Below are 54,694 nucleotides of genomic sequence, written 5' to 3' on the forward strand. Positions count from 1 at the left end.
AATAAGCTCCGCGCCGCCGCGGCATGCGGCGCAGTGGCACCCACGCCGCGTGGCCGAATCCGTCGCGTCGCTGCGTTGCGCGGGCAGGGTGGATGCGGGGCATCGCGCTGTCGCCGTGCTGCCGTCCGCAGACGGTGTGGCCGTGTCTACGATTGGCGAGCCTGCAGCGGCGGCCCTGGTCGCTTCCGTGTCGCGCGCGATCGCCGGCCACCCGGCGCGGCCATGACCTACGGCAGCTTGCCGGCCGTGCGCGCGCCGCGTACGGTCGCCGCATCGTCCCGCTGGAGATTCACCGATGAAGCCACTCGTCCTCGCCATCGCGCTGGCCCTGGTCGCGCCGTTGCCTGTCCTCGCGCAGGCCGCGCCCGCCGCCGCTTCGGCCGAGGCCGCCGGCCCGGCATGGGTGAAGCGCAGCAACGACTTCGCGCAGATCCTGCTGCAGGCGCAGGCGCCGTTCCAACCCGAGGAAGTGAGCTTCTTCGGCGTGCCGGGCTACGACGACAAGGTCGCCGACCTGGGGCCGGACAATGCCCGCCGCTATCGCGACGCGATCGGCAAGGCCCGGCGCGCGCTGCAGGAGAAGCTGGAGGTCGAGCGCGATCCCAACGTGCGCCAGGACCTGGCGATCATGATCCATGCCGCCGACCAGGCCGCCGAAGGCAGCGCGTTGAACGAACGCCTGCTGCTGCCGTGGCAGGATGCGCCGCAGATGGTGTTCGGCGGCCTCAACAATCTGCTGTCCGAACAGGTGCCGGCGGCGCGCCGGGCCAAGGCGCTGGACCGGCTGCAGCGCTATGTCGGCCTGGCGCCCGGCAGCACCTCCTCGCTCGTGCTGGCGCGCCAGCGCTACGAGGAAAAGCTGGCCAACGGCGCGCTGCTGCCGCCGACCCGACGCGAGGTCGAGCAGGCCTTGAGCAACGTCGACACCTACGCCAAGGGCATTCGCGAACTGTTCGCGACCTACAAGATCGACGGCGCCGAACCGGCGCTGGCGGCGATGGACAAACAGTTCAAGGACTACGCCGCTTGGACGCGCAAGGTGGTGCTGCCGAAGGCGCGCGAGGACGCGCGCCTGCCGCCGGAACTGTATGCCTTCCAGCTCAAGCAGGTCGGCATCGACATCGCGCCGCAACTGTTGATGCAGCGCGCACAACTGGAATTCATGGAGACCCGCGCGGCGATGCAGCAGCTGGCGCCGCTGGTGGCCAAGGCCAAGGGCCTGAAGGTCGACAATCCCGGCGACTACCGTGCGGTGATCCGCGCGCTCAAGCGCGACACCATCGCCAACGACCAGCTGGAAACCCATTACCGCGACGTCATCGCGCAGATCGATCCGATCATCCGCCAGCAGCGCATCGTCGATGTGCCGCAGCGGCCCATGCAGATGCGGCTGGGCTCGGCGGCCGAGAGCGCGGCGCAGCCGGCGCCGCATTTCCGTCCGGCGCCGCTGGTCGGCAACACCGGCGAGCAGGGCACCTTCGTGCTGCCGCTGGGCAATCCGGATACCGCCGGCAAGGGCGAGCACTACGACGACTTCAACTTCGGCTCGGCGGCGTGGACGCTGAGCGCGCACGAGGGCCGGCCCGGCCACGAGCTGCAGTTCACCGCGATGGTCGAGCGCGGCGTCTCGCTGGCGCGCAGCATGTTCGCGTTCAATTCGGTGAACGTCGAAGGTTGGGCGCTGTACGCCGAGGCCGAAATGGTGCCGTACGAACCGCTGGACGGGCAGCTGATCGCGCTGCAGTTCCGCCTGCTGCGCGCCGCGCGCGCCATGCTCGACCCGATGCTCAACCTGGGCCTGACCGACCGCGAACGCGCCCGCCTGGTGCTGGAGAACGACGTCGGCCTGTCGCCGGCGATGGCGCGGCAGGAACTGGACCGCTACATGATGCGCGCGCCCGGCCAGGCCGGCAGTTATTTCTACGGCTACAGCCGCATCATGGAACTGCGCATGCGCACCGAACTGGCGCTGGGCGCGAAGTTCGACCGTCTGAAGTTCAACAACTTCCTGCTGGACCAGGGCCTGCTGCCGCCGGATCAGTTGCAGGCCGCGGTGGAAACCCAGTTCATCGCCGACAGTGCCGGCAAGCCCTAAGCCCCTGATATTGGCGCTCGGAACGGCCCAGCAGCGGACGCGCGCAACGTGCCCGCTTCGCGGGCCGGAGGCGACTCAATGTTTGAAGGGAACCAACTCGGGCGGCTTGGCACCTTTCCACTGCCCTTGTTTCAACGCCCCCGGACAGATGCTCACGTATTGGGCGAGCGCTGCAATGGCTGTCGGCGTCCATCCTACGCAATGATTTGTCGTCACCGGTGTCGGATAGGGACAATACGGCGAGACTGGCTCCCATGAGCCAGAGATGGGATCCACCGGCTTCCAATTGTAGTCGGGTATGTCGCAGCCTTTCGAGCAGAACAGGAAAGGGTCGTCCATGCGGCAGACCAACTGCACGTGAGGCGTCGAGGCAGTCGCGCTGGTCTGCAGCCCAATCGCGCCGACCAATATCCATATCCAACGTTTCATAACGATTCCTTCTGTCAATGACGGTTTGTACCGTGCGCTCAGGCTAACGAGCTGCCATTACCTTTGCGGGTCCCAACCCGCAGGCCTGACAGGTCTCCGCAATGCACGCGGTCCGAAGAATACTATAATCCGGCCAATAACTTACAAGGGTTGTCGGGCGAGGGCCGCCTGTGCCTCGGCCGCTTCGCCGCCCCAGGGGAGCGGCTGAAGCCGTGCGTCGGAGCTGGGTCGACGTTGGTCGGTCTCCGACCTTTGCCGGCCGATTGTCGAGGCGAACGGCGCTCCGGAAGCAAAAGCCGCGCCTGGTTGCACTGCCACGCCATGCTCAGCGTTACTCCGGCGGCAACGGCTGCTGGGGCTGCGGCTGTGGCACCGCCGGCACCTGCGCCCCCGGCGGTACCCAGATCGCCATCCCGGCGGCGCGTTTCTGCGTGGTCGGGATGCCGATGCCCAGGCCGCCGCCGACGTGGCCGCCGTAGCTGCCGGCGCCCACCGACACGCCGCCGCCGGAGCGCTGCGAGGCCACGCCCATCAGCACCACACCGTTGGCGCCGAGCTTGGCCGCCTCGCGCTTGAGCCGGGCCATCGCCGCATCGGTCTGGCCCTGGGTGCCGAAGCCGGCCGCGCTGGACGATTCGAGCTGGGCGATGTCGACCGCGCCGAGCGGCGGGGTCGAATAGATCTGGACCAGGGCCGGGTCGATCGGCGGACGCGGCGCGCCGACCATCACCTTGGAGGAACTGGCGCAGCCGGCCAGCGCGAACAGCAGCGCCAGCGGCAACAGCGGTCGGACGTTCATGGCATCACCCCTGGGAATCGGTTCACGACGCGATGATAGGCGCGATCGGTGAACCGCGGCGCACCCGCCATCGCCGCCACCGTGGCACGCCCGCCGTGAGTCCCGTGCCAAGAGTTGGCTTGCGCCGCCAGGGCCGCGCGCTATGGTGCGCACTGGCATTCAGCGTAGGGCGACTGCATGGGCTTGATCAGTCTGTTGTGGGGCATCGTGGCGTTGCTGTGGATGATCCTGGCCTTCATCCCGCTGCTGGGCTGGGGCAACTGGTTCGTGATCCCGTTCGCCGCGCTCGGCGCGATCATCGCCGCGATCGGCCTGCTGTTCACCTCGGCCCCGAACCGCGGTCGCGCCAAGACCGGGCTGATCCTCAACGGCCTGGTGATCGTGGTCGGGGTGATCCGGCTGAGCCTGGGCGGCGGAGTGATCTAACGGCATGCCGGTGCATGCCGGGCACGGCGGCATGCTGTGTTGCAGCAGTTCCCGTCCATCTGCGGCTGGCAGGCGTAAAATTCGGCGGTGACGACCGCTGCGGTGGCCGTCACCGTTCGCGCCGGTGCGTGCGGCGCGGCTCGGCAGACCGGGCGTCGCCTCGCAGTGCCGCGTGCGCGACGTCCGACCCGTCCCTGCAGGAGCCTCACGTGGCCCATCCCCATTACCGCCCCCGGCGCATGCGCCGCGACGATTTTTCGCGCCGGCTGATGCGCGAGAACACCCTGACCGCCGACGACCTGATCTGGCCGGTGTTCGTGCATGAACTGCCCGGCCGCGCGCCGATCGCCTCGATGCCGGGCGTGGAGCGGCTGTCGATCGACGACCTGTTGCAGGAAGCCGAGACCGCGCTGGAACTGGGCATCCCGGTGATCGACCTGTTCCCGGTGATCGACCCGTCCGGCAAGAGTCTGGACGCGGCCGAGGCCTGGAACGAGGACGGCCTGGCGCAGCGCGCGGTGCGCGCGCTGAAGGCGCGTTTCCCCGAACTGGGGGTGATGACCGACGTGGCGCTGGACCCGTACACCACCCATGGCCAGGACGGCATCATCGACGCGCGCGGCTATGTGCTCAACGACATCACCGTCGAAGCGCTGGTCAAGCAGTCGCTGTCGCACGCGCAGGCCGGCGTGGACATCGTCTCGCCCTCGGACATGATGGACGGGCGCATCGGCGCGATCCGCCGCGCGCTGGATGCCGACGAGCACCTGCACGTGCGCATCATGGCCTATTCGGCCAAGTACGCCTCGGCGTTCTATGGCCCGTTCCGCGACGCGGTCGGCAGCGCCGGCAACCTCGGCAAGGCCGACAAGAGCACCTACCAGATGGACCCGGCCAACGGCGACGAGGCCATGCGCGAGATCGCGCTGGACCTGGAGGAAGGCGCCGACATGGTCATGGTCAAGCCCGGCATGCCGTATCTGGACGTGGTGCGGCGGGTGAAGGACGAGTTCCGCGTGCCGACCTTCGCCTACCAGGTCAGCGGCGAGTACGCGATGCTCAAGGCCGCCTTCGCCAACGGCTGGCTGGACGAACGCAAGTGCGTGCTGGAGTCGCTGATGGCGTTCAAGCGCGCCGGCGCCGACGGCGTGCTGACCTACTTCGCGCCGCAGGTGGCGCGCTGGCTGCGCGAGGCGCGCTGAGGCGCGATGCGACGCGGTGCGCCGCTCGCCTCGGCAGCGCGTGTCGGCACCGCCCGCGATGGCGTTCAGACCAGCGTGGGTGCGGCCATCCATGGGAACGCACGGTAGCCACGTACCTGCAGCGGCACACCGATCGTACTGAAGTCGGAGGCGAGCGTGCTGGCGCGCCTGCGGTCCAGCCGTTCGCCCAGCAGCAGCGGCAGCGCGCGGCACCGGGGCAGGGCCTGGCCCAAGGGAATCTGCAGTTGCGCGGCCACCCGGCGCGCGACGTCCTTCAGGTGCGCCGGCGGGCACGTCGTCAGGACCAGATCGAACGAGGCGAAGATGCCCGGACCCACGCCGAGCGCCAGGGCGATGTCCCGTTCGGCCTCGGGCGCTGTACCCAGGGAATCGTCGACGCCCTCCACCTGCGCAAAGGCGTCGTATTGGAGATAGTGCTCCAGCGCGCGGGCGTAGTCGTCCAGCGTGGACAGCGGCCGCTGGCGTTTCTGTACGTCGAGTACATCGGCGAACGTGGCCGCCTCGAGGAACTCGGACAGGCCGAGCGTACGCGCTGCCGCCTGCAGATCGTCCTCGTCATCGCAGCCGTCGTCGCTGGGCGCCAACCAGAACTGCGCGCCCAGCACGCTTGCGTCCGTCGCGTGAACCCAGCCGCAGCGCTCCCACACCGCGCGGTCGTCGTTGCATGCAGCGAAAGCTTCCAGCGTCTGGCGGAGGTCGAACAGTTCGATCATGGGGGAGGTGCGGGCAATGCCGGGCGGCGCAGTCTAGCGGGACCTGCCGCGAGCCCGGCGCGATACGTTACTTTCCCGGTGCCACGCGGGGTCATGACGCGCTGTGCGGAGAACCTGCCTGCGCCAAGGCCGGTCCGGTTGCCGCTGCCGGCAGGCAGCCCAACCCGAGCAGCGTCGCCTCCACCGCCTCGTCCAGCGGCGTGTGCGGCTCTTCGCCGAGCGTCTGTAGCAGGCGCGTATTGCGCATGCGCAGCGGATGGCGCCACAGCGGGCGCATCTCGCGCAGTTCGCGCGCCAGCGGCCAGAAGGGCATGGCCAGGGTCAGCAGCCACCACGGGAAGCGGCGGGTCCGTGGTGGCGCCATGCCGTGGCGGTGCAGCGCGCGTGCGATCGCCGCCGCCATTTGCGTGCCGTCGGCGTCCCAGTGTCCGTCCATGTGCAGCCGCGCGAACGCCGGCAGCGTAGCGCGCTGCTCCAGCAGGCGCAGCATGGTCCGCGCCACGTCCGGCACGTACGCCCATTGATGGCCGACGCCGGGATCGCCCGGCAGCGTCACGCTGGCGATCGGCTGCCCCGCTTTCACCAATCCCTGCGCGAACCAGCTGTTGCCCACGCGTGGGCCGAAGAAGTCGCCGGCGCGCACCACGATGACCCGCGCACCGTGCGCGGTCGAAGCCTGCAGGCGCCGCTCCAGCTCGACCCGGATCGCGCCCTTGCGCGTGGCCGGGGTCTGCGCGGCGTCTTCGTCCGGCGCCGGGTAGGCATCGAGGCCGTAGTTGTAGACCGTGCCCGGCAGCACGATGGTCGCGCCCTCGGCGCAGGCCGCGGCGATCGTGTTGTCGATCATCGGCAGCACCAGCTCGGCCCAGCGCCGGTAGCCGGGCGGATTGACCGCATGCACGATCGCCGCGCAGCCGCGCGCCGCCTGCAGCACGTCCTCGCGGCGCATCGCGTCGCCGCGCAGCCAGTGGATGCCGTCGCGGGTTTCGCTGGCGGCCGCGAGTCCGCGTTGCAGGGCGCGCACCTGCCAGCCGGCGTCGCGCAGCTGGCGCGCCAGTTCGCCGCCGATGCCGCCGCTGGCGCCCAGGACCAGGGCGGTGGATGTCGTTGTCATGCGGGGACTCCGTTGCGGGGAATGCGAGCAGTGTGATCACCGCCGCATAGCGAAGGAATTGGCGAATATCGGCCATCGGCTATACATTTATGTATGGACAACGCCATCGGTTGGGAGCTGTATCGGTCTTTCCTCGCGGTGCTGGAGGAGGGCTCGTTGTCCGCGGCGGCACGTGCGCTGGACCTGACCCAGCCCACCGTGGGCCGGCATGTGGCGGCGCTGGAGAAGGCGCTGGCGGTGCCGTTGTTCGTGCGCTCGCAGAGCGGATTGCTGCCGACCGACGCGGCCCTGGCGCTGCGCGGCCATGCGCAGGCCATGCGCAGCATCGCCGCGTCGCTGCAGCGCGCGGCCGGCCGCCACGGCGAAGCGGTGCAGGGCACGGTGCGGATCTCCGCCAGCGAGGTGATCGGCGCGGAAGTGTTGCCGCCGGTCTTGGCCGGCTTGCGCCGCGCGCATCCGCAGCTGCGGCTGGAACTGGTACTGAGCAACCGCGTGCAGGACCTGCTGCACCGCGAAGCCGATGTGGCGGTACGCATGACCCGGCCGCAACAGGATCCGCTCATCGCCCGCCGCATCGGCGAGATCGCGATCGGCCTGTACGCCGATCGCGACTACCTGGCACGGCATGGCACGCCGCAAGACCTGGACGAACTCGGGCAGCACGCACTGGTCGGCTTCGATGCGGAGACGCCGTTCCTGCGCGCCGCGCGCGCCGGGCTGCCGCAGTGGCGCCGCGAGGCGTTCGCGCTGCGTGCCGACAGCGACCTGGCGCAGCTGGCCTTGATCCGCGCCGGCTGCGGCATCGGCTTCTTCCAGGCGGCCCTGGCCCGGCGCACGCCGAGCCTGCTGCCGGTGCTGCCGCAGCAGGTGCGGCTGGGCCTGGAGACCTGGATCACCATGCACCAGGACCTGCGCGGCAGCGCGGCCTGCAGCGCCGTGTTCGCGGCGCTGGTGGAAGCGATGACCGCGCACGTGGCCTGAGCGACGCGCGCGGCGATTCGCTGGTGATTCGATGGGCGAGCCGCCTGTCTGCGGAAATGCGGTCTGCGCGTGCGAATGCATCTGCAGACCGCCTTCGCAGCGCTACATGCAACTACGGCATCGACACAGTCTCAGTAGGCCGATGCGGCTACGAATCCCGAATCCCGAATCCCCAATCCCGGCTTTCAAGGCATCGTCAACGCGATCGGCGTGGACTTCATCGCCGCGGAGATCGACGGGAACGGGTCGACGCTGGCCATGGTGATCACGTCGTCGATCGACACCACATCGCAGGTGATGCTGTCGTCGTTCACGCACAGGTACGCGGCCGCGCCCACGCCCGGCTCGTACACTGCCTTCCACACGTAGTCCGCTACTTCCACCTTGTCGGTGCCGATGGTCGTCACGTTGTCGTCGAAGGCCGGGCCGGTGACCACGTAGATCTCGCCGCGCTGCTTGGCCAGCTGCCGCACCTGCTCTTCGATCCGCGCCCATTCGCCGGTGTTGAGTTTGTGGTCCTGCGGGACCACGTTGGCCATCGAGAAGGTCTCCTTCTCCGAGCTCTCGGTCGAGGCGTCGCCGGCCGGAGTCATGTGGCCGCGGTCGAACCCGGTATTGGTGTAGTCCGAGCTCTTGGAGCGGTCGGCGGCGGGAATGGCGGTTTCCTCGTGGAACGAGCCGACCCGGCCGATCGCCTCGGCGCCGGCGACCTGCTGGTCGGTCAGGTGCTCGGCCGAGTACAGCGGGCCCTTGGTCACGCCCGAGGCCAGGATCGCGTATTCGGTGTGGCAGACCTCGGTGGTGCGGGCGGTCAGCGAGGCATCCACGCTCGGCGGTTTGCCGCCTGCGTACAGCGTGGCGCAACTGGTGGCGGCCATCGCCGTTTGGGCCGTGAACAACGCAAGCAGAACCAGACAACCGCGCAGGGAGAAGGACATCGCGTACCTCGCTAGCCAAGGGGGAGTGAAGAAACTGGCGAGGCGCGATGTCGTTACGGTGACTGTTGGATGTGTCGCGCATGGCAAACGCGTTGCCGGTCACGTTTGCGGGTAGACGACGCGGGCCGGCTCGAGGCGGATCCGATAAGCGTTCTCATTTACAATGCGCGGCCGCCTTCCGAACGTGTCCCGCGCCTTGACCAAGAAGCTGTTGTTCCAGCTGCACTGGCTGTTCGGCATCAGCGCCGGGCTGGTGCTGTCGGTGATGGGCCTGAGCGGGGCCACGCTGGCGTTCGAGGACGAGATCGTGCGCTGGGCCAACCCGCCGCTGGCCGAGGCGGCCGCGCGCCATGCAGCCGGCGAGTCGCCGTTGCCGCTGGCCGAGCTGGCGCGGCGTCTGGACCTGGGCGGCACGCACCGCACCACGCGCATGTTGATCGACCCCACCGGCACGCGTCCGTCCAACGTGCGCCTGGCCGGCCGCGACGGCGGACGCCTGTACTTCGATCCCTATACCGGACGCACGGTGGCGGAGCCGCGGCTGACCGGCTTCTTCGCCTTCGTCGAGAACCTGCATCGGCGCCTGGCCGCCGGCGAACGCGGCAAGGCGGTCACCGGCGCCTGCGCGATCGCGCTGCTCTTCTTCTGTCTGTCCGGGCTGTACCTGCGCTGGCCGCGGCAGTGGTGGAGCTGGCGCGCGTGGTGGGTGGTGGAATGGAAGCGGCAGGGCCGCAGTTTCCTGTGGAGCCTGCATTCGGTGATCGGCACCTGGTGCCTGGCGATCTACCTGTCGATCGCACTGACCGGGCTGTACTGGTCCTACGACTGGTACCGGCAAGGGCTGGTGGCGGTGCTCGGCGGCGAACGCGCGGACAACGAGGGCGGCGGCCGCGGCGGCAAGCCGCCGGCGGTGGACTATGCGCGGCTGCAGGCCACGCTCGCGGCGCTGCCGGACGTGCGCCGCGCCTATCTGGACCTGCGCCTGCCCAGTCGTCCCGGGCAGCCGCTCATCGCACGCTACCTGGCCGCCGATCCGGTGCACAGCCGGGCCTTCGACGGCCTGGAGATCGATCCGCGCAGCGGCCGCATCCTGCGCCGCCTGGACTACCGGCAGCAGCCGCTGGGCCGGCAATTGCTGAGCAGCGTGTTCGCCCTGCACACCGGCAGCTTCTTCGGCCTGGCCGGGCGCGTGGTGGTGATGCTGGCGAGCCTGTGCATGTCCCTGTTCTTCGTCACCGGCTGGCTGTTGTACCTGGACCGGCGACGCAAGAAGCGCGCGTTGCACACGGCGCGGCGCGATCTGGCGTCGCCCGTGCAGGACGCCGCCGAGCCGTGGCTGGTGGGGTTCGCCAGCCAGAGCGGATTCGCCGAACGGCTGGCCTGGCAGGCCGCCGGCCAGCTGCAGGCGGCCGGCGTGCCGGTGCAGGTGCAGTCGCTGGCGCAGCTGGATGCGGCGCAGTTGCGCGGTGCGCGGCGCGCGCTGTTCGTGGTCAGCACCTTCGGCGACGGCGAGGCGCCGGACCCGGCGCGCGCCTTCGAGAAGAAGGTGCTGCGCCAGGCGCAGGCGCTGCCCGACCTCGGCTATGCGCTGTTGGCGCTGGGCGATCGTCAGTACGCGCGTTTCTGCGGGTTCTCGCGCCGGCTGGAGCAGTGGCTGGCCGCGCAGGGCGCGCAGGCGCTGTTCCCGGCGGTGGAGGTGGACAACGCCGATCCGCAGGCGCTGGCGCAGTGGCAGCGGCAGCTGTCCGCGGTCACCGGTGTGGCGGACGCGGCGCCGGAGTTGCAGGCGCCGCCGGCGCTGGAGTGGCGCCTGGCCGGACGCACCCTGCTCAACCCCGGCAGTGCCGGCGCGCCGGTGTGGCGCATCGATCTGGCGCTACCGGCACAGGCGCAGTGGCAGGCGGGCGACATCCTGGAAGTGCAGCCGTGTCACGCCGCGGATGCCGTGCTCGCCTGGCTGGCCGCGCATGGCCTGGCAGCGGACACGCCGCTGCGCGCCGCTGGCGTGCCGCTGCCGTTGCAGGCGGCGCTGGCCGATCGCGAACTGGCGCCGCCCGGGGACGCGCACGATCTGCAGGCCTGGCTGGATGCGCTGCCGCAGCTGCCGCTGCGCGAATACTCGATCGCCTCGGTGCCGGCCGACGGCCTGCTGCAACTGGTGGTGCGCCTGACCCGACGCGACGACGGCAGCGCCGGCCTGGGCTCGGGTTGGCTGTGCCTGCACGCGCCGCTCGGTACCGCGGTGCAGGCGCGGGTGCGCGCCAACCCCGGTTTCCGCCGACACGGCGCCGCCCCCTTGCTGCTGATCGGCAACGGCACCGGCATCGCCGGCCTGCGCAGCCTGCTGCGCGAAGCCGAGCAGGCCGGTGTGCATGGGCACTGGCTGCTGTTCGGCGAACGCAATGCCGCGCACGACGCGCTGTTCGGTGCGGAATTGCAGGCATGGCGGGACAGCGGCCACCTGCAGCGGCTGGACCTGGCGTTCTCGCGCGACCAGCCGGGCAAGCTCTACGTGCAGGATCGCCTGCGCGACGCCTCCGACGAAGTGCGCGCCTGGCTCGCGCGCGGCGCCACGCTGCACGTCTGCGGCAGCCTGGACAGCATGGCCCGCGGCGTGGACGCGGCCTTGCGCGAGATCCTGGGCGAGGATGCGCTGGATGCGCTCAGCGCGGATGGGCGGTATCGGCGCGATGTGTATTGAGGTCTGAGGCAGGTGGAGCGGTTCGGGGGAGTGCTCGGCCCCGGATCGAATTCGGTGGCGTTGTCTCCACCGCTGCGTCTGTCGCGGCTGAAGCCGCTCCTACAAAAAGCCGCGCGCCTCCGTTGCCTTTGTAGGAGCGGCTTCAGCCGCGACCAACTGCATCAGCGATCGCGTGGAAACGGAGATGCAGCAACCGGCCTGCGGCACGCGGACGTTTCGCCAGCGAAGCCGTCGCCGTCAGCGCGCACCCGCACAATCGCCGCTGCCGCTCGCGGCCGGTGCCTTCATCCGGTACACATCGAGCTTGCCGGCCTTCGGTGCGCGCGCGCTGCCGACCACCAGCAGCTCGGTCGGCTTGGAGGCATCCAGCACCGCACCGCGGGTGTCGCCATCGGCGCCGTTGAACGACAGCGCCAGTGGCTGTGCCTGCACGTAGTGCCCACCGGCGCACTGCGCGAGCAACAGCTGCGCGCCCTGCGCCTTGCGCGCCCGCGCGAACACCAGCGCGCGGCCGTCGCCCAGCCAGGCCGCGTCGGTTTCGTCGTCGGCGCTGTTGATCCCATCCAGCGCCTGCGGTTGGCCGAAGGCCTGGCCCTGCAGCCGCGCCACGAACAGGTCCATGCCGCCGGCGCCGCCGTGGCCGTCGCTGGCGAACAATAGCCGGGTGCCGTCCAGCGACAGGGTCGGCGCGCGCTCGTCGCCGCGCGAGTTCACCGCCGCGCCCAGGTTCTGCGGCGGGCCGTAGCGGCCGTCGGCCAGCACCGGCGCGCGGTACAGGTCGCTGCCGCCGTGGCCGCCGGCGCGGTCGGAGGCGAAGTACAGCCAACGCCCGTCGGCGCTGAAGAACGGGTCGCCATCGGCATCGGGCGAGTTCAGCGGCGCCGGCAACGGCTGCGGGTCGACCCAGCGTCCGTCGCGCAGCGTGGCCTGCCACAGGTCGCCGCCGCCGGGCCCGCCGGCGCGGTCGGGGCTGGCCCAGACGATGCGTCGTCCGTCGGCGGAAACGCTGGCGCGGGTCTCGTCGGCCTTGGTCGAGACCACGCCCATGCCCTCGATGCCGAACTCGGAAAGCGCGAACGCCGGCGGCGCGCAGAGTAAACTCGCGGCCAGCGCGAGCGGCAGGGCGGGGGTCCGCATGTCGGATTCCTTCGGATGTCGCGACCAGTCTAAAACAACCAACGAGCGTTCCATGCCCACATCCCGCTATGCCGTGTTCGGCCATCCCGTCACCCATTCGCTGTCGCCGCGCATCCATGCCGACTTCGCCAAGCAGACCGGCATCGCCCTGCAGTACGACGCGATCGACGCCCTGCCGGACGGCTTCGCGGCGGCGCTGGCGGCCTTTGCCGCGGAAGGCGGCGCGGGCGCCAACGTGACCCTGCCGCTGAAGGAAGCCGCATACGCGCTGAGCGTGGTCCACAGCGAGCGCGCGCAGCGCGCCGGGGCGGTCAACACGCTCAGCTTCCGCGACGGGCAGTGGCACGGCGACAACACCGACGGCGCCGGCCTGGTGCGCGACCTGACCGGGCGCAACGGCCTGGACCTGCGCGGCCGCCGCGCGCTGCTGATCGGTGCCGGCGGCGCCGCGCGCGGCGTGGCGCCGGCGCTGCTGGAGGCCGGCGTGCAGCAGTTGCTGATCGTCAACCGGTCGCCCGAGCGCGCCGATGCGCTGGTCGATGCGTTGGGCGAACCGGCGCGGGCCATTTCCCGCTACTGGGAAGACCTGCGCGAACTGGGCGACTTCGAACTGATCGTCAATGCCACCGCGGCCGGCCGCGACGACAGCGCGGGATTCTCGCTGCCGCTGTCGCTGGTCAACAGCATGACCCTGGCGGTGGACCTGAACTACGGCGAGGTCGCGATTCCGTTCCTGGCCTGGGCGCGTGCGGCGCATTGCCGCGATACCGTGGACGGGCTGGGCATGCTGGTCGAGCAGGCGGCCGAAAGCTTCGAGCGCTGGCACGGCGTGCGCCCGGACACCGACCCGGTCTACGCCGCGCTGCGTGCGCGCGACGCGGTGCTGGTCAGCGCCGACTGATCTCTGCGCCCCGGCGCTTGTTTTCGTGGCTAGACGGAGATTCCGATGGACGATGGATTCGTGATGCAGCTGTTGACCACGGTGGGCTTCCAGCTGCCGATCCTGATCGTGCTCGGCACCGGCCTGGTGCTGCTGGCCACGCGCCGCCCCGGCCGCGCCCGCACGCTGGGCCTGTGGGGCTTGAGCCTGCTGCTGCTCGGCGGGCTGTGCGGCACGGTGACCTCGCTGCTGCCGATGTGGATCGTCGCGCAGGGCGGGAACTTCTCCAGCTACGCGGTCTGGTACGGCATGCTGCAGGCGGTGTTCACCCTGCTGCATGCGGTGGCGATGCTGCTGGTGGTGCTGGCGCTGCGGTTTGCCTTGCCGCGCTAGCACGGGCCGTCCGCGTTGGTCGCAGCAGCTGTCGGTGTTGCTACCATGTGGTCACGCCTGCCGTAGCCGGAACGATCGCGATGCGCCTTAACCATTTCGTGGATTTTGCGCTGGTGGCCGGGAGTGTCGGCCTGGCCGCCAAGTTCGGCATCCTGCTGCTCGGCTTCCTGCTGCTGTTGCGCTGCGCACCCGGCCGCCCGCGCACCCTGTTGCAGTGGGGGCTGGTGGTGCTGCTGGCCAACGTGATGCTGCCGATGTTTCTGGTGGCAGTGGTGGGCGTGGTGCGGCTGATCACCGGTTTCTCCGGCGACATGTGGGCGGACACCGCGATCAAGCTGCTGCAGGATCTTCTGTTCGCCATCGGCCTGGCGCTGCTGCTGCAGGCATTGTGGCTGACCCTGCCGCGCAAGCAGAGCGCACCGGGCTGATCGGCAGGCGCATGCCCGGTCGCGGTAGTTGCGACCGGACGTGAGAAAATGCCGGCATGAACGATGACGCCACAGCGGCCGCGGCCCGCGCAGCCGACACCCCCCAGCGCCAGCTGACCGAGCCGATGAAGCTGGCGATCCGCGACGCCTACACCAAGCTGCAGGCCAACACGCCCGGCTTCATGGTGCGCCGCGCGCAGAGCCAGATGATCGGGGTGGTGTCGCGCGCGCTGGGCACCTCCGGCGGCGTCGGCGTGGCCGAGGCGCCGACCGGCGTCGGCAAGAGCCTGGGCTACCTCACCGCCGGGGTGCCGATCGCGCTGGCCAGCAAGAAGAAGCTGGTGATCAGCACCGGCACCGTGGCATTGCAGTCGCAATTGGTGGAGCGCGACATTCCCGCCTTCCTCAAGGCCACCGGCATCGAGGCGACGGTGGCGCTGGCCAAGGGCCGCACCCGCTACCTGTGCGCGCGCAACGTCGCCGAGCTGCATGGCGACGCCGCGCAGAACAGCATGTTCGAGGACGAGGCGCCGCTGTACGACCGCCCGCTGAGCCCGGCCGAGGCCGAGCAGGCGCGCGCGCTGGCCAAGGCCTACGCCGACAAGACCTGGAACGGCGACCTGGACACCGCGCCGGAACCGATCCCGGCGTCGCTGCGCGCGCGGATCACCACCAACGCCGCCGGCTGTGCCGGGCGCCGCTGCTCGTTCGCGGTGCAGTGCCCGGTGCTGAAGGCGCGCAGCGACGTGCGCGATGCGCAGATCGTGGTCACCAACCATGCGCTGCTGCTGTCGGCGCTGGCGTTGGGCGACAGCGACAACGGCCAGCCGCTGATCGCGCCGCCGGCGGACATGCTGCTGGTGCTCGACGAAGGCCACCACATCGCCGGCGTGGCCATCGACCAGGGCGCGGCCAACCTGGCGCTGGACGACATGGCGCGGCGCACCGGCCGCCTGCAGGCGCTGGTCGGCGCCGCCTATCGGCTGGCCGACAAGGACACCATCGGCAACCAGTTGCCGAACGAAGCGATCGAACTGGCGACCCAGGTCAGCAAGGGGCTGAAGAGCTTCCGCGCCGAGATCGAACGCGCCTGGGTGCCGGACCCGGGCCAGGAAGAACCGATGTGGCGCGCGCCCAACGGGCGCCTGCCCGAGGACTGGAAACCCTTCATCGATGCGCAGGCGCAGGACACCGCCGCGCTGCTCAACTGGGTGCAGGCCGCGCATCAGCTGGTGGCCAAGTCCAAGCAGGAGGACGCGGCCAAGGAGCGCCTGCAGCGCAGCCTGGGCATGGCCCTGGAGATGGTCGAGCAGCAATACGCGCTATGGCTGGGCTGGCGCCGCGAGGACCAGGACGGGCAGGCGCCGATGGCGCGCTGGATCACCCTGTCGCGCGATGCCGACCTGGTCTGCCATTGCTCGCCGGTGTCGGCCGCGCAGGTGCTGCGCGCGCTGTTGTGGAGCGAAGTGGACTCGGCGGTGCTGACCTCGGCCACGTTGACCGGCGGCGGCGATTTCCAGGCGCTGGCGATCGACAACGGCCTGCCCGCGCATGCGGAAATGGTGTCGCTGTCCTCGCCGTTCGACCTGCCCAACCAGGCCGAGCTGATCGTGCCGAAATTCCCGGTGGCGCCGGACGACCGCGAAGGCCATCCGCGCGAGGTCGCGCGCTACCTGGTCAAGGAGCTGGACTGGGGCAAGGGCTCGATCGTGCTGTTCACCTCGCGCTGGAAGATGCTCAAGGTCGCCGACCTGTTGCCGATCGCGCAGCGCAACCGCGTGCTGGTGCAGGGCGATGGCTCCAAGTCGCAGATGATCGGCGAGCACATGCGCCGCATCGGCGCCGGCGAAGGCTCGGTGCTGTTCGGCCTGAATTCCTTCGGCGAAGGCCTGGACCTGCCGGGCGAGGCCTGCACCACCGTGGTCATCACCCAGGTGCCGTTCGCGGTGCCGACCGACCCGCAGACCGCCACGCTCGGCGAATGGTTCGAAAGCCGCGGCCTCAACGCCTTCAACCTGATCGCGGTGCCGCATGCGCTGCGTACGCTGACCCAGTTCGCCGGCCGCCTGATCCGCAGTTCCAGCGACCACGGCCGGGTCATCATTCTCGATTCGCGCCTGCTGACCAAGCGCTACGGCAAGCGCATCATCGATGCGCTGCCGCCGTTCAAGCGGGTGATCGGGTAGCGATCGCGAAGGCCGGCGCTATGGCGTCTGCTGCAGGCTGTACAGCAAGGTGCCGTAGCCGAGCTGGTCGTAGCCGCCGCTGTTGGGGCCGTAGTCGCCGCCGCCGCCCTCGGCGCGGACCTTGGCGGCGAATCTGGTCAGGTACGGTGCCTTGAGGCCTTTCAGCACCACGTAGTGGTTGTACAGCAGCTCCCATTCCGGGCGCAGCGTGCCGCGCCCGTTCGGCGAGAGCGTCGTCTGCGTGACATCGCTGTTGCTGTAGGGGGTGTACGGCAGCGCCAGGGTGTCGTCGCAGCGGTCGCCATCGGTGTCGCAGACGTTGTAGGCGGCCACGTATTCGGCGCCCTTGAGCACGCGGTTGTCGTCGTAGCCGAACAGGTCATCGCCCTGGCTCCAGGCCATCTGGCACAGCGAACCGAGCAGCGCGATCACCAGCGTGGCATGGCCCTGGTCGCGTCCGCTCTCCTGCACCTGGCCCATGCCCTGCGCCGGATACAGCTTCCAGATCGCCTTGGCCAGGCTGCCATTGCCGGCGCCGTGCTTGAAGTAGTCGATCGCCTCGTCGTACAGGTCCGCGCGGTCGGTGAGCACGCCGATGGCGAGGATCGCATTGAGCTGCGCCAGATCCCAGTTCGCCCAGTAGTGGTCGATCTGCGCGTTGTTGTGGCGGACCAGGAAGTCGTGATTGATCGGATAGAACACGTCCAGCATCATCTGCTTGAAGCGATTGAAGTCATCCCCGTTCCAGCCGGTGTAGTCGCGCATCAGTTCGCCGGCATTGGCGAATTCGTAGCCGTAGATGCCGGCGGCCAGCGCCGCGTCGCTGGTGCCGCGGATCGCGGTGAGCTTGCCCGACCAGGCATTCATGATCTCTATCGCCTTGTCGGCATAGCGGCTGTCGCCGCCGAGCTTCCAGCGCAGCGCCAATGCATAGGCGGCCGCGGCATCCCGGTACAGCAGTGTGTAGTTCTCCGGATGCTGGCCGTCGTAGCCGCGGTAGACGATCTCCACAGGGCGCGGCTTCCAGTCCAGCGAGGCATGCGGGTTGGCGATCAGGCGTTCCCATCCTGCTTGCCAGGGGGCGGCGGAGAGGGTGAGTTTTTCCCGGATACGGGCCAGATCCTGTGCGCTGTGCAGCAAGCCGGGATGTGCGAAGGTCCGGGTCGCTGCATCGGCCTCGGCGACGAGGGCGGCCATGCACAGCAGCAACAGCGCGATCCAGCGCAGCGCGCCGCGCGCGCGCGAACGGCGCTCTTCTACACGCACAGTCGTGTGGTCATGCATCGGAATCTCTCCTGGGTTGGCGGCGGCGCGCAATGCGGCTGCGCTCGGCGCGCGCGGCACGGCAGGTTCGCCGGCATCGTCTACATTTTGATGTCGGTTTTCCGTTGCTGCGCTGCGCGTGCGATGTGTGTCGTCGAACTTGCAATGCATCGCCCACGCTATCGGAGACCGCAATCACATCGCCGGCGCTGTATCTGCCGCGCCTATCGCTTCCATAGCAACTAACGAATTCTCCGCGCACGACGCTACCGCCATCATTCAGCTCCCTCAACACGAGCTGACGCCATGCGCCCTGGAACACTGTTGGTGCTCGCCCTGCTGTCGCAGACCCTGATCGTCCCCGCCGGGTTCGCGCAGTCCACGCTCACGCGCGACAACGGCGCGCCGGTCGGCGACAACCAGAACTCGCAGACCGCCGGCGCCACCGGCCCGACCCTGCTGCAGGACGTGCAGCTGATCCAGAAGCTGCAGCGTTTCGACCGCGAGCGCATCCCCGAGCGCGTGGTGCATGCGCGCGGCACCGGCGTGCATGGCGAGTTCACCGCCAGCGCCGACATCTCCGACCTGACCAAGGCCAAGGTGTTCGCTGCCGGCGCGAAGACCCCGGTGTTCGTGCGCTTCTCCTCGGTGGTGCACGGCAACCACTCGCCGGAGACGCTGCGCGACCCGCACGGCTTCGCCACCAAGTTCTATACCAGCGAAGGCAACTGGGACCTGGTCGGCAACAACTTCCCGACCTTCTTCATCCGCGATGCGATCAAGTTCCCGGACATGGTGCATGCGTTCAAGCCGGATCCGCGCACGAACCTGGACGACGATTCGCGCCGCTTCGATTTCTTCTCGCACGTGCCCGAAGCCACGCGCACGCTGACCCTGCTGTACTCCAACGAAGGCACGCCGGCCGGCTACCGCTTCATGGACGGCAACGGCGTGCATGCCTATAAGCTGGTCAACGCGCAGGGCGAGGTGCACTACGTCAAGTTCCATTGGAAGTCGCTGCAGGGCCTGAAGAACCTGGATCCGAAGCAGGTGGCGCAGGTGCAGGGCAAGGACTACAGCCACCTGACCAACGACCTGGTCGGCGCGATCAAGCAGGGCGACTATCCGAAGTGGGACCTGTACATCCAGGTACTGAAGCCGGAAGACCTGGCCAAGTTCGACTTCGATCCGCTGGACGCGACCAAGATCTGGCCCGACGTCCCCGAGCGCAAGATCGGGCAGATGGTGCTGAACAGGAACGTGGACAACTTCTTCCAGGAGACCGAGCAGGTGGCGATGGCGCCGGCCAACCTGGTGCCGGGCATCGAACCGTCGGAAGACCGCCTGCTGCAGGGCCGCATCTTCTCCTATGCCGACACCCAGCTGTACCGCGTCGGCACCAACGGCCTGAGCCTGCCGGTGAACCGGCCATTGGTGGCGGTCAACAACGGCAATCAGGACGGCGCGATGAACGCCGGCGCCACCGCCAGCGGCGTCAACTACGAACCGAGCCGGCTCAGCCCGCGTCCGCAGGATCCGAACGCGCGTTACAGCCAGCTGCCGCTGTCGGGCACCACCCAGCAGGCGAAGATCGTCCGCGAGCAGAACTTCAAGCAGGCCGGCGATCTGTTCCGCAGCTACAGCAAGAAAGAGCAGCAGGACCTGATCCAGAGCTTCGGCGAATCGCTGGCCGGCACCGACGACGCCAGCAAGCACATCATGCTGTCGTTCCTGTACAAGGCCGATCCGGCCTACGGCAGCGGTGTCGCCCGCGTCGCCAAGGGCGATCTGGCGCGGGTCAAGCAGCTGGCCGCGCAGTTGCAGGATTGATCGTTCGCAGCGCAGCGCGGCGGCGCCTCCCCCAGGCCGCGCTGCGCTGCGCCCTCTTTGTCGGAGACCGAGCATGCGTCGCTTCCTTCTTCTCGTCCTGAGCCTGGTCGCCGTCTCGGCGACTGCCGCGCCCGCACCCGCCGACCCGGCCAAGGTCCAGGCGCAACTGCGCGACTACTTCTTCGATGCCGCGCGCGAAGGCCGCCAGGACATGCTGGCCGAGTTCATCCGGGCGCACTACGACCTCAACACCCGCGACGACAAGGGCTATACCGCGCTGATCCTGGCCGCCTACCACGGCCAGCAGCCGGCGGTGGAGCAATTGCTGCAGGCCGGCGCCGATCCGTGCGCGCAGGACAGGCGCGGCAACACCGCGCTGATGGGCGCGATCTTCAAGGGCGAGCTGGCGATCGCCAAGCGGCTGATGCAGGCCGATTGCGCGCCCGACCAGCGCAACAACGCCGGGCAGACCGCAGCGATGTACGCGGCCCTGTTCCAGCGCACCGAGGTGCTGAAGGACCTCGCTGCCAAGGGCGCGGATCTGCAGGCGAAGGACGCGCAGGGCAACGACGTGGCCAAGCTGCAGCGCGGCGAGTTCGCGCAGGCGCCGCTGCGCTGAACCGCATGCGGACACCAGCGGTGCGCGCGGGCATGGCCGCGCTCCGCGCGCTCAGCCGACCGTGCCGCCATGCGGCTCGTTCAATGTGGCGGCCACAGCGCAGCGAAGATGCACGCGTTCATCGCCAGGTTGAAGCTGGCATGCGCGGCCATCGCAGGGAACAACGAACCGCTGCGGTGCCGCAGCGATGCGAACAGCAGCGCCGTGCAGAACATCAGGCCGACCCACAGCGCAGCGGACAGCGGCAGCAGGCGGATACCGGCCGCGGTCGCCAGCAGTCCGTGATGGCAAAGATGCACCAGGCCGAACCACAGCGCTTCGATGCAGGTGCTCGCGCGTAGCGAAAACCGCTCTTCCAGCGCGCGTTGCAGCAGGCCGCGGAAAAAGATCTCCTCGCCGATCGGGCTGAACAGCAGCGCGGGCACGGTGGCCACCAGAAACAGCTGCAGCGTGCTGAAACCCTGGTGGGGAATCGTGTCGCGGTAATTGCGCGCGACGCTGACGAACCAGTTGTCCTCGCCGCTGCCGAAGGCGATGGCGACGAGTGCGAAGCATGCAAGGGCCGCCAGCGCCCCCAACGCGAGCGACGGCGCGAACCAGGCGAGCCGTATCGGCCGCACCAATCCGATCTGCTGGCGCCCCGGACGGGACAGCAGCAGCCACGGACTCGCTGCCATGCACACGAAGCCGAGCGGCAGCAACCAGCGCCAGTGCGCCGGCGCCAGCGTGCCTGCCGCACGCATGGCGGCGAAGACCAGCGCCAATGCCACGGCAACAGGCAACCCGCGCGCGCTGCTGAACTTCCACGACAGACGCGAGGTCAGGGACACGGGCCGATCTCGCTCGATGTGGGTGCGCTGGTGCGCGTAGGGCAGGCTGCTGTGCTGGTGCTCGGCCACGCAAGCGTGCGATCACTGGAGAGGCTGCAACAGACGCGCGGGAGCGTCAGTCGCCACGGGCGCTACCGGTGGCGCTTGTGGCAAGGAATGGCCGAGGCCATCCGGTGTCGCTCCCAAATGCCACGCCAACGGCGGTTGCGCGCGACGACGATGGCTAGCGAGCGGGTTCCGCCGGCATCCAGCGCAGCGTCGCCGCCCAGAACAGCAGCGCCGCCGCGCTGGTCGCCGCCCCCAACATGCACACGCCCGTCCATCCGGCATGCGCATAGGTGGCGGTGGCGGCGATCGCACCCAGGCCGCTGCCGAGCGCGTAGAACAGCATGTAGCCGGCCACGCGCCGGCTGTGCGCCTGCGCGTCGCCACGGAAGATCAGGCTCTGGTTGAGGACATGGATGGCCTGGCCCGCCATGTCCAGCACGACGATGCCGAGGATCAGTGCCGACAGCCAGCGCATGCCCAGCGCCAGCGGCAACCACGAGGCCAGCAGCAACGCCAGCATCAGCCCGCTGCAGCGCTGCGCCCAGCCACGGTCGGCCCAGCGCCCGGCGCGCGCTGCGGCCAGGGCGCCGATCGCCCCGACCAGGCCGAACGCGCCGATCGTGGTGTGCGAGTACGCATGCGGCTGCGCGCTCAGCGGCAGCACCAGCGCGGTCCAGAACACCGAGAAACTCGCGAACATCAGCAGCGCGATGCCGCCGCGGATCTGCAGCACGCGCTCGTGCGCCAGCATGTGCAGCATCGAGCGCAGCAGGGCGGCGTGGCCGGGCGGCCGTCGCGGCGCAGGCAGGGCGGGCAAGGCGTGCCGCAGCCACAGCAGCAACAGCAGCGTCAGCGCCGCGGATGCCGCATAGACGCCGCGCCAGCCGGCCAGGTCGGCGATGACGCCAGCCAACACGCGCGCCAGCAGCAAGCCGATCACCACGCCGGCCTGGGCCGCGCCGACCACACGGCCACGTTCGGCCGGTGCGGCGCTGGCCGCGGCGTAGGCGATCAGGCCCTGGGTCATCGCGGTGCCGAGCAAGCCCACGGCGAGCATGCCGGCCAGCAGCGCCGGCAGCGTCGGTGCCGCGGCCACCGCCAGCAGTGCGGCCAGCAACGCGCCGGCTTGCCACAGCATCAGCGGGCGCCGCGCATGGCGGTCGCCCAGCGGCACCACCAGCAGCAGCGCCAGCGCGCAGCCGGCCTGGGTCGCGGCGATCACCCCGCCGGCAGCGCCCTGACCGATGCCGAACTCCGCCGCCAACGCGTCGAGCAGCGGCTGCGCGAAATAGACGTTGGCCACACTGGCGCCGCTGGCGCAGGCGAACAGTGCCACCTGCGCGCGGCGCAGCGCGGGCGGCGCGAGCTCGGGGTTGGGTACGGTCGGCACGGGGCTGTGCATGGCTAACTGGTTGCAATAAAAAACCACTGACAGGGTGTCGATTTTGGTTTTAAAATGCAACTGGATGCCGCACTTGGCGAATGGGAGCCAGCATGGCCAGACGCAGCAAGCACCCTGCCCAACCATGCCCGGTGGCGCGTTCGGTGGAGCTGATCGGCGAGCGCTGGGCGCTGCTGATCGTGCGCGATGCCTTCGACGGAATCTGCCGGTTCGGCGATTTCCAGCGCAGCCTGGGCATGGCGCGCAACATCCTGGCCGATCGCCTGCGCCTGCTGGTCGAGGCGCAGATCCTGGCGCTGCGGCCGGCTGCCGATGGCAGCGCCTATCAGGAGTACGCGCTCACCGAAAAAGGCGAGCAGCTGTTCCCGCTGCTGCTGGCGTTGCGGCAATGGGGCGAGCGGCACCTGTTCGCGCCGGGCGAGGCGCATTCGCGCCTGCTCGATCGGCGCACCGGCAAGCCGGTGCCGGCGATGCTGCCGCGCGATGCGGCAGGCCGCGCGCTGAAGCCGCGGCAGACGCTGGTACGCAAGGTCGAGGCGCCTGCCGACGGCGCATGAGCGCGGCACCGGCGCCGTGCTGCGTGAGCGGCGGCGTGTTGGGACGCGGGCAGGATCGGGACGCAATCCGGGGCCGACATGGCGCCGACACCCCCGGATCGGCGAAAATACCGTCTGGCCGGCCTGTCCCGGCCCGTTGCAACGCTCCCTGCGCTGCCGTTGCCCGTTCGCCGCAAGCGCCGGGCGTGCTGCATCGCCGCCCTTTCGTCGGCTTGCTGCCGCGCCTTCGCCACGGCTCGCCGCCGCTCATTCCGGATCCGTCTTGAACACCACCGCCTCGCCCCCTGCCACCGACGCCCTGCCCCTGACCGAGCGCCTGCGCGTCGCCCTGGACCTGCTCGAAGCCATCGATGCCGACCGCAGCGTGCTCGACGCGCTGCCCGAGGCCGACCGCGTGCGCCTGCACCAGGTCGTCGCCAAGGTCTATCACCCCGAGCCCAAGGCGCGCCGGCAACTGCTCAAGCAGCAGGCGCGCGAACGCCACCAGGAAAAGGTGCGCAAGGCCGAAGCGCTGCTCGAGCAGACCGGCATCCGCGCGCTGCGGCGCAAGCCGGTGTTCAGCACGCCGAACTACTTCCCGCCGCATGCCGCCGGCCTGCACGACGCCAGCAATGCCGCGGCCGAGGAACCCGCGGCGGCGCAGTCGCCCGAGCTGCGCCACTGCTACGTGTGCAAGCAGAAGTTCACCCAGCTGCACCATTTCTACGACCAGATGTGTCCGGCCTGCGCCGAACTGAACTACTTCAAGCGCACCGAGACCGCGGACCTGCGCGGGCGCGTGGCGCTGCTGACCGGCGGCCGGGTCAAGATCGGCTACCAGGCCGGGCTGAAGCTGCTGCGCGCTGGCGCCGAGCTGATCGTGACCACGCGCTTCCCGCGCGATTCGGCCGCGCGCTACGCGCAGGAACCGGATTTCGCCGAATGGGGCCACCGTCTGCAGGTGTTCGGCCTGGACCTGCGCCACACGCCCAGCGTCGAAGCCTTCTGCAGCCAGCTGCTGGCCACGCGCGAGCGGCTGGACTTCATCGTCAACAACGCCTGCCAGACCGTGCGCCGGCCGCCGCAGTTCTACGCGCACATGATGGCCGGCGAGACCGCCGCGCTGCACGAACTGCCCGAGCACGTGCGCCGCCTGGTCGGTCACTACGAAGGCCTGCGCAGCCCGGAACTGCTGCCGGCGGCGTCGGCGACCACGCTGTCGGCGGGCCAGGGCCATGGCATCAGCGGCGCCGACGGGCTGACCCGTGCCGCCGAGCTGTCGCAGGTGCCGTTGCTGGCCGACGAACTGCTCGGCCAGCAGCACCTGTTTCCCGAAGGGCGCCTGGACCAGGACCTGCAGCAGGTGGACCTGCGCGGACGCAACTCGTGGCGCCTGCTGATGGCCGAAGTGCCGTCGGTGGAATTGCTGGAGACGCAGCTGGTCAACGCCATCGCCCCGTTCATCATCAATGCGCGGCTCAAGCCGCTGATGCTGCGCACGCCCGAGCGCGACAAGCACATCGTCAACGTGTCGGCGATGGAAGGGCAGTTCTACCGCAACTTCAAGACCACCCGGCATCCGCACACCAACATGGCCAAGGCCGCGTTGAACATGATGACCCGGACCTCGGCGGCCGATTACCAGAACGACGGCATCCACATGAACAGCGTGGACACCGGCTGGGTCACCGACGAGGACCCGGCCGAGATCGCCGCGCGCAAGGTGCAGGAAGAACGCTTCCACCCGCCGCTGGACATCGTCGACGGCGCCGCGCGCATCGTCGACCCGATCATCCACGGCTTCAACACCGGCGAGCACGTGTGGGGGCAGTTCCTGAAGGATTACGCGCCGACCGATTGGTGAGGGGCGGCGTGGTCCACGCCAACCGGTCTGCTTCCATGATCGTGGCGATCTGACGATCGCCGGGGCCATCCCGACGGGGCGGCGGCGTGCTTTTTTCGGAGATCAGCCGCCGGCGACCGCACGGTGCATGGTGCCACTGTAGCCCCAGGCGAATTGATACCACTGATCGTCAGGGGAAACGTCGAGATTGTTCACGGTGCGCTGCCAATAGACGATCATCTCGTCGTTGGAGGTCCGCGCAAGCGTGAATGAGGACGACTCAACCCAGACGCCATCCTCGTCCCGTCCCGAGGTGGTGCTGTAGATGAGCGCATGCGGGCCGGAATTGCGCATGCGGAACTGCCCCGGCTTCATTTCTTGCCACGATCCCTTGACCACGTTGTAGACCCGCACTTGCCAGCGGGAAATGACGAAGCGAAAGCGTCTCGGAAAGCCTGCGCTATCCACGTAGCGGGGCGCGTCGAATCCGTCGAGCACACCTTCCCACGTGCCCTGGAAATCGAATTTGGCATCGCTCGGGTGGGCGAGGACGGGGCGTGGCCGATACGTGTAGAGCGGCGCCGTCACGGTGGCGCAGGACGTCAGAAGAAACAACGCAAGCGCAACCGTCCAGCGTGTGCATGCTTTCATGGGAAGTGGCATCCGATTCGATCAACCAGCGCAGCCGATTCGATTTGGGTGGGTTACAAGAGACGCATCTGGATCAGAACGACTGGACGATGCGCTTGAGGGGCGCCATATTCGTCTCAACTGGATGGATCGGAGGCGGCCGTGGAGGCGGCCTGGCCGCTTTCGCGGCCCCAGAATTCCACCATGATGGTCATCAAGGTCCACACGAGCAGGGTGGGTTGCACCTTGTCGGGCAGCAGATCGTGCCCCTTGAGCATGATGTCGATCATCTGCGGCATCGTCAGCGCCAGCAGCAGCGTGTAGACCGCATACGCGATCCTGTGCCGGCTGTTGGAAATGAACAGGATGGAGATGACCGTGCTGGCGAGGATGGCCAGCACGACGCCGAACCGCCAGCCGTCGAGCCGTTCCGTACCGGTGAGCACCAGGCCCAGCACGGCGCCGAAGAACGTGTTGATTCCGCTTAGATTCGCCTGGTATTCGCCATTGGACATCTTGCCAAGGCCGGTCTTGCCGAAGATACCGCCGAACTTCTTCCACATGAGACATCCCCTTTGTCTGCCACGTGACGTATGTCGTCTGTTGCCGCTGCATCGAGCGTTCGACGCTGCCTGCGCCCCCGCGCGGCATCGGCCATATTCCCCGTTCCGGACCCGCCTTGCCAACCCTGCGGCCAGCGGCCAACTCTAGCGGAGATTGGAGACGCCCACAGCGCGATCGCCGCCCGCGCGGATGCGCAAGGCGCGGGAAGAGCGTTTCCATCCGCCGCTGGACATCGTCGGCGGCGTCGCGCGCATCGTCGAGGCGAACCCCCACGGCTGCAACGCCGCGAGCCCGTGTGAGGGCAGTGCCCAAGGACTGCACGCCGACGGATTGGTCGGCGCACCATCGCATATCGCGGTCATGATCGCCGCGGCGCAATGCGCCATCGCCGCCGTGGCGCTGCCGCGACGGCGCCGATGCGTGCACGACGGGAGGCACGCATCGGCGTCGGCGAGGACCTACTTGCGCACGCTCTGCGTGTGCGACTTCAGCGCGTCCTCCAGGCCTGGCACCTGCGCCGCGCCGTCCGGCACGCTGAGGCTGGAGCCGACCAGGTCCTGGCCGAACGGCTGCGTGCGTCCGCCCAGGCACTTGCCCAGGAACGCCTCGCTGACCGCGTTGAAGGCCTTGCTGTTCTCCGGCCGGGCGAAGCCGTGGCCTTCGTCGGGGAACAGCACGTAGGTCACCGGGATCTGCTTGGCCTTCAGCGCGTTGACGATCTGGTCGGCCTCGGCCTGCTTCACGCGCGGGTCGTTGGCGCCCTGGCCGATCAGCAGCGGCCTGGCGATGCGGTCGGCGCGGCTCAGCGGCGAGCGTTCGTCCAGCAGTTTCTTGCCGGCCTCGGTGCGCGGATCGCCGATGCGCCGCGCCATCTGCTCGAAGCCGGATTTCCAGTACGGCGGGATGGTGCTGAGCAAGGTGTTCAAGTTCGACGGGCCGACGATGTCCACGCCGCACTTGAAGGCGTCCGGGGTGAAGCTCAACCCGACCAGCGTGGCGTAGCCGCCGTAGCTGCCGCCCATGATCGCGACCTGGTCCTTGGTTGTGACGCCCTGCTGCACCGCCCACTGCACCGCATCGAGCAGGTCGTCGTGCATCTTGCCCGCCCATTCGCCATCGCCGGCGTTGGTGAAGCGCTTGCCGAAGCCGGTGGAGCCGCGGTAGTTGACCTGCAGCACCGCATAACCGCGGTTGGCCAGCCACTGGTTGTAGCCGCTATAGCCGTAGTCGTCGCGTGCCCACGGCCCGCCGTGCACGAACAGCACCAGCGGCACCGGCTTGTCGGCCTTGCCGTCGCCGTTGGCATCGGCCTCGCGCGGCAGGGTGAGGTAGCTGACCAGGGTCAGGCCGTCGCGCGAGCGGATCTCCTGCGGCCACTGCGGCACCAGCGGCTGCCCCTCCAGCGCCGGGCGTGCGGCGAACAGCTTGGTCAGCTTGCCGGCAGCGGACGGCACGCGGTCGTAGCGATAGAACGTGGCCGGCGCATCGGCGGCGGAATAGGCGACGATCCAGGTGCGGTCGTCCTGGGTGCGGGTCAGCACCGAGATCTCGCCCGGGCCGATCGCCTGCAGCTGCCTGATGTCCGCGGCGATGGCCGGGTCCAGCACCTTCCATTCCGGGCGCAGGTAGTTCGATTCCACCGCCTGCACCACGCCGCTGCGCGGATCGGTCAGGGTGCCGCCCACGTCCGCGCGCGCATCCTCGAACAGCAGCTTGCGCGTGCCGCTGGCCACGTCCACCGCGTACAGCGCCGAGGTGTCGCGCTGGCGCGAATCGACGAAGTACAGCGTCTTGCCGTCGGCGCTGAAGCCGGACGGCGCGGTGGTCAGCGAATCCTCGAACGGGATCTCCTCGCGCTTCTGCCAGCCGCCCTTGCCGTCGGGCTGCAACAGGTCTTCGCCGCCGTCCTCGCGCGAGCGCGTCGCCAGCCGCACCTGGTAGTCGTCGTCGGCCAGGTACTCGCCGATCTGATCGGTGTTCTTCTGCAGCAGCGTGCGCTTGCCCCCGGCCAGGTCGACCCGGTACAGATCGTGCCACTGCGCGTCGCGGTCGTTCATGCCGACCAGGATCGACTCCGGATGCGTGCGGCTGACCGCCACCACCCGCGCGCGGGTCTTGGGGAAGTCGCTGAGGTCGCGGCCGTTGCCGCCCTTGGCGACGTCGAGCGCGAACAGGTGGAAATCCTCGTCGCCGCCGCTGTCGCGCATGTACAGCAAGGTGTCGGGCAGGAACGACCAGAAATAGGAGCGGATGCCGCGGCCGCGGTCGTGGGTGACGGCGCGCGCCTTGTCGGGTGCGTCGGCTGGCGCGACCCAGACGTTGAGCACGCCGTCCACCGGCGCCAGCCAGCTCAGGGTCTTGCCGTCGGGGCTCAGCTGCACGCTGCTGCGCTCGGGGTTGCCGAACAGCACGTCGCGCGGGATCAACGGCGGTGCCGCGGCGGCCGCTGCCGGCGTCTGCGCGGCCGGCGCGTCCTTGGCGGCGGGAGCGGCGGCCTGCTGCGAGCAGGCGGAGACCGCGAGGGCGAGGCTGGAAACCAGGACGAGACGCCGCATGAGTGCTCCGGGAACGTTGTTGGCGGGGTGGAATTGTTACTCTATAACAATTAGGGATTCCAGTGCGGCAGGTGCCGATGCGGCCACGCGTGATGGATCTGCGACGCGCTCCAGTATCGGTTGCCGGCGGCCGTTGCGACTACGGGGTTCGGCGCCCGGACATGGGCGTATCGGCGTGGCGCAGGATGCTTCCGATGTGCGGCGCACCCCGGCGCCGCCGGCGCTTGCGCTTTCCCGGCCGCGATGCAGAATCCGGCATCGACCCAAGCGCAGAGCGACGACATGGCCTCCGATGCCAGCTACGTGGAATACGTCATGGAACAGGCGGCGCTCGGCGCCGCGTTGACCTGCAAGAAGATGTTCGGCGAATACGCGCTGTACCTGGACGGCAAGGTGGTGGGGTTCGTCTGCGACAACCAGGTCTTCGTCAAGCCGACCGCCGCCGGGCGCGCGCTGCTCGACGATGTGGTCGAACAGGCGCCGTATCCTGGCGGCAAGCCGCATTACCTGATCGACGAGGGGCTGGAGGACCGGAGCCTGTTGCAGCGCTTGCTGCGCGCCACGGCGCAGGCATTGCCCGCCCCCAAACCGGCCAAGGCGGCCAAGGTCGGCAAACGCGCGAGCCGGCCGCCGCCGCCGCGGTAGATCGCGCGTCGTTTCCCGGAATCGCGCAGCGCCGCTTCAGGTCAGCGCGTGCAGCTCGCCGCGGACGCCGCCTGCCTGCAGATGCAGATAGCCCACCCCGATCGGCAAGCTGAAACGGCGCGGTCCGGCACTGCCGGGATTGACGTACAGCACGCCGTCGCGGGTCTGCAGCAGCGGTTTGTGCGAATGTCCGCTGACCACCACGTCCACGGAGGCGGGATCGCGCGCCAGCGTCTTCAGATCGTGCAGTACGTGCAGGCGGATGCCCGCGATGTCGAGGTCCAGGGTGTCGGGCAGCGCCTGCGCCCACGGCGCGGTATCGATGTTGCCGCGGATCGCATGCAGCGGCGCGAGCGTGCGCAGCGCATCGAGGATTTCCGGCTTGCCGATGTCGCCGGCATGCACGATGGCGACGCAATCGCGCATCGCCGCCAGCGCCTGCGGCCGCAACAGGCCGTGGGTGTCGGAGATCAGGCCGATTCGCAGCGGCGGCACGGTAGGCATCGGCAGGGCTTGGCAACGGGACGGAGTGCTAGCCTAAACCCCACGTTCGCAAGGCCGCGTGCCGGTCCGAGCGAAAGGCTTCCTTCACCACGTCGCGAGAACCGCATGTCTGCAGCGCTTGATCGGGAACCAGCGGCCTACGTGGAACAGGCCGACGCCGCCGCGATCCGGGTCCGGGCGATGCGTAACGAACACGATGCGGCGCTACGTGCGCTCGGTTTCGCACGCACCGGCGAGGCCGGCGTCTCTGCCATGGTGGTGCGCGACGATACGGAAAAGGCCGAGGCCTTCCACGCGCTGCGCGAACTCGGCCTGGCCTTTGCCGCCGGAAGGGAGTGGTGCCCGGCAGAGGTCTTCGGCTATCTGCGCGACAAGGGATTGCTGAGCGGCCCGTTCCTGCGCATCGCCTGGACCCAGCCGGGCCGCTACCGAGTGGATGAGGCGTAATCGCGTGCCACGCGGGCCGGCTGCTCGCGACCGCGCATCCTGGCCGAGTCGCCAGGCGCATCGGCGAGTGTGGCCGCTACGTCCCTGTTCCGCCGTGATGCGGCGCGCAGCGTCGCATCGCGGCGCCCGATGGATGACCGCTTCGATGTGGCGGCCATCCGGATCCATCACGAACGCCGCGTAGCGCGTGCGGGTGGGTACCTGCGATGCCGACGTCCAGCGTGTCGGGCAGCGCCCGCCCATGACGCGGCATCGATGTCGCCGCGGATCGCTGCACCCACGCGCGCGTGGGCAGCGCATCGAGGATCACGGGGTTGCCGATGTCGCCGGCGTGCACGACGACCACGCGATCACGCATCGCCGCCAGCGCCTGCGGCCGCAGCAGGCCGTGGATGTCGGAGATCCGGCCGATTCGCAGCGGCGAGACGGGCGGCGTCGGCGGTGGCCTGATGGGAGGCCGATAGCCCGGCTGCGCAGGCGGCTACCGTTCTCCCCTGGCTCCGGCTCAGGCGAAGTGCAGGGCGGCGGTCAGGTCGCCCGGGCGCACCCCGCTGGCGGCCTGCATGGCACGCTCCCGTTCGGCCAGGCCCGGCAGCGTCTCCAGCCCGAAGCGGCGGGTGATGAAACGCAGGATCGAGCCGGTGTCGTAGACGCTGTGGTCGACATGGCCACGCCTGGCGTGCGGCGATACCACCAGCGCCGGGATGCGCGAGCCCGGCCCCCAGCGATCGGCCTTGGGCGGAGCCACGTGGTCCCACCAGCCGCCATTCTCGTCGAAGGTGATGAACACCACCGTCTTGTCCCACAGCGGACCGTTGCGCAGCGCGTCCACCACCATGGCGATATGGCGGTCGCCGGCGGCCACGTCGGAATAGCCGGCGTGCATGTTGAGGTTGCCCTGTGGTTTGTAGAACGCCACCGGCGGCAGCTCGCCGGCCTGCACGTCGGCGATGAAGCGGTTGTCCGGGGCGCTGTCGCCCAGCCCGCCGTCGCGCAGGCGCCGCGCGCGCGCGGCCGTGCCGGGAGCGAGATTGGCGAAATAGTTGAACGGCTGGTGGTGGATCTGGAAATTGGGGCTGGTCGGGAACTCGGGGGTGTCGCCGGTGTCGCCCTTGCCCTGCACCGCCAGGCCCCAGCCGCCGGCATACCACGCCCAGTCCACGCCCTTGGCATCGAGCGCGTCGCCGATGTGGCGATGGGTCTGCGCCGGCAAGGTGTCGGGACTGTCGGGGGCGGCGTAGTCGGGGCGCGCGGGGTCCTGGCTGGTGCTGGGCTGGAACGGCGGACTCAGGGTGTTGACCGCCCAGAAGTCCGGGGTCAGCGCGCCGTTGCGCACGAAGCGCGGCTTGCCGTTGAGCGCGGTGTCCGGCGAATCCTCCTGCACGGCCAGGCGGATCTCGTCGGGCCGGTCGCTGGCCATGGCGCTGATCTGCAGCCGCGCCGGGCTGGTGTCCGCATGCGGGTAGTACGGCGCCTGCGCGGCGACCAGGTATTGGTGGTTGAGGAACGAGCCGCCGAACGCGCCCATGAAGAAGTTGTCGCACAGCGTGTACTCGCGCGCCAGGCTCCACAGCCGCAGCGTGGCCGGGGCGTCGGCGTAATGGCCCATCACCAGCCCGCCGGCATCGCTCCAGGCGGCGAAGCCATCGTTGCGGCCGCCATTGATCTGCATCTGGTTCTCGTAGAAGCGGTGCACCAGATCGCGGGTGACCACGCCATGCGGCAGCGGTTTGCCGTCGGCCGTGCGCAGCGGGAACGGCGCATTGGGCAGCGGGCCGATCGCATCCTCGCCGATCTTGTAGCGGCGGTGGTCCACCACCTGCTCGTCCGGCGCCAGCCCGCCCCAGATCGGCGGCAGGATGTCGAGCACGCTGCCGTCGCGATCGACCTGCCGCGCCTGCGCCGGCGTCACCGCCGACAGCGGCCGCTGCAGCCCGGGAAAGTCCGGGAACAGGTTGTTGAAGCTGCGATTCTCGGCGTAGATCACCACCACGTGCTGGATCTTCTCGCGCAGCTGCTTGTCCAGGTCGCTGGCCGACAGCGGGCTTTGCGGCGCGCGTCTGGCCGCCTCGGCGAGGGCCTCGCCGGGGCCGATGGCCAGCGCGCCGCCGGCCAGTGCCAGGCCGCCGAGCAGGCGACGACGTTGCGGATTGTCGGGAGTGGCATCGGCGTCGGTGGACACGGGGTCCTGGGGCGGCTTCTTCACGGTGTCATGGGCATTGGGGGAAAGGCATCGGCCAGTGTGGGCCGCGCAAATGACAAGTCAAAGCGGGCGGGACGGCTGGCCGGGGTGGCGTTCAGCGGCCGTATCGCAGACCGTCGCCGACTTCCGCCGATCGGTCGACGGCATGACCCGAGATTGCGCCAGCAGCAATCGGACCGCAGGCGAGCGCCCGCCAACCGCCGCGGTGTCGCCGCGCTTACAGCGCCCGATTGATGACGGCTTCGATGTGGTGGCCATCCGCATCGACCACGAACGCCGCGTAGTAGTCCGGGCCGTAGTCCGGGCGCAGGCCGGCGGCGCCGTTGCTGTGGCCGCCATGCTGCAGCGCCGCCGCGTGGAACGCGTCGACCGCGTCCCGGCTGGGTGCGGCGAAGGCGAGGTGGAAGCCGGGACCGGGCGCGCGGGCACCGGCGCCGCGCAGCTTGATCGCCAGCTTGTCGCCGCCGCCGGGCAGTCCATAGCCAACGGCCTGGTCGTCGTCCCCCCCGGACTCAGGTCTTCCCATACCCGGACATAGCCGAGCGCACCCAGCACGGCATCGTAGAAGCGCGCGGCGCGTTCGATGTCTGCGACGCCGAGAGACACGTGATGGAGCATGTTGCGGAGTTCCTGGTCGAGTGGAGCGGCTACGCCGTTGCGGAAGCGGAATGCCATGGCGTGTGGGACTGGTGCGGATCGGACGATTCGACGCGTGGTCCGACGCGAGGGGCAGCTTACCAACGCCAGCCGTACTTCTTCATCCGCTTGCCGTGCACCCGCATATCCTCCGCGGCCGTGGAGCCCTTGCGTGCCCTTCCATAGCGGCCGACCTGGTAGGCGGCAAGCGCAAGCAGGACGCCCAGCAGCGCATAGCCGACATGGCGAACGTCTTGCAGCGCGAAGGCGAGAGACACGTTGTGCAGTGCGCCCAGAACCAGCAGCAGGCAACATCCAAGCATCACCAGGCGCCTGACGCCAAGCCACGTCGTCGCAATGGCTTCTTCTGCGGAGCGCATGGGCCTGCGCCGACTGCGCAGCCAGAGCAACGCGGAGAAAAGCACTGCCAATAGGCCGAGAATGTAGATTCCAGAATGCGGCACGCAACGTCCCTGTCAGCCCCGATATGTCAGCGCCGCGCCAGAGGCGCCGGCTCGCGTAGTTTAGGTGCCATTGAGCGGTTTGTGGCTCGCCCACTCGTGCTCGAACTCGGCGCGATCGATACGAAACGGCTCAAACTCGTCTGGATCGAGCGCCGCAGCACTGAGGCCTCCATACGCATCCTCAAGGCGGTCGCGGTGGTAGACCAGGACCGGGCCGGCGTCATAGATCTCGATCTGCCGGCTCGGCCAGAACGCATCATCGGTCTCGAACAGCCACCAGGAGTGACCCCATGCGTCGTAGCGATCGGCGCGGGACTGATTCCAGCGGCGTTTGTAGTAGTGGGGCATCGGGTGGCCGCGACCGTATCCGGCGTCAGGAAACCTTGCCGCCCGCAGCCAGGATCCTTGTGCGGATGAACTCCGCGGCTTCCGGGCTGAGGTCGGCGAGAGGCAAGGTGACGAATTGAGACTTCGAAAGCAGCAGCAGCCAATAGGAGTCGAATCGCCACACTTCGCGGACTGCCGACCAGGGCATGGTCGTGGTGCCGGCGCCGGACGAAAGCGACAGCGAGGTTTCGGATGCCTCGAGCGTGCCGTGGGGAGTGCCCATTGCATCGAGCTTGAGCAGCGAGTTGCGATAGTGGATGGCGTAGAGCGCTACGGGAAGGGCAATGCCGAGCGCCAGTACGCTTGCCAGGACGCCGACCAACCAGGAGGCGTTGCCGCCGCGAACGAGGAACACGAGGGGTCCCGCCACCAAGGCCAGGGCGACGACATAGCGCAGCCCGACGACGCGCCACCAGTAGCTCGCCACGGCTTGCCGGATCAGCTTTTTGTCGTAGCTCAGGGTGGCGCGGTGCATCGGATAACGTCCGCATTGGGCGCCGCTGTGCGGCGGCATCGGTCATGAAGATCCGGAGTCTACGCGTTACCCGGCCGGATCAATCCGCCGGAACGGTATCGTCTGCGTCGTCCAGGGCATGGTGAACGTACAGGTGCTTGACCAGCACGTAGATCACCACGGTCAGCGGCGCCGCCAACACCACGCCCATCGGTCCGAACAGCACGCCGATGCCGAACAGCGAGAACAGCAGCAAGGCCGGCGGCAGGTCCACCGCACGCGCCTGGATCAGCGGCAGCGCGTGCAACTCGCCGCGGACGCCGCCAGCCTCCAGATACAGATAGCCCACGCCGATTGGCAGAGTGAAGCGGCGCGGCCCGGCGCTGCCGGGATTGAGGTGCAGCACGCCGTCGCGGGTCTGCAGTGCGGGTGCGTGCGCAGGCCGATCCGTAGAGGCTGGGTTGGACGCATGGGGGCCATTCGCGACGGAGGGATGCCGCTAGCCTAATCGGGGGCACAGCAAGGATGCCGCCAGGGCGCTGGCTTCGGAGAACTGCCGCTAGCGCCTAGCCGCTCGGATGGATCCCCACGTTATGGTCCGATGGTGCCATCGACCTTACGATCATCGGCATCGAAGTGGTGTGGCGCCTGCGTTCAACGCCTTTGCTGCGAACGATCGGTATCGCTGCTGCGCCAGCGAACGGCCTTTGCCAAGCCGACGCCGCCGAATATCAGGCCCAGACCTCCCAGGAACCCAGGGACGCCCCACAATGCGCCCGGATCATCGACGATGGCGCTGCCTGCGGGCCGCTCGGGCAGGTAACGCACCCGCACCCGCTGATCCTGCCGATAGCCGGAGATCAAGCCGCCCTGGGGATAGGAAATTTTTTCGCCAGCACCGGTAGTGAAGACGATCTCAGGGTGCGAACCGCCGGCGTTCAAACGGCTGACGACGCCATCAGCGATGCGTGCGCGGGCGAGGAACGCGTGCCGATCCAGCGCAAGATTGACGGCGATGCCCAGCAAGCCGATGCCGATCAGGGCGAACAGCAGGCCCAGCAACATCTTCCCGATGTGGGGCGAGGAGTGGTTGGACATGGTTCTCGGCGTTCGTCCATGAAAAAAGGGAGCCAGGATAACAAGAAGCTTCGCCGGCGCATTTCCCGATACCTCGCCATCGCCGACCAGCGTTGCGCAACGATGCGGAATGGGGTCCGGTTGGAGGAGCGAACGAAGTCGCGGAAAGCTTCTCGACGGCATCCATCGATGCACCGATGCGCGCGCTCGCTACGAGGCCTCGAGCGTATCCCGGCGTCAGTGCATCGGGTTGAGGACGGCCTCAAGACGATGGCCGTCGGGATCGACGACGAATGCGGCGTAGTGGCTGTCCCGGTAGTCCGGACGCAGCCCGGGAGCACCATTGTCCTGACCACCGTTGCATAGCGCCGCCGCATGAAATGCGTCGACGGCAGCGTGGGTATCCGCCGAGGAGGCCAGATGGAATCCGGGACCGGGCGCTCGCGCATCCGCGCTCCTGAGCTTGATGGCCAGCTTGTCGCCGCTACCAGGAGTGCCATAGCCGACGGCTTGATCGTCGTCTCCCGGGGTCAGGTCTTCCCCTACGCGCACGTAGCCGAGCGGCAGAAGCGCGGCGTCGTAGAAGCGCGCCGAGCGCTCGATTTCGGAAACGCCCAGGGAGATGTGGTGCAGCGTTTGGATAGATGTCTTTCAGCGCTGGACAGTGGATGCTACCCGAAGCGGGGACGGGTTCATTCCGCTTCGCTGGCCCACCCTGTATGGGAAGCGTAGTGTTCGGCGACGTCGATCAGCTTGCGGGAGCTGGATGCAACGGATCCTTCCTTGCTCCAAAGAAACGGAAAGAAGCTGAAACACTGGCTTCCACCGGCCTGCCTCACGTCTGTCTCCCACCCGGGCCAGCGCAAGCCTTCGTAGAAAATGTCCAGACGGTCGCTGAGCGCCCAGCGGAGGAAGTCCGTGTAGCCGATATCCAAGGCTTCCCATCGCAGCGTGTCGGGTGCGAAGTAGTACATCGCACCCAGGTCGCTTCCCAGGCTGCCGCCGTTCACCGAGAAGAAGCCACCGGCCACATCGTCTGCGACCAATAGGTGGCCCGAAGCGCGGCTAGCATTCCACTCGACGATGTCGCGCGGCAACTTGGGATGGCCCGAACCGAGGATGCGCAGCCAGCCGTGATCGATCAACAGCCCGCCGGTCTCGTACGCGATGGCGCCCATGGGGGAGCGGGTCGTGACTTGGAGACCGAGCAGAACGCCATCGCGTTGTTGCGAAGGCGAGAGCACCTCGAACGGCCGGCTGGCTTCGGAAAGCCATTGCCTGACCAGCGGCATCGCCGGATCATCGCGGTCGAGCAGTTCTTGCAGCGTCAGCATGAATGTCTGATACCTGTACAGCGTGGTGCGGCCAAGCAAAGGGGTCTACCCGACCGCAACGCTTCAATTGGCGTCCAGGATACCAGCCCACGGAATCCCGGACGAATGCGATGCCGGACGCACCGCCTTGCTCGGCGGCGAGCACGATCCAGAGGATCAGGCGCCGCCCGACGTGGCCGGAGCACGCTCCAGTTCCGATGCAAATCTATCCGCTGGCCAGATCGTTTGGCCGACCGACCCACGCATTTCCCGGCAAAGGCTGACTCTTGGGGCGATTGCTTGGCATGTCCTGGTGCAGAGCCCACGAGGTGGCCTCGGACGACTCCAGCGGATCAGGCCACCGGCACGGCGTCGTCGGGGTCGTCCAGGGCATGGTGAACGTACAAGTGTTTGACCAGCACGTAGATCACCACGGTCAGCGGCGCCGCCAACACCACGCCCATCGGTCCGAACAGCACGCCGATGCCGAACAGCGAGAACAGCAGCAAGGCCGGCGGCAGGTCCACCGCACGCGCCTGGATCAGCGGTTGCAGCACATGGCCCTCGATCTGCTGCAGGACCACGAACACCAGCAGCGCGCCCAGCGCCACCTGCGGACTGACGGTGAAGCCGAGCAGCACCGCCGGAACCGCCGCCACGATCGGGCCGACGATCGGGATGAAGTCCAGCAGCGCGGTCAGCAGGCCGATGCCGAGCGCCACCGGGACGCCCAGCAGCCACAGCCCCAGACCGGTCAGGCTGCCGATCACCAGCATCGCCAGGAACTGACCGCCGAGCCAAGCGCGCAACACCTGGCCGCTGGCGGCCAGGGCCTCGTCGGCGACATCGCGCCGGTCGCGCGGCAGCAGCCGCAGCAGCCCGCGCCGGTACAGCTTGGGCTGCGCGGCCAGGTAGACGCCGCCGACGATCATCAGCACCGCGTCGGTGATTCCGCCGCCGGCCGACAGCACGATCGCGCCGGCATGCGTGGCCAGCGTCGAAGCGCCGTCGCGCAACTGGTCGGGGATGCTCTCGATCTGCGGCCCGAGCGGGCCGGACTGCAACCACGCGTGGAACTTGTTCCATGCCGCCGGCAACGTGGTCCGGAACGCGTCGATCTGGGCGGCGACTTCCGCGCCGAACAGCAACACGATCGACGACAGGATCAGCACCAACAGCAGGATCACCAGGCCCAGTGCCGCCCACTCCGGCACCGGCAGCCACTTGCGCAGTGCCGACGCCAGCCCGTGCAGCAGCACGCCGACCACCACCGCGCCGAACACGACCAGCAGCAGTTCGGAGAGTTGCCAGGCCAGCAGCGCCAGGCCGGCCAGCGCCATGACGACCAGGACCCGCGCCGCGAAGGGCCGCAGCGGGGACGGAGAACTTGGGGCGGAGGACAGCATCTGGAACATCCCGGCAGAACGGCAGTGGGCGGACGATACGGTCAGCGAAGTGCAAGCCGAGCGAAGGGCGCGAGGCGCCGGGCTTGCCGGAACCATGCCGGTCCATGACCGGGGCTCGGCGCGGATGACCGGCCCGCGCGCATTGCTAGCATTGGAAGAAGAAGTACACGAAGGCCAACGCCAGGCCGCCCACCCACACGGCGATCATCCCGCAGAAGCCAAGGACGATGACGGCCGATCGAGGAAGCCAACGCATGCCGCGCGAGCGCCGGACGAGGTAAGCGAACAGCAGGCCGCCAACGACGATGCCCACGGCGACGACGAGCCAGCCCAGCAGGTTGACGGTCGGATCCTTCGGGCCGAATTCGGGTGGGCATTGGCTTGTCGCGTAGGCGGGGAAGGAGAACGCAAGCAGCGCAACAAGCGCGCTGCCTGGCGAACGCCGCTGTTGAATCGCTGTCCCTGCTGGTGCAGCGATTGCACAATGGCCGCACGGGCGTCGATGGAGGCCAAGACCACGACAGGCGAAACTGCATGCACGGGGCGTAGGTCGCATGCCTATCTGAGCTCCTTGCGAATGACCAACTTCAAGCCCGACCAGATCGCGTCCACCGCGCAGACCTTCACATCGACAAAGCCGAGCGGTAGCGCCAACTCCCGGATGGTGTCTTCGGTGATGTCGGTGGGCAGTTTCGATGCCTTCTTGGGCCAGGACACCCAGACAACGCCATTGGGTCTGATCGCGCTTCGCAGCACCGCAAGTTCGGCTTCCAAGACACGCTTGCGCTCGGCGAAGAGATGCACGATGTCGGTGGCGGGGGAGACGGTCGATTCGAAGATGGCCCCAGCGGGAACCGGCTCGAGCAATGCGCGGTAGTTGTCGGGCGCGTATCGCGCAACCACGGTGCTGTTCGCCGCGATACCCAGCTTTTGGGCGAGAGGTGTTCCGGAGTAGCCGGCGGGCTTCATGTCATGACTGTCCGAATGCCTGACTTCGTGGTGGGACCGGGCCGCAAGCACGAACACCGCCCAGGGTGGGCACCCAGGCGACATTGCGCTGGTGGCTCGGCTTGGATGCATCGTCGGCTGTATTCAGTAGAACTGGCAAGACCATGACCATTGCCCTCCGGGCGAGCGGAAGAAGTAGCCGACTCCGTTGTCTGCCCACATCCAGCCCACTTTTTCTTCCGATGCCACCTGGAAGACGAAGTCCTTCAAGCCGACGCCATGCTGGATCTCGGTAGGGTATCCGCCGAATTTGGTGGAGGCGTGGCGCGCGAAGTCATCGAAGAATGCAGCGGATGCCGCCTCATCGTCGTTGACGGGCGTCAGGTCGACGCAGTCCCAGGCATCTTCCCACCCGGGAGCATCGTCCTCCACCTCGCTCCAGCCGATCGGAAAAGGCCGAAACGGGTGCCCCATGGAGGGAAGCGGCTGCAGGCCATCCAGCGACCTGTACTCGCGGACCAGCCAGCCATCGCCATGCGGGCGATCGAATGGGTGGCGCTGCAGGTTCTGGAACAGCACCAGCAACGCGATGCCTTGCAACTGCGGGGGAACGAAGGGCAACTCGTCGATGCGGACCTGCAACAGCGGAAACATCGGCTCGCCATTCCACGAAGGAAGGCCTTCGTTCGGCAGGCCGACTGCGCGGCAGAACCATGAAGTCAGCGGGTCTTCGGGTGGGCGGAAGCCGCCGACCGTAGCGACGGAAGCACGGCGCAGCTTGGTGCGCAGCTGGTTCAGTACTTCGAGTGCGGTAGGCGTCATGGGGGTGCAATGAAGTGTCGGCGGCGCAGCATGGTCCGCAGCGTTCCTAGAAGCCGTCGCGCACCTGCATGAGGGCGAAGCCCAGGAGATTGAGGCCGAGCCAGAGGTTCGGGTTGCCTGCCCTGGCGTCGTCTTGGGTGAGGCCAATGCCCCAGATGGTGTCGACGGGACTCGCCTCGACGAGAATGCGAGAGCCTGTTTGCTTGAGGAACAGGCCCAACGCCGTGTTCTGAGCAAACTTGGCCTCGTTGGCACGGACCACCACGGCGAAGCGGTTCTCCAGCCAAGTCGCCTCATCGAAGCCGCGCACCTGCCGCCCTAGTGCCTTCGCTGCTCCGGGCGTAGGCGCCTGAAGTACCAACGCCCTTGTTGCCTGATCCCCGAACAGCGCGGCCTTCTCCGCCATCATGAAGTGTTCGGCTGTCGGATAGCGCTGCCCCTCAGCGACGAACGGAGCTTCATACCATTGGCTGAAGCAGGATGCGGTCACTTTGCCTTTGCTGGTCCGATGACCCCAGAAGAAGAGGTACTTCAGGTCCTCGCCAGCGTTGAAACGGGAACGAAGGGCTTCCAGAGGCTGGGAATCATGCATGGTGGATGTCATGGCGCCTACGCAGGAATCAATCTGCACCGCGAAGCGGCGCACGCTCGAACAGCACGCCAGAGTCCATCAGTCCCACCAACAGGCAACGGGGCGTGTCTCGCTGGGAACTTGATAAGGCTCGTATGGTTGATCCACGAAGCCCATCCAGGTCTCGTCGGGCTTTAGGTGCTTGGGGAACCATGTCGCCACCTCCTCGGGTGTAGCGGAGGTCATGATGTAGACGGTATCCGAAAACGGCCACTCGGGACAGTCGAATGCGGTGATCTGAACGCGGATGTCCTCGACATCCGGACGCTGTGCAATAGTGCGGAAGAGGTTGTGAAACGCGCCGGATCCCGGAGCGCCGTCAAGGTTGCAGCCGATGCTCCCTGCCTCGACGTTACCCTCGAAGAACTCGTCGACGGCCAGCAGTGGTCGCGGGGTGCCAGGCTCGTCGGGATGCCCTAGACGGCTGACGCGCTCGGTGATGCGGTCGAGAGGGGTCATGGGGATCCAACGTTTGAACTGAGTTGGCACGAGAAGTGGCAGCGGTTTGAGTGCGTCGTTAGCTGTCGAGCTCGCGAAGCCTCTGCTCGATCTTGTCACGGTCCAAGCAGCGAGCAACCACGGGCCAATGACGTGCCGCGGCAATATGCCGTATGCCAATGCCGGTAGCCAACCCGACGATAAGTGCGCCAACCGTCGTGAACAACGCCAGTAACGACTGAGAGCGCATGACGCCAAGGACGATCGCGACAACGAGGAAGGGAACCAAGAGTCCGACAACTTCTCGCTTGAGCATCGATCGCCAGCTGTTGTCTATCGGCTCGTTCAGGCTGGCCAGCATCCATGCCAACGCGTGCTTCTCCTGGCGCTTGTTGAGTGGGCGTAACTTCATTTGATCTCCGAACGTGAACTATGCCGAGCCACCAAGCGGAACTCTGCCTGGGTTGGTCTGCTGTGTGGCGTGCCCCTGCAGCAGGCACGGACGATGACACGACTGTCTCCGTTCGGCGCGAGTACCGAGCATTCCCCGATCTTCATGGTCGGCTCGCTGAGATGCGATTTGCGCTACCGCATGGATTAGGCCGATCCGTCGGTAGCGTCGTTAGGCCTTGTCCGCCTAGACGGACATGGCTACCGACAGAAATCCTGAGCCAATCCAGATGAGAAAGCAAAGCCCAGCGCTAGGCAGCAACAGCGGGCGAACGCTTGCTCCAACGATGGCAACGACCATCACTGCCAGTGTGCAGCCCCAAAACATGGGCCTTGCGCCAGTGCTCCAAGCGAGCCAATGTGGCGGGCCAATGAGAGATGCATAAAGGATAGAATTTTTTGGTAGCCAGTCCTGCCTGTAAAGAACGATAAAGCAAAGGGCTATGTACGCCAGGACTGCAAGAGAAATGAATGCCGCTGCAACTACTCCAGTCAAGCCAGCCGCTGAAGCCTTGGGAATTTTCATGTCCATATCAAGGCCGGTTGTGCGGAATAAGGACCAAATTAAGTCTCTTCGGAGCGCGTGGTGGGTGTGCCATGTTCGGACTAGCTGCTAGGCCGAGGATCGGGATGGTATTCGTAGGAGACGTAAAGGCTCTCATAGAATTCATTGAGTTCGAGACGCGACTCAAAGAGTTTGGACCAAAGTTCATAGCCGTCGGTGAGAGCGTTGCCATCCTGTTCGTAGCTGACTTGATCGGGATGCGCCTCAAGGTTCAGGTCAGCCGCATAGGTAACGGATTCCTTGTGGGCTTTAGCGAAGGCCTCATCCTGGTCGTTTGCCTCAAATGCAACGATGCGCTCCTCAAAGACGTTGGTTCCATCGTCTTTGGTTCCGAAGGCATACACCGTCCTTATCGCGTACCACCGCATGGCAGCTCCTACGCAGCCTGATGCCCGATTTAAGCCGACCCGGAAGCGGGTTCGGTCTGAATGATTGCCAGCGCATAGTCTACCGACGCCCACGGGAAGGCTCGCATCCCACACCGTCGTTGTCCCGGTCCAAGTGAGGCCCGTAGCCTGGATCGCCGCGATGGACTGGAGCCGCCCCCGCGGCACGGGCCTCCGTACAGTTGGCAAATGCGTGACTGCCCGACGTAGATCCCGAGGGGGAAACGCTATTGGCAGGGACATAGGAGCTGCGTGGAGAGGGGGGAGTGCTTCCGCCCCGGTGGCAGTGGTAGTCGCCCGTTTTGCGATTGGTGTGGCAGCCGTCCTTGTTGAGGCCGCCGCCGTGCGCCCACGCGCTTCCGGTGATGGCCACGGAAGCGAGTGCCACAAGCGTTGCAACGAAAGATCGCACACAGTCCCCTGATGCGCGGAAAATCCTATTGGACCGTGTATACGCGGCCTGGCACGATCCTCGTCGAGTCGTCGGCCGCCGTCAATCATTCCAGGCGCTCAGGCTCCTCGTGTGTTTCGGTGCGGCGTTCAGTTTTTGGAGGACATGCTCAGCATGCGGGACCTGTGCCCTGGCTGGTCGTCGCTGCGGTGCCCTTGCGCACCGACCCGACTCGGGATGCCGCGCGCCGCAAGGGTGACAAGGTAGACCGCATCGCCAAGCGCGGGCAGGCGCTAACCGTGCCGCGAAGCGGCGTCGGCTTTAATGAATCGCTAGGCTGCGCCCCCATGACCGCTGCCTGAGTCACCATCGTGTACCAAGAAGAAGTCTGCAGCATCAAGGCCGTACTCGAGGTTTGCTTGGGCGAATGCAGCCTCCAGGTTCTCATGCCAAGTGTCCCCGCAGAACTCACCGGACTTTGCATAGCGGAAAACGAAGTAGTGAGCGCTTCCTGGCTCAGGTTCAATCTCGATGCGCTCAGGCAGTTGCATCGCGCTTCCTTCGACCAAGTGCCCATCGACGATACTGCCGACTATATGCATATCAGGCCGTTTGAAATCCCTTGGCCTTGCGATGTATTTCATGGTGATCGAATGCCTGAAATATAAGCCGCACCGGGAAGCGGCGTGGACCTCAATGAATTGTTAGGCGCCAACCCTGTTGGCACCATGAATGGACTGCGCAAGGCCACGCAGTATATCCAGCTTGTTGGGCGGGGCATCCGGCGCCATGAAGTCCGGGATTGTATGGGGCGTTCGCCTGGGGCGGGAGAGGAATTGCACCGGCCACTCTGCCACCCGACGTTGCTTGACATGTACGTACCGCCCAGGCTCAGGCTCGTCTATGTACTCGTCCTGCAGGATCAGGGCCAGAGGTTCTTCCGAGCCCTGCGTGTCTTGCGAGAAAGTCAGCGCCTCCTCATACGTTTCGAAGGGATAGTAGTAGTCACTCCCATCAGCGAGGTCCGGTGCACCGCGCTCCGGGTGACACCACACCCGATACTCAAGAACGGCGTCCCATACGTAGCCGCCGCCAGCCTTTGCGCTCGCTGGGTACGTGCCAACGAGCATTGGATCTACAACTGGATGCGATGGAGCTGTCATTGTTGCCTAATGCTTGAATTGAGCCGCGCGGCTGAGCAGCGGCGGATCGAATGAGAAGCCAGAGGAGAGCACATGCCGGCGCCGCCTCTCTCCGATGATCTTGTTTCCTCCATTCGAGCTGCTCCGAAAAATTGAATTTAGCCTACAGGCGAAGTGGCCTCGACTCGACTGGATTGTTGGCACCCGCATTGGATTACGGGTTAATAAATGAGTCAAGTCAACTGGTGAAGTGAGTTCGGATTCAATGAAATGTTAGGCCTCATCGTTGCGGAGATCGCCAAGGCGTGCAATGCCGGTGAGGACTACGCCAACCAAGAGAGGAGCGAATGCGTATTTCTTGAATGGCGCGTCAAAAACGCTGAGCAAAGTTCCCAATCCCATAGCCAAAAGAGTAAACGACTGAGTTGCAGCGCCGAACTTGGAGGCGGTGCGGCCGAACAGACGCCACCGGGCGCAGAAGATCCGGCGGAATCGCGATGATGGCCTGATCCATGTGACATAGATCATCCCAGCACCGAAGACAAGGAAAGTGAGGCTTGCGGCTATGGCAAAGCCCAGAGATTGCATCATAAGGCCTGGAGTCTGAGTTGAATCAACCGCTAGGCGGCTTCGACCTGATGTAATGATTGGCGCCCGCCTACGGGTGCGTAGATATGACGCTCCCAATCCACTCGCTGTAGTGACTCAGGCGGACATTGCAGGTGATTTGACCATACCTCCCGGGCGTTCTGATAGCGCTTTGAGGATCCGACCATGAAGTCAGTCCAGCCACCAGCCAATCCTTGTCAGCCTGGATAAGGACGGGCCCGCCGCTGTCGCCACTTCCTGACCCACCCTCAAGGGGAAGGGCGTCCGACGGCTTGTCGAACACATAGCAGAGCCAGCGGCCATCGGCGCTGGTGACCGTGTTGTAAGCGCGGCGAAGCTCCGTGCGGTGGGAGCTGCCGAATTCATAGCCCGTGACGCCGTTACCGGTAGCGCCTTTCCCCATGACCTTGATGGTCTTGCCGAACTCGTCATCGCGCTTGTTGAGTGCGGCTGGCGAGACATCGGTAACGGGTTGTGCCAGCTTGAGAAGTGCGATGTCATCCGAGGAGGAGAGCGCCACCCGGAAAAGCGTCCAATCCCAAGTGGCGAGCGCCTGGTCCAGCAGCGCTTGTGGCGGCTTCTTGTATCCGGGGTGTATCACGAGACGTTCAACGTCCCTGGATATCCCATTGATAGTGACCTGCTTGATGTCCGTTTGCCAGGTGACCGCATGGGCAGCGGTTATCACCCATTGCGGTGCAACCAGCACGCCATGTCCCTCACCAGGCATGTCGACTAGCGCAGGGAACTCAGATGCCGGAACTCGATACTTCGCGTCATCCACGTCATCCCGAATGACGATTGCGCTTGCACCGAAAGGCACAACGAACAGTGCGAGCAACAAGAGTCGTGTCATATGCGATTCCCTTGGAAGGATCTCCGAGTGGCTTGCGCCTGAGCCAAGCCAAGCCATGATGCGGATGCCGCTGAACGAGGTGTCAGGTGGGCGCCCCGCGCTCGATCAGTACGAAATCCTCCGCCGTCTCCGTCGTGTAATGCACAAGCCCGGCGAAATCCGTGTCGACCATGATGCCTGCGCCAAGATATGCCCAACTGTCCTCGCCCGGCAAGTACTCGTTTGTGTCCATCGAGGCAATGACGCGGCCACGGTAGGCCCCGTCGATCCGGATAGTGTCGCCAACTTCTATGTCTGTGCCATCCGCGTACTTCATGCTGTCGCCTGACGTTCGAGCTAGGTCCCGCTGCGGAACGGCCTCCGATTGAGCGCTAGGCCGCCGCTGTGCGTCCCGGCCGCCAACCAAGGAGGCGGGCAGGCAGGAACAGGAGGGCGTGCAGGAGCGCGAACACGGCGGAGAACGTGATCCCCACGAGGCGGAAGGGCAGGGTCAGTAACCAAACGATCGGCCACAGCACCAAGACCAGCAGGGCCAGCGGCCAGCACAGTACAAAGAGAAGGCACCAGGCAACTGTCGCAATTAGCGCTTTCACGACGCGGCTCCTTTGGCCCGTGAGCGGAAGCGGAAGGATTGCAGCTCCAGGGAAATGCGGCAACTGGCGTGCGACGAACTAGCCAAAGCACCGGATGAAGCGCCAGATATGGCGACGAACTCTCCCAGTGGGCTGACGCCTGAGTCAAGCCGATCCGCGAGGCGAGTCCGGCCGCGATGGTTGGGCAGCATCCGCAACGCCGCACGCGTCATGGCTTGATGCTACTGACGTCAAGGGCGCTGACGATCCGAGCAGCCATGGACCTCCAAGTCCGAAAGATGCTTGTTCAACGCCTAAGCGACCAGGCCCAGGCACTCAACGTGGCGTGGCCGTCTTTTTGGTGTAATGCACAAGCGAGGTAAACGGGCGACGATGGCCGGACGCCAAGCCCAGGTCTGCGAAAAACGTACCGCGTTCCGCCAGACCGAGCTTGCTGACTTGCCATTGGCGCCCCGCTTGACCGAGGGGTCAGGCATCAGCGCGGCCGCCGATGCAAAGCCTACGGGTGTAGAGGCCTGAGCGGCGCGACTTGCAGGTTGGCGTATTGGCCGTCATCTGAATCGACGAAAAGTCCAACAGGGCGTTCGGTATCACCGCTCGACAGCCTGGCGACGACCAGGCTCGGCTCCTTTGAGTGATTCACGAATACGCGCACCTGGCTGGCGGTCACCTCAATCTTGGCGTGAAACCAGGCGTCCGGATCCGGGACCGGGTTCACTGCCTTCTCGAACTGACCCGGTGCGCGTTTCCTCAGATGCTCCCAGGTGTTTTCCGGCCACGCTATGTACTGTACCGAGCGGTTGCGAATGGGCGCTTCGGCGTTGAAGTTGAACGGCCGAAAATACACGGCCTCGAAGGTCTTCTCGTCGATGACGTTGAACGCTACCCCGAGAAAGCTTCTCTGCTTGACGTTCTTGCCCTTCAAGTCGATCTCAATCGTCCCGGTCAAGAAGGTCAACCCGCGCGGAAGCGCCAAACCTGCGATTCCAATGGGTGGGTCCCCTTTGGCGATTAGGCGCACCGCAGTACTCCCATCCTTCTCGGTGCGCTCGACGTTTGCATGAAACACCTTCCACGACTTGCCGTCGGCAATCGTCGAGAGATCCGGCGTGGAAGGTTGCGCCTGAGCTGCATGAGCCAAGCCAAAAACTGCAACAAGCACGGTGAGAGCAACAGTCTTCATCGCAAACCTCTCTTTCGTCGGCTGCACTGAGGTCGTCCAGGATTGGCCTTGATGGGGCGCGACGCAGGTTGTATCGGCCTGGAACCTAAGCCTTGAGTCAAGCCGCGCCGCGGAGCGGGTTCGGCTTGAATGAATTGTTATGCCGCTATGCCGGGATAGCTGGCGGCCAGTGCTTGAGCACAACCTAACGTGCCGGTGATGGAAACTCCACCATCTTTAAACCATCCCATGTTTGATAGATGCATGCTAGTCGTTGAGCATCTGACGATGCTTCGACGGCGCCTACGACCTTGATTGCTGCCATTGCGGCCCGATGCCTGAATTAAGCCCGCCCGCAGCAGGGCGGCGACTGAGTGCGAATATAGCCGAAGGCATCCACTTGGGCGCCGTCCTGATGTGGGCTCGGCTTGAATGAATTGTTAGGCCCTACCAGCCTTGGGCCTGCGCGAAAGACTCTAGCTGCTTTTGAATGCTGACGGCCAACTTTGGGGGCGAATAGAAGGCGAGATCTGGGGCATCAACGTCGTCCTTGAACGCGACGATCACCAAGCGCTCGGGCTTGCCGTTGACTGTCACGCCGTACTCCCAGCTGCCAGTCTGCTCGACCGGCAAGGAGTCAATTGCTGCGGCAAGTTTGTCCGCCTGGTTTGCGCTGAATCCAGAAGAAAAGGATTGCGACAGGCTACCGAGGAATGGGCCGACTCCCTTTTGATCGAAGTTCATGGACGCTTCCGTAAGCCCAGAAACGTTGATTGGCGGAGTGGGCTGCGCACAGGATGCGCCCGAGATTGAAAGAAGCATTGCCAAAATTTCGATAAGTCTTTTCATGGGCCTAGCGCTTGAATTAAGCCGCGCCGCGAAGCGGCGTCGGCTTGAATGAATTGTTATGCCCCATTTGTGGCGGCCCTTTTTGAGCGCCATGCAGCCAAGGCTTGAATGACGTGCTGCAGCCTAGCGACCTGCTCCTGGGAGAGTGGCGCACGCTTGGTCCTGCGGAGTATGGAGTCAAACATGTAGCCAGACCGGAAGAAATAGGGGCGAAGCTCAAGGAAGCAGATGGCAGCCTCCATAGACTCGGGGTCACCAGCCACAATGCGGTCCAGCGCCCCATCAAAGCCGCCGGGAAATGCCAGTTCGTTGTATCTAGAGTGGAAGATCTCGCAGGCGCGCTCCCATTCGTGGCGCTTGTCAGGGCTTCGATCCCGCTGCGCGAATGTCGCGTGCACGCGCGCATGCAACCGCGCGACCTCCTCGGCGTTTGATTGAATCAGCAGCTTGAAGCGGTCTGAGGGATGGGGCATAACGCTTGAATTAAGCCGCGCCGCGAAGCGGCGTCGGCTTGGACGAATTGTTAGGCCTCACCGACTTGACCCTAGATCTACTGGTGCAAGAAGCCGGAGAGCCGCAGCTGTAGATGATGCGACATAAACCGCGGTAGGCAACGAGGGCGCAACAGGATCCGAAGTGCCCTGACCATGGCGGAACGTATGTATCCCGTCGACGAGCTGGGCAAATCCATCCATTGCTCTATCCAGCATTGTTCCCTCAGCGCCATTAATTGCGGTGGCCACGATCAGCGGCTTGAGCTTGTTCTCGACCATCCAGCGATTTAGGTTTCTGCTCGTTGGATCGATCAGACGGGCTAGTATCTCAAGGCTCTCGAAAGACGACCTAACCGCTGCCTTAGTATCTGGTGGATTCGAGTCCAAGTAGGCGTGCGATTGCTCGAAAGCAGCGCGTACGGCGGCATGTCTCGGGCTGGCCAGGCACGCGAGCGCTGATGCCCGATTGCGCTCAAATTCTTCATCAACAAAGAAGTGCACGCCGCACTCCGCATCGGCGACATACCCGACGTTCTCCTCCCGTAGCGCGCGGTTGACGAACTCCCGCCATGCCGTCGCCTTCGGGTGGATGTAGCCAATACTTCTGTCGTGCTTTGTTACTGACTTTCGATCAGTTGCCTTGAAGTAGCGCCAGACAAGGGTGATAGACGAGAGTACGTGCTCGATCGGCGATTGAGTAAAGAATTGCGTGAAGTTGAAATAGGTTGAGTTGAACTTGTCCGAGTAAAACATACTGATGATCAACCCGCCTTCCTGCCGAAGGTAGGAAGCTAGCTGAGAATATTCGCCGTAATGGTTCGCCTGTAGATACGCATCGAGCCGATTCCGCAATAGCGCGCTGTCCCGGGTCGGGGCGCCTCGAGGAATGTATTGCCTTGAGAAGAGCTCGCCAGCTTTTGGTTGGGAATCGCTCATGATCTTCCTGTGAGGCCTAACGCCTGAATTAAGCCGCGCCGCGAAGCGGCGTCGGCTTGAATGAATTGTTAGGCACCGCCCGAAACACGCAGAGTCGCGGATGCGGCGCCCACTTTGATGTTAAAGCCGCTCATGAAGTTGGCCGTGAGGTGGTTGCAGCCCTCAGAAGGTCTATTTGAGGTGAATGTACGCATCTCAGCTAATAAGTCGTCCCACATGAATCCAAGGGAGTCCAAGCAGCTATCCTCGGTGAATGGAGCTGCCGGGTCACGCTCCTTGGCTTTGAACAAGTACACCCCAGCAAAGCTGAGTGAGAGCTCAGGCGGGTCCGATGGCTTTACCCAATCGCCGGTGCCACGGCACCAATGTAGCTCTAACGTCTGTGGCGCTGGGGCGTATGACATGCCCTGAAAGTCAAAGTTGTTGTGCAGATCAAAACGGTCAAGCCCGCGCTCAAGCGCGATAAAGTCTTCTGCAATTGAAAAGCCAATTAGCTGCATGCGGTGCCTAACGCCTGAGTTAAGCCGACCCGCGAAGCGGGTTCGGCTTGAATGAATTGTTAGATCTGCCAACCGCGGGGCTGGAGCCCTCAAAGTAAAACTCTACCGGAACCTGGTGGCGGCAGGCTTGCTCTCGCGACGGATAGCGCCACTGTGCTACAGCGGAAAGGACGGCATCGTTGTAGCCAACTGGTTGACCGCGACTGCGGCCGATGTGGTGCCACTCCGCCGAGACAATGACCGGGGACTGCACATGCCCGGTAGGCCGAATGACAAAAGCGACTTGAGCTTTGCCAGAAAACTCATTGTGTAGCCGAGGTGGCAGCTTTGGTGCAACTGTAGCTGTAGGGGCAAGCCCGGACAAGCAGCGCGGGGGCGGCGCAGCTGCAGCGCACGCGCACAGCGCGATGCAGAGAGAAAAAGCTATCAAGTTGTAGATTTTTCTCATGGCAGGTCTAACGCTCGAATTAAGCCGAGCCGCGAAGCGGCGTCGGCTTGAATGAATTGTTAGGGCGCACCGCGCTCATGCGTGGGTAGAGACGTGGTTAGCGTGTAGCTGATTCCACGCTCTTGGAACGACACCTGCATCCAGTGCGTAAGTTTCAGCACGAGTACTATAAGAATAACTAAAAACTTCTTGCCGTTGTCACAATCGGGCCAAGCGTAGTTCATTTCATGTCGTACGCCGTTCTGATCAAGGCCCGAGCTTTGGATCTCAAAAGTGTCGCAGCTGACCATTTTCAGATTTGGAATGGCAGCGTCTACTATGCCGGCTAGCGAACTGACAAGTTGACCATCCGCTTGGTACTTCCTGCGGTGTGAGTACTTATTTCGGATGTCGTTGTACTTGTCCAGCGCCTTGTACAGGTCGTGAGCGAGTCCTAAGTTGCGGGTGATACTCAGCTTGGTCTTGAAGCTTACGAATCCCCCGGCGAACAAGTCTTCAGTGCCGGTGAGCTTCGATGCCCAGATATTGAGGAACTCTTCTAGGATTAGGTGGGCTTTGAGTACTACCGTTGCTTCGTCTCGAGAATTGAGCATGGCCAAGTAGTCCTCGCCGTCCAAGACGTTGGCGAAGTCTCCACCTACTGCCAATGTTCCGTGTCCCGGTGAATCTGTCATGAGCCCTAACGCCTGAGTTAAGCCGCGCCGCGAAGCGGCGTCGGCTTGAATGAATTGTTAGGCATCGCCTGCTAGCTTCTCAAGCGCCATTAAACCGAAAGTGTTGAGACCGCCTTTTAGCTCGATTGCTGTGCAACGGCCAAGCTCTCCGTTCCTTTCAGTTGTAATTGTTCTGATTGGGTTCTTGAACAGCCCATTTCCTTCATTGTCAAGAATTCGGATTACGTCGTTGAAGTCCTTATCCCCTTCCTTGTAAGCACAAACTCCGCTCTGCGCCGCCTTAAGTAGATCTATAAGTTCCATGAGCTATTCCTTGTGATGCCTAACGCTTGAATTAAGCCGCGTTGCGAAGCAACGTCGGCTTGAATGAGTTGTTAGGCAGTGAGTGGCCGAAACGGTTGAGACCGTAACCGTGCTCCCCAGCACTGCCCGCCTGAGCCGAGTGTGCCACAGCTTGCGGGATGAAGCTTGCGCCGCAATGCCACGGGGCCTGTTGGCTCCGAAGCCAGGCGCAATGAGTGCCGCGCGGCAGTGACACGAAATGACGAAGCGGCGGACTGTCCGATGCCAGTTACGGTGAGAACCCCTGTCCGGAGCCGACCGCGTGCGCGCCAGTGAACTGGTCGAATATGCGAGCACCGATGCTGTTGCTCCACCACGGCCTAACGCTGGAGTTAAGCGGCACCGAAGGTGTCCGCCTTGAACGAGATGTTAGGCATTTGCGAGACACCAACGACGTGCCGCGGCAAATGCCTTGTGACGAACTAACTGCGAAAATCCCACATGCTGAGCAACTTCGTCTAGAGCTTCTACGACCTTAGTGTCAATTGGCGCACCTTGCGCGAGCCACTCAATTGCAAGCCTGACCCAGTATTCCGTAGGCCAACGTAGCGCAGCAAGAACCACCTCACGGGCGATCTCCTCGGACCCGTCGTAGTCTTTGTACGGAGACTCAAGGTTGACTAATAGAGGCCGAATATCCATTGATGCCTAACGTTTGAGTTCAGCGGGCGCCGAAGGCGGTCCGCTGGAATGATGGGTTAGGCCTCATCGGGGCAGGCCCAGAAGGCGTTCAATTAGCTTCTTCTTTCCTTCAAGTGCTCGTAGGATGAAGGTCTGATAGTCCTCTTTTGGATAGTCAGGGTTCGGTTCGCGCTCACCGACGAACATGCTTGCAATCTTGGCTAGATCCTTGGCCCAGTCAACCTTTGCAATTGGTGGTGCGCCGATCTGAATATTTCTCGGAATCTCCCCGTAAAGCAACTTCACCTCTTCTAGATGTTCCTTCAGTGTGCTCGTCTTCGCAGATCGAGCAGAACTAGATACGCGACTTTGGAGCAAGCGCTGCACTTCCTCGTAGTTCGCTTCCTCGGTGGCACCTTCCCTTCGAATGTAAATTGCGCCGGAACGAATGCCAGTGCCTGCGCGCTGGGCAACATAGGGCAGCGATTCTTGGTCAGATTGCACAAACAAGACCTGAAAACGCTTGCCAATTAGCGCCGGGTACTCAGCCGCAGCGTACGAGAAGTCAGCAATTTCCAAGGACGTGAGCAGTGGCTCTGGCAGATATAGGCGGATTCCGGAGACGACGTCCGCCTTATCCTTGAGTTCGGTGATGCCAACTGGTTCTAACCCAGTGGTGCTCTCCTTAACACCGAATATCAGACATCCACCTCCGACGTTTGCGATACCTAGCAGATGCTTTGCGACCGCAGCGTGCTCAGGCCACTGCTCTTTGAAGTCGCAGTTGCGCAGCTCGCCTACGTGTTCCTTCAAAAAAGAGCGAAGGGATTCGCGCGAAGGACTCTCGAAGAACCGAGAGAAGGATTCGTGAACCGACTTGGGGGCTAGCTTATTCATGAGGCCTAACACCAGAATTAGGCCGACCCGCCAAGCGGGTTCGGTTTGAATGATTTGTTAGGCCGCCCCTGACTGATCACGCGACCACCCCAATTGCCCGCAACCGGTCAGCAACCTGCGCCAACGCCTGCGGGTGAGATTGGAGCTTACGCAGAAAACGAGTGCGCCACTTAGTCCAGTTTGCAGCGACTGAATGATTTGCCTCTGCGGAAGCACCAGGGTCGTCGTCAAAGCCGAACTCGAAACCGCAGCTACACATAGCGAATGAGGTGCTACCGTCGCTGTAGTAGGGCTGCTCGGCGAGCTCGACGCTGCCGCACACTGGGCAAGCCCAACTCCCAGACTCCGAGCGATACAAAGTTGCATCGGTGCCGTCTCTGAGGGTTACACGATGAGCTTCCATAGCGGCCTAACACCTGAATTAAGCCGACCCGCGAAGTGGGTTCGGCTTGAATGAATTGTTCGGCCGCACAACTGCACAAAATGCCGCGCCAGACAGAAGCCCAGATACAAGCCCTAGCCCTGCAAATACCCAGAGTGGCTTGTATAACTGAAAGCTAAGCGCCCAAAGCCCGGTGAGGACACCCGCGCCCGCCGCGGCAGCACCACCGCACACGTACAGCCAGTTCAGACGACCGTTTTTTTGGAGCAACAGGACGTAGGGCAGGCCAAATAAGAGCGAGACTGGAATACTCACCATAAGGCCGAAGGCGTAAACGATGAAGGCAGCTACAAAGACATCGCTCACATTAAAGTTCGTTGGATCAGAAAGAAGACCATACATTAAAAAGCCGGTGGGCGCGGCGAGTGTGGCTGCCGCGATTCCCATGAGTGTATGTCGTAGCGTGGAAGTGTCCATGCGGCCTAACTACTATTGGACCGCCCTAAAAGCGGTGTTGCACCAAGTATCGACTAACGCCAGAAGTCTGGGAAGAGGGGAATTCCTACTTCGTAACAATGACTTGCCGGATGGCAACCGACGGTCTTGGCGTCGATGCTGGTTGCGTTATCCGACGTTTGAGCAGGCGTATGAGTTACACCCGTGACGATGCAGGCGTAACGACGCGCCTGGCGCCCAAGCTGCTGGATCGGGTCCGTGATCGGCTGCGGTTTCGGCATTACAGCCTGCGCACCGAGCAAGCGTATGTGGGCTGGATACGGCGCTTCATCCTGGCCAACGGCAAGCGGCATCCGGCGCAGATGGGGCAGGCCGAGGTCGAAGCGTTCCTGACCGATCTGGCGACCCGGGGGCAGGTCTCGGCCGGAACGCAGAATCAGGCGCTGGCCGCGCTGCTGTTCCTCTATCGCGAAGTTTTGGGCGTGGAGTTGCCCTGGATGGAGAATCTGGTGCGCGCCAAGCGGCCGCGGCGGATTCCGGTGGTGCTCTCGGTCTAGGAGGTCGCGCGCTTGCTGACGATGCTCGAGGGGTCTTGTCGGCTGATGGCGGGGCTGCTGTACGGCAGCGGGATGCGGTTGCTGGAATGCCTGCGGTTGCGGATCAAGGATGTGGACATGGTTCGCGGCGAGATCGTGGTGCGCGACGGCAAAGGCGGCAAGGATCGGCGGGTGCCGCTGCCGCGCAGCCTGCGCGGGGAATTGATGCAGCAACGCGAGCGGGCGCTGCTGCTGCACGCCGCGGATCTCGCCGAGGGGGCGGGAAGGGTGTTCCTGCCACATGCGCTGGCGCGCAAGTATCCCAATGCCGATGCCGAGCCCGCCTGGCAGTATCTGTTCCCCGCCGCGCGTCGATCGGTGGATCCGCGCAGTGGCCGAGTGGGCCGGCATCACGTGTCGGAGGAAATGCTGCAGCGCGCAGTGCAGGCGGCACGGCGTCGTGCAGG

General features: G+C 65.8%; 59 protein-coding genes and 3 pseudogenes (2 of these 62 running past the window's edge). 17 read left to right on the forward strand and 45 right to left on the reverse strand.

Going from position 1 to position 54,694, the window contains the following annotated elements; translation table 11 throughout:
* Together JR064_RS07710 and JR064_RS07715 are read left to right on the forward strand one after the other, a co-directional pair.
* Positions 1-5: the end of a cytochrome c oxidase assembly factor Coa1 family protein gene (locus JR064_RS07710; protein ID WP_179571036.1), read on the forward strand. 586 nt of this gene lie to the left of the window's left edge; only the last 5 of its 591 coding nucleotides appear in the window; its start codon lies beyond the left edge, outside the window; its stop codon occupies positions 3-5.
* Between the two features lie 290 nt (positions 6-295).
* A complete protein-coding gene (locus JR064_RS07715; protein ID WP_206229320.1) occupies positions 296-2,095 on the forward strand; it encodes a DUF885 domain-containing protein in 1,800 nt (599 codons plus the stop codon).
* 75 nt (positions 2,096-2,170) lie between these two features.
* On the opposite strand, the gene JR064_RS07720 is transcribed toward JR064_RS07715, so the two are convergent.
* Both JR064_RS07720 and JR064_RS07725 read right to left on the reverse strand, forming a co-directional pair.
* Positions 2,171-2,524, reverse strand: coding sequence for a hypothetical protein (locus JR064_RS07720; RefSeq protein WP_206229321.1), 354 nt, complete (start codon positions 2,522-2,524; stop codon positions 2,171-2,173).
* Positions 2,525-2,855: 331 nt separating this feature from the next.
* Positions 2,856-3,323, reverse strand: a complete 468-nt coding sequence (locus JR064_RS07725) for a hypothetical protein (protein ID WP_206229322.1) — start codon at positions 3,321-3,323, stop codon at positions 2,856-2,858.
* Positions 3,324-3,500: 177 nt separating this feature from the next.
* Between JR064_RS07725 and JR064_RS07730 the strand changes: the two genes are divergently transcribed.
* Both JR064_RS07730 and hemB read left to right on the forward strand, forming a co-directional pair.
* Positions 3,501-3,749, forward strand: a complete 249-nt coding sequence (locus tag JR064_RS07730) for a hypothetical protein (RefSeq protein ID WP_206229323.1) — start codon at positions 3,501-3,503, stop codon at positions 3,747-3,749.
* Between the two features lie 209 nt (positions 3,750-3,958).
* The gene (gene hemB, locus JR064_RS07735) at positions 3,959-4,951 is read left to right on the forward strand and encodes a porphobilinogen synthase (RefSeq protein ID WP_206229324.1); all 993 of its coding nucleotides are present in this window, start codon (positions 3,959-3,961) and stop codon (positions 4,949-4,951) included.
* A 65-nt stretch (positions 4,952-5,016) separates the two neighbouring features.
* Here hemB and JR064_RS07740 read toward each other — a convergent pair whose 3' ends face one another.
* Positions 5,017-5,685, reverse strand: a complete 669-nt coding sequence (locus JR064_RS07740; RefSeq protein WP_206229325.1) for a DUF7716 domain-containing protein — start codon at positions 5,683-5,685, stop codon at positions 5,017-5,019.
* 91 nt (positions 5,686-5,776) lie between these two features.
* On the reverse strand, positions 5,777-6,799 hold the full coding sequence (locus JR064_RS07745; protein WP_206229326.1) for an NAD-dependent epimerase/dehydratase family protein: 1,023 nt from the start codon (positions 6,797-6,799) through the stop codon (positions 5,777-5,779).
* A 93-nt stretch (positions 6,800-6,892) separates the two neighbouring features.
* Between JR064_RS07745 and JR064_RS07750 the strand changes: the two genes are divergently transcribed.
* Positions 6,893-7,780, forward strand: a complete 888-nt coding sequence (locus JR064_RS07750) for a LysR family transcriptional regulator (protein ID WP_206229327.1) — start codon at positions 6,893-6,895, stop codon at positions 7,778-7,780.
* A 185-nt stretch (positions 7,781-7,965) separates the two neighbouring features.
* On the opposite strand, the gene JR064_RS07755 is transcribed toward JR064_RS07750, so the two are convergent.
* Positions 7,966-8,718 carry a DNA/RNA non-specific endonuclease gene (locus JR064_RS07755; RefSeq protein WP_179571030.1) on the reverse strand — a complete coding sequence of 251 codons (753 nt, stop codon included), beginning with the start codon at positions 8,716-8,718 and terminating at the stop codon, positions 7,966-7,968.
* A 196-nt stretch (positions 8,719-8,914) separates the two neighbouring features.
* Between JR064_RS07755 and JR064_RS07760 the strand changes: the two genes are divergently transcribed.
* Positions 8,915-11,419, forward strand: a complete 2,505-nt coding sequence (locus JR064_RS07760) for a PepSY domain-containing protein (protein WP_206229328.1) — start codon at positions 8,915-8,917, stop codon at positions 11,417-11,419.
* Between the two features lie 237 nt (positions 11,420-11,656).
* Here JR064_RS07760 and JR064_RS07765 read toward each other — a convergent pair whose 3' ends face one another.
* Positions 11,657-12,556 carry a TolB-like translocation protein gene (locus JR064_RS07765; protein WP_206229329.1) on the reverse strand — a complete coding sequence of 300 codons (900 nt, stop codon included), beginning with the start codon at positions 12,554-12,556 and terminating at the stop codon, positions 11,657-11,659.
* Between the two features lie 52 nt (positions 12,557-12,608).
* Between JR064_RS07765 and aroE the strand changes: the two genes are divergently transcribed.
* From aroE to dinG, 4 genes are all read left to right on the forward strand, one after another.
* Positions 12,609-13,457: a shikimate dehydrogenase gene (aroE, locus tag JR064_RS07770; protein WP_206229330.1), complete on the forward strand. Its 849-nt coding sequence runs from the start codon at positions 12,609-12,611 to the stop codon at positions 13,455-13,457.
* 45 nt (positions 13,458-13,502) lie between these two features.
* Positions 13,503-13,829, forward strand: coding sequence for a hypothetical protein (locus JR064_RS07775; protein ID WP_206229331.1), 327 nt, complete (start codon positions 13,503-13,505; stop codon positions 13,827-13,829).
* A gap of 80 nt (positions 13,830-13,909) precedes the next feature.
* Complete coding sequence (locus tag JR064_RS07780) at positions 13,910-14,257, forward strand: hypothetical protein (RefSeq protein ID WP_191825907.1); 348 nt, start codon at positions 13,910-13,912, stop codon at positions 14,255-14,257.
* Between the two features lie 56 nt (positions 14,258-14,313).
* A complete protein-coding gene (gene dinG, locus JR064_RS07785) occupies positions 14,314-16,443 on the forward strand; it encodes an ATP-dependent DNA helicase DinG (protein WP_206229332.1) in 2,130 nt (709 codons plus the stop codon).
* Positions 16,444-16,461: 18 nt separating this feature from the next.
* On the opposite strand, the gene JR064_RS07790 is transcribed toward dinG, so the two are convergent.
* Positions 16,462-17,727: an alginate lyase family protein gene (locus tag JR064_RS07790; protein ID WP_206229333.1), complete on the reverse strand. Its 1,266-nt coding sequence runs from the start codon at positions 17,725-17,727 to the stop codon at positions 16,462-16,464.
* 285 nt (positions 17,728-18,012) lie between these two features.
* Between JR064_RS07790 and katB the strand changes: the two genes are divergently transcribed.
* Together katB and JR064_RS07800 are read left to right on the forward strand one after the other, a co-directional pair.
* A complete protein-coding gene (gene katB, locus JR064_RS07795; RefSeq protein ID WP_206229334.1) occupies positions 18,013-19,536 on the forward strand; it encodes a catalase in 1,524 nt (507 codons plus the stop codon).
* A 73-nt stretch (positions 19,537-19,609) separates the two neighbouring features.
* Complete coding sequence (locus JR064_RS07800; protein WP_191825904.1) at positions 19,610-20,155, forward strand: ankyrin repeat domain-containing protein; 546 nt, start codon at positions 19,610-19,612, stop codon at positions 20,153-20,155.
* A gap of 80 nt (positions 20,156-20,235) precedes the next feature.
* On the opposite strand, the gene JR064_RS07805 is transcribed toward JR064_RS07800, so the two are convergent.
* On the reverse strand, positions 20,236-20,985 hold the full coding sequence (locus tag JR064_RS07805; RefSeq protein ID WP_206229335.1) for a CPBP family glutamic-type intramembrane protease: 750 nt from the start codon (positions 20,983-20,985) through the stop codon (positions 20,236-20,238).
* Between the two features lie 223 nt (positions 20,986-21,208).
* Positions 21,209-22,435, reverse strand: coding sequence for an MFS transporter (locus tag JR064_RS07810; protein ID WP_206229336.1), 1,227 nt, complete (start codon positions 22,433-22,435; stop codon positions 21,209-21,211).
* Positions 22,436-22,527: 92 nt separating this feature from the next.
* Here JR064_RS07810 and JR064_RS07815 point away from each other — a divergent pair, with 92 nt between their 5' ends.
* Positions 22,528-22,992: a winged helix-turn-helix transcriptional regulator gene (locus tag JR064_RS07815; RefSeq protein WP_191825901.1), complete on the forward strand. Its 465-nt coding sequence runs from the start codon at positions 22,528-22,530 to the stop codon at positions 22,990-22,992.
* 262 nt (positions 22,993-23,254) lie between these two features.
* Complete coding sequence (locus tag JR064_RS07820) at positions 23,255-24,835, forward strand: SDR family NAD(P)-dependent oxidoreductase (RefSeq protein ID WP_191825900.1); 1,581 nt, start codon at positions 23,255-23,257, stop codon at positions 24,833-24,835.
* Between the two features lie 102 nt (positions 24,836-24,937).
* On the opposite strand, the gene JR064_RS07825 is transcribed toward JR064_RS07820, so the two are convergent.
* The 3 genes from JR064_RS07825 to JR064_RS07835 form a co-directional block, all read right to left on the reverse strand.
* Positions 24,938-25,465, reverse strand: coding sequence for a hypothetical protein (locus JR064_RS07825; protein ID WP_241092911.1), 528 nt, complete (start codon positions 25,463-25,465; stop codon positions 24,938-24,940).
* Between the two features lie 116 nt (positions 25,466-25,581).
* On the reverse strand, positions 25,582-26,007 hold the full coding sequence (locus JR064_RS07830) for a hypothetical protein (protein ID WP_179571018.1): 426 nt from the start codon (positions 26,005-26,007) through the stop codon (positions 25,582-25,584).
* A gap of 459 nt (positions 26,008-26,466) precedes the next feature.
* Positions 26,467-28,563, reverse strand: a complete 2,097-nt coding sequence (locus tag JR064_RS07835) for a S9 family peptidase (protein ID WP_206229337.1) — start codon at positions 28,561-28,563, stop codon at positions 26,467-26,469.
* A gap of 282 nt (positions 28,564-28,845) precedes the next feature.
* Here JR064_RS07835 and JR064_RS07840 point away from each other — a divergent pair, with 282 nt between their 5' ends.
* Positions 28,846-29,208, forward strand: a complete 363-nt coding sequence (locus tag JR064_RS07840) for a TfoX/Sxy family protein (RefSeq protein ID WP_241092912.1) — start codon at positions 28,846-28,848, stop codon at positions 29,206-29,208.
* A gap of 36 nt (positions 29,209-29,244) precedes the next feature.
* Here JR064_RS07840 and JR064_RS07845 read toward each other — a convergent pair whose 3' ends face one another.
* Positions 29,245-29,712 (reverse strand): metallophosphoesterase family protein, encoded by a 468-nt coding sequence (locus JR064_RS07845; RefSeq protein ID WP_206229339.1) that lies wholly within the window; start codon positions 29,710-29,712, stop codon positions 29,245-29,247.
* Positions 29,713-29,817: 105 nt separating this feature from the next.
* Here JR064_RS07845 and JR064_RS07850 point away from each other — a divergent pair, with 105 nt between their 5' ends.
* Positions 29,818-30,159 (forward strand): hypothetical protein, encoded by a 342-nt coding sequence (locus JR064_RS07850; protein ID WP_206229340.1) that lies wholly within the window; start codon positions 29,818-29,820, stop codon positions 30,157-30,159.
* Between the two features lie 505 nt (positions 30,160-30,664).
* Here the strand turns inward: JR064_RS07850 and acpA are convergent.
* The 32 genes and pseudogenes from acpA to JR064_RS08015 form a co-directional block, all read right to left on the reverse strand.
* A complete protein-coding gene (acpA, locus tag JR064_RS07855; RefSeq protein WP_206229341.1) occupies positions 30,665-32,365 on the reverse strand; it encodes an acid phosphatase in 1,701 nt (566 codons plus the stop codon).
* A gap of 214 nt (positions 32,366-32,579) precedes the next feature.
* Positions 32,580-32,980 (reverse strand): annotated as a pseudogene (locus JR064_RS07860) (VOC family protein).
* Positions 32,981-33,096: 116 nt separating this feature from the next.
* Complete coding sequence (locus JR064_RS07865; protein ID WP_206229342.1) at positions 33,097-33,378, reverse strand: hypothetical protein; 282 nt, start codon at positions 33,376-33,378, stop codon at positions 33,097-33,099.
* Between the two features lie 144 nt (positions 33,379-33,522).
* Positions 33,523-33,810, reverse strand: a complete 288-nt coding sequence (locus JR064_RS07870) for a hypothetical protein (protein ID WP_206229343.1) — start codon at positions 33,808-33,810, stop codon at positions 33,523-33,525.
* 25 nt (positions 33,811-33,835) lie between these two features.
* Entirely contained in the window at positions 33,836-34,324 is a 489-nt protein-coding gene (locus JR064_RS07875) for a YcxB family protein (protein WP_241092913.1), read from the reverse strand.
* Between the two features lie 79 nt (positions 34,325-34,403).
* Positions 34,404-34,604 (reverse strand): annotated as a pseudogene (locus JR064_RS07880) (AI-2E family transporter); the annotation flags it as partial.
* Positions 34,605-34,957: 353 nt separating this feature from the next.
* On the reverse strand, positions 34,958-35,401 hold the full coding sequence (locus tag JR064_RS07890) for a DUF3592 domain-containing protein (RefSeq protein WP_206229345.1): 444 nt from the start codon (positions 35,399-35,401) through the stop codon (positions 34,958-34,960).
* 216 nt (positions 35,402-35,617) lie between these two features.
* The gene (locus JR064_RS07895; protein WP_425510279.1) at positions 35,618-36,022 is read right to left on the reverse strand and encodes a VOC family protein; all 405 of its coding nucleotides are present in this window, start codon (positions 36,020-36,022) and stop codon (positions 35,618-35,620) included.
* Between the two features lie 50 nt (positions 36,023-36,072).
* Positions 36,073-36,714, reverse strand: a complete 642-nt coding sequence (locus JR064_RS07900; RefSeq protein ID WP_179571006.1) for a DUF2625 domain-containing protein — start codon at positions 36,712-36,714, stop codon at positions 36,073-36,075.
* A 332-nt stretch (positions 36,715-37,046) separates the two neighbouring features.
* Positions 37,047-38,033 (reverse strand): AI-2E family transporter, encoded by a 987-nt coding sequence (locus JR064_RS07905; RefSeq protein ID WP_191825891.1) that lies wholly within the window; start codon positions 38,031-38,033, stop codon positions 37,047-37,049.
* Between the two features lie 211 nt (positions 38,034-38,244).
* A complete protein-coding gene (locus JR064_RS07910; protein ID WP_241092914.1) occupies positions 38,245-38,655 on the reverse strand; it encodes a hypothetical protein in 411 nt (136 codons plus the stop codon).
* A gap of 2 nt (positions 38,656-38,657) precedes the next feature.
* Entirely contained in the window at positions 38,658-39,068 is a 411-nt protein-coding gene (locus tag JR064_RS07915) for a DUF3052 domain-containing protein (protein ID WP_179571206.1), read from the reverse strand.
* A 123-nt stretch (positions 39,069-39,191) separates the two neighbouring features.
* Positions 39,192-39,869, reverse strand: coding sequence for a DUF1963 domain-containing protein (locus JR064_RS07920; RefSeq protein ID WP_206229346.1), 678 nt, complete (start codon positions 39,867-39,869; stop codon positions 39,192-39,194).
* A 46-nt stretch (positions 39,870-39,915) separates the two neighbouring features.
* Positions 39,916-40,473, reverse strand: coding sequence for a riboflavin biosynthesis intermediates N-glycosidase (gene ybiA, locus JR064_RS07925; RefSeq protein ID WP_241092915.1), 558 nt, complete (start codon positions 40,471-40,473; stop codon positions 39,916-39,918).
* Between the two features lie 66 nt (positions 40,474-40,539).
* Positions 40,540-40,959 carry a hypothetical protein gene (locus JR064_RS07930; RefSeq protein WP_206229347.1) on the reverse strand — a complete coding sequence of 140 codons (420 nt, stop codon included), beginning with the start codon at positions 40,957-40,959 and terminating at the stop codon, positions 40,540-40,542.
* Between the two features lie 58 nt (positions 40,960-41,017).
* The gene (locus JR064_RS07935) at positions 41,018-41,350 is read right to left on the reverse strand and encodes a hypothetical protein (protein ID WP_206229348.1); all 333 of its coding nucleotides are present in this window, start codon (positions 41,348-41,350) and stop codon (positions 41,018-41,020) included.
* 644 nt (positions 41,351-41,994) lie between these two features.
* Positions 41,995-42,321, reverse strand: a complete 327-nt coding sequence (locus tag JR064_RS07940) for a DUF4288 domain-containing protein (protein ID WP_206229349.1) — start codon at positions 42,319-42,321, stop codon at positions 41,995-41,997.
* Between the two features lie 79 nt (positions 42,322-42,400).
* Positions 42,401-42,751 carry an excalibur calcium-binding domain-containing protein gene (locus JR064_RS23340; RefSeq protein ID WP_343236290.1) on the reverse strand — a complete coding sequence of 117 codons (351 nt, stop codon included), beginning with the start codon at positions 42,749-42,751 and terminating at the stop codon, positions 42,401-42,403.
* 311 nt (positions 42,752-43,062) lie between these two features.
* Entirely contained in the window at positions 43,063-43,374 is a 312-nt protein-coding gene (locus JR064_RS07950; protein ID WP_206229350.1) for a hypothetical protein, read from the reverse strand.
* 771 nt (positions 43,375-44,145) lie between these two features.
* The gene (locus tag JR064_RS07955) at positions 44,146-44,463 is read right to left on the reverse strand and encodes a hypothetical protein (protein WP_206229351.1); all 318 of its coding nucleotides are present in this window, start codon (positions 44,461-44,463) and stop codon (positions 44,146-44,148) included.
* 67 nt (positions 44,464-44,530) lie between these two features.
* A complete protein-coding gene (locus tag JR064_RS07960; protein ID WP_206229352.1) occupies positions 44,531-45,337 on the reverse strand; it encodes a trypsin-like serine protease in 807 nt (268 codons plus the stop codon).
* 82 nt (positions 45,338-45,419) lie between these two features.
* Positions 45,420-45,653 (reverse strand): hypothetical protein, encoded by a 234-nt coding sequence (locus tag JR064_RS07965; protein ID WP_206229353.1) that lies wholly within the window; start codon positions 45,651-45,653, stop codon positions 45,420-45,422.
* Positions 45,654-45,708: 55 nt separating this feature from the next.
* Positions 45,709-45,930, reverse strand: coding sequence for a hypothetical protein (locus tag JR064_RS07970; RefSeq protein WP_206229354.1), 222 nt, complete (start codon positions 45,928-45,930; stop codon positions 45,709-45,711).
* A gap of 499 nt (positions 45,931-46,429) precedes the next feature.
* Positions 46,430-47,113 carry a LamG domain-containing protein gene (locus JR064_RS07975; RefSeq protein WP_206229355.1) on the reverse strand — a complete coding sequence of 228 codons (684 nt, stop codon included), beginning with the start codon at positions 47,111-47,113 and terminating at the stop codon, positions 46,430-46,432.
* Positions 47,114-47,539: 426 nt separating this feature from the next.
* The gene (locus JR064_RS07980) at positions 47,540-47,836 is read right to left on the reverse strand and encodes a hypothetical protein (RefSeq protein ID WP_206229356.1); all 297 of its coding nucleotides are present in this window, start codon (positions 47,834-47,836) and stop codon (positions 47,540-47,542) included.
* 161 nt (positions 47,837-47,997) lie between these two features.
* On the reverse strand, positions 47,998-48,414 hold the full coding sequence (locus JR064_RS07985; protein WP_206229357.1) for a hypothetical protein: 417 nt from the start codon (positions 48,412-48,414) through the stop codon (positions 47,998-48,000).
* Positions 48,415-48,471: 57 nt separating this feature from the next.
* Positions 48,472-49,371: a hypothetical protein gene (locus tag JR064_RS07990; RefSeq protein WP_206229358.1), complete on the reverse strand. Its 900-nt coding sequence runs from the start codon at positions 49,369-49,371 to the stop codon at positions 48,472-48,474.
* Between the two features lie 68 nt (positions 49,372-49,439).
* Positions 49,440-49,871 (reverse strand): hypothetical protein, encoded by a 432-nt coding sequence (locus JR064_RS07995; protein WP_206229359.1) that lies wholly within the window; start codon positions 49,869-49,871, stop codon positions 49,440-49,442.
* Positions 49,872-50,378: 507 nt separating this feature from the next.
* The gene (locus JR064_RS08000) at positions 50,379-50,993 is read right to left on the reverse strand and encodes a hypothetical protein (RefSeq protein ID WP_206229360.1); all 615 of its coding nucleotides are present in this window, start codon (positions 50,991-50,993) and stop codon (positions 50,379-50,381) included.
* Between the two features lie 57 nt (positions 50,994-51,050).
* Complete coding sequence (locus JR064_RS08005) at positions 51,051-51,296, reverse strand: hypothetical protein (protein ID WP_206229361.1); 246 nt, start codon at positions 51,294-51,296, stop codon at positions 51,051-51,053.
* A gap of 744 nt (positions 51,297-52,040) precedes the next feature.
* Positions 52,041-52,853 carry an AlbA family DNA-binding domain-containing protein gene (locus JR064_RS08010; protein WP_206229362.1) on the reverse strand — a complete coding sequence of 271 codons (813 nt, stop codon included), beginning with the start codon at positions 52,851-52,853 and terminating at the stop codon, positions 52,041-52,043.
* 421 nt (positions 52,854-53,274) lie between these two features.
* On the reverse strand, positions 53,275-53,712 hold the full coding sequence (locus JR064_RS08015; protein WP_206229363.1) for a hypothetical protein: 438 nt from the start codon (positions 53,710-53,712) through the stop codon (positions 53,275-53,277).
* A 170-nt stretch (positions 53,713-53,882) separates the two neighbouring features.
* On the opposite strand from JR064_RS08015, the pseudogene JR064_RS08020 reads away from it, so the two are divergent.
* Positions 53,883-54,694 (forward strand): annotated as a pseudogene (locus JR064_RS08020) (integron integrase) (it continues 202 nt past the right edge of the window).

Source organism: Xanthomonas bonasiae (genome assembly GCF_017163705.1).
GTDB classification, from domain to species: domain Bacteria; phylum Pseudomonadota; class Gammaproteobacteria; order Xanthomonadales; family Xanthomonadaceae; genus Xanthomonas_A; species Xanthomonas_A bonasiae.

What these genes read in the sequence shown, in the direction of transcription:
- JR064_RS07715 (WP_206229320.1), top strand. Translation starts at nt 296, where the DNA reads ATGAAGCCACTCGTCCTCGCCATCGCGCTGGCCCTGGTCGCGCCGTTG.
- JR064_RS07720 (WP_206229321.1), bottom strand. Translation starts at nt 2,524, where the DNA reads ATGAAACGTTGGATATGGATATTGGTCGGCGCGATTGGGCTGCAGACC.
- JR064_RS07725 (WP_206229322.1), bottom strand. Translation starts at nt 3,323, where the DNA reads ATGAACGTCCGACCGCTGTTGCCGCTGGCGCTGCTGTTCGCGCTGGCC.
- JR064_RS07730 (WP_206229323.1), top strand. Translation starts at nt 3,501, where the DNA reads ATGGGCTTGATCAGTCTGTTGTGGGGCATCGTGGCGTTGCTGTGGATG.
- JR064_RS07740 (WP_206229325.1), bottom strand. Translation starts at nt 5,685, where the DNA reads ATGATCGAACTGTTCGACCTCCGCCAGACGCTGGAAGCTTTCGCTGCA.
- JR064_RS07745 (WP_206229326.1), bottom strand. Translation starts at nt 6,799, where the DNA reads ATGACAACGACATCCACCGCCCTGGTCCTGGGCGCCAGCGGCGGCATC.
- JR064_RS07750 (WP_206229327.1), top strand. Translation starts at nt 6,893, where the DNA reads ATGGACAACGCCATCGGTTGGGAGCTGTATCGGTCTTTCCTCGCGGTG.
- JR064_RS07755 (WP_179571030.1), bottom strand. Translation starts at nt 8,718, where the DNA reads ATGTCCTTCTCCCTGCGCGGTTGTCTGGTTCTGCTTGCGTTGTTCACG.
- JR064_RS07765 (WP_206229329.1), bottom strand. Translation starts at nt 12,556, where the DNA reads ATGCGGACCCCCGCCCTGCCGCTCGCGCTGGCCGCGAGTTTACTCTGC.
- aroE (WP_206229330.1), top strand. Translation starts at nt 12,609, where the DNA reads ATGCCCACATCCCGCTATGCCGTGTTCGGCCATCCCGTCACCCATTCG.
- JR064_RS07775 (WP_206229331.1), top strand. Translation starts at nt 13,503, where the DNA reads ATGGACGATGGATTCGTGATGCAGCTGTTGACCACGGTGGGCTTCCAG.
- JR064_RS07780 (WP_191825907.1), top strand. Translation starts at nt 13,910, where the DNA reads ATGCGCCTTAACCATTTCGTGGATTTTGCGCTGGTGGCCGGGAGTGTC.
- dinG (WP_206229332.1), top strand. Translation starts at nt 14,314, where the DNA reads ATGAACGATGACGCCACAGCGGCCGCGGCCCGCGCAGCCGACACCCCC.
- JR064_RS07790 (WP_206229333.1), bottom strand. Translation starts at nt 17,727, where the DNA reads ATGCATGACCACACGACTGTGCGTGTAGAAGAGCGCCGTTCGCGCGCG.
- katB (WP_206229334.1), top strand. Translation starts at nt 18,013, where the DNA reads ATGCGCCCTGGAACACTGTTGGTGCTCGCCCTGCTGTCGCAGACCCTG.
- JR064_RS07800 (WP_191825904.1), top strand. Translation starts at nt 19,610, where the DNA reads ATGCGTCGCTTCCTTCTTCTCGTCCTGAGCCTGGTCGCCGTCTCGGCG.
- JR064_RS07810 (WP_206229336.1), bottom strand. Translation starts at nt 22,435, where the DNA reads ATGCACAGCCCCGTGCCGACCGTACCCAACCCCGAGCTCGCGCCGCCC.
- JR064_RS07815 (WP_191825901.1), top strand. Translation starts at nt 22,528, where the DNA reads ATGGCCAGACGCAGCAAGCACCCTGCCCAACCATGCCCGGTGGCGCGT.
- JR064_RS07825 (WP_241092911.1), bottom strand. Translation starts at nt 25,465, where the DNA reads ATGAAAGCATGCACACGCTGGACGGTTGCGCTTGCGTTGTTTCTTCTG.
- JR064_RS07830 (WP_179571018.1), bottom strand. Translation starts at nt 26,007, where the DNA reads ATGTGGAAGAAGTTCGGCGGTATCTTCGGCAAGACCGGCCTTGGCAAG.
- JR064_RS07835 (WP_206229337.1), bottom strand. Translation starts at nt 28,563, where the DNA reads ATGCGGCGTCTCGTCCTGGTTTCCAGCCTCGCCCTCGCGGTCTCCGCC.
- JR064_RS07840 (WP_241092912.1), top strand. Translation starts at nt 28,846, where the DNA reads ATGGCCTCCGATGCCAGCTACGTGGAATACGTCATGGAACAGGCGGCG.
- JR064_RS07845 (WP_206229339.1), bottom strand. Translation starts at nt 29,712, where the DNA reads ATGCCTACCGTGCCGCCGCTGCGAATCGGCCTGATCTCCGACACCCAC.
- JR064_RS07850 (WP_206229340.1), top strand. Translation starts at nt 29,818, where the DNA reads ATGTCTGCAGCGCTTGATCGGGAACCAGCGGCCTACGTGGAACAGGCC.
- JR064_RS07865 (WP_206229342.1), bottom strand. Translation starts at nt 33,378, where the DNA reads ATGCGCTCCGCAGAAGAAGCCATTGCGACGACGTGGCTTGGCGTCAGG.
- JR064_RS07870 (WP_206229343.1), bottom strand. Translation starts at nt 33,810, where the DNA reads ATGCCCCACTACTACAAACGCCGCTGGAATCAGTCCCGCGCCGATCGC.
- JR064_RS07875 (WP_241092913.1), bottom strand. Translation starts at nt 34,324, where the DNA reads ATGCACCGCGCCACCCTGAGCTACGACAAAAAGCTGATCCGGCAAGCC.
- JR064_RS07890 (WP_206229345.1), bottom strand. Translation starts at nt 35,401, where the DNA reads ATGTCCAACCACTCCTCGCCCCACATCGGGAAGATGTTGCTGGGCCTG.
- JR064_RS07900 (WP_179571006.1), bottom strand. Translation starts at nt 36,714, where the DNA reads ATGCTGACGCTGCAAGAACTGCTCGACCGCGATGATCCGGCGATGCCG.
- JR064_RS07905 (WP_191825891.1), bottom strand. Translation starts at nt 38,033, where the DNA reads ATGGCGCTGGCCGGCCTGGCGCTGCTGGCCTGGCAACTCTCCGAACTG.
- JR064_RS07910 (WP_241092914.1), bottom strand. Translation starts at nt 38,655, where the DNA reads ATGCGACCTACGCCCCGTGCATGCAGTTTCGCCTGTCGTGGTCTTGGC.
- JR064_RS07915 (WP_179571206.1), bottom strand. Translation starts at nt 39,068, where the DNA reads ATGAAGCCCGCCGGCTACTCCGGAACACCTCTCGCCCAAAAGCTGGGT.
- JR064_RS07920 (WP_206229346.1), bottom strand. Translation starts at nt 39,869, where the DNA reads ATGACGCCTACCGCACTCGAAGTACTGAACCAGCTGCGCACCAAGCTG.
- ybiA (WP_241092915.1), bottom strand. Translation starts at nt 40,473, where the DNA reads ATGACATCCACCATGCATGATTCCCAGCCTCTGGAAGCCCTTCGTTCC.
- JR064_RS07930 (WP_206229347.1), bottom strand. Translation starts at nt 40,959, where the DNA reads ATGACCCCTCTCGACCGCATCACCGAGCGCGTCAGCCGTCTAGGGCAT.
- JR064_RS07935 (WP_206229348.1), bottom strand. Translation starts at nt 41,350, where the DNA reads ATGAAGTTACGCCCACTCAACAAGCGCCAGGAGAAGCACGCGTTGGCA.
- JR064_RS07940 (WP_206229349.1), bottom strand. Translation starts at nt 42,321, where the DNA reads ATGCGGTGGTACGCGATAAGGACGGTGTATGCCTTCGGAACCAAAGAC.
- JR064_RS07950 (WP_206229350.1), bottom strand. Translation starts at nt 43,374, where the DNA reads ATGAAATACATCGCAAGGCCAAGGGATTTCAAACGGCCTGATATGCAT.
- JR064_RS07955 (WP_206229351.1), bottom strand. Translation starts at nt 44,463, where the DNA reads ATGATGCAATCTCTGGGCTTTGCCATAGCCGCAAGCCTCACTTTCCTT.
- JR064_RS07960 (WP_206229352.1), bottom strand. Translation starts at nt 45,337, where the DNA reads ATGACACGACTCTTGTTGCTCGCACTGTTCGTTGTGCCTTTCGGTGCA.
- JR064_RS07965 (WP_206229353.1), bottom strand. Translation starts at nt 45,653, where the DNA reads ATGAAGTACGCGGATGGCACAGACATAGAAGTTGGCGACACTATCCGG.
- JR064_RS07975 (WP_206229355.1), bottom strand. Translation starts at nt 47,113, where the DNA reads ATGAAGACTGTTGCTCTCACCGTGCTTGTTGCAGTTTTTGGCTTGGCT.
- JR064_RS07980 (WP_206229356.1), bottom strand. Translation starts at nt 47,836, where the DNA reads ATGAACTTCGATCAAAAGGGAGTCGGCCCATTCCTCGGTAGCCTGTCG.
- JR064_RS07985 (WP_206229357.1), bottom strand. Translation starts at nt 48,414, where the DNA reads ATGCCCCATCCCTCAGACCGCTTCAAGCTGCTGATTCAATCAAACGCC.
- JR064_RS07990 (WP_206229358.1), bottom strand. Translation starts at nt 49,371, where the DNA reads ATGAGCGATTCCCAACCAAAAGCTGGCGAGCTCTTCTCAAGGCAATAC.
- JR064_RS07995 (WP_206229359.1), bottom strand. Translation starts at nt 49,871, where the DNA reads ATGCAGCTAATTGGCTTTTCAATTGCAGAAGACTTTATCGCGCTTGAG.
- JR064_RS08000 (WP_206229360.1), bottom strand. Translation starts at nt 50,993, where the DNA reads ATGACAGATTCACCGGGACACGGAACATTGGCAGTAGGTGGAGACTTC.
- JR064_RS08005 (WP_206229361.1), bottom strand. Translation starts at nt 51,296, where the DNA reads ATGGAACTTATAGATCTACTTAAGGCGGCGCAGAGCGGAGTTTGTGCT.
- JR064_RS08010 (WP_206229362.1), bottom strand. Translation starts at nt 52,853, where the DNA reads ATGAATAAGCTAGCCCCCAAGTCGGTTCACGAATCCTTCTCTCGGTTC.
- JR064_RS08015 (WP_206229363.1), bottom strand. Translation starts at nt 53,712, where the DNA reads ATGGACACTTCCACGCTACGACATACACTCATGGGAATCGCGGCAGCC.